At 69.9% G+C, this 55,875-nt stretch carries 51 protein-coding genes and 1 tRNA gene (1 of these 52 running past the window's edge); 16 read left to right on the top strand and 36 right to left on the bottom strand.

Features of this window, described 5'->3' with window-relative positions:
- From AC1RTC_RS02100 to AC1RTC_RS02065, 8 genes are all read right to left on the bottom strand, one after another.
- Positions 1-717 carry the 5' portion of a glycoside hydrolase family 3 N-terminal domain-containing protein gene (locus AC1RTC_RS02100; RefSeq protein WP_493153799.1) on the bottom strand. It extends 459 nt beyond the left edge of the window, so only the first 717 of its 1,176 coding nucleotides appear in the window; the start codon lies at positions 715-717; its stop codon lies beyond the left edge, outside the window.
- Positions 718-727: 10 nt separating this feature from the next.
- Entirely contained in the window at positions 728-2,389 is a 1,662-nt protein-coding gene (locus AC1RTC_RS02095) for a LuxR C-terminal-related transcriptional regulator (RefSeq protein ID WP_493153798.1), read from the bottom strand.
- A gap of 9 nt (positions 2,390-2,398) precedes the next feature.
- Positions 2,399-2,884, bottom strand: a complete 486-nt coding sequence (locus tag AC1RTC_RS02090; RefSeq protein ID WP_493153797.1) for a hypothetical protein — start codon at positions 2,882-2,884, stop codon at positions 2,399-2,401.
- A gap of 18 nt (positions 2,885-2,902) precedes the next feature.
- Positions 2,903-3,805, bottom strand: coding sequence for a carbohydrate ABC transporter permease (locus AC1RTC_RS02085; RefSeq protein WP_493153796.1), 903 nt, complete (start codon positions 3,803-3,805; stop codon positions 2,903-2,905).
- On the bottom strand, positions 3,802-4,722 hold the full coding sequence (locus AC1RTC_RS02080; RefSeq protein ID WP_493153795.1) for a carbohydrate ABC transporter permease: 921 nt from the start codon (positions 4,720-4,722) through the stop codon (positions 3,802-3,804). The genes AC1RTC_RS02085 and AC1RTC_RS02080 overlap by 4 nt, the downstream gene beginning before the upstream one ends.
- A gap of 78 nt (positions 4,723-4,800) precedes the next feature.
- The gene (locus AC1RTC_RS02075) at positions 4,801-6,165 is read right to left on the bottom strand and encodes an ABC transporter substrate-binding protein (RefSeq protein ID WP_493153794.1); all 1,365 of its coding nucleotides are present in this window, start codon (positions 6,163-6,165) and stop codon (positions 4,801-4,803) included.
- 34 nt (positions 6,166-6,199) lie between these two features.
- Positions 6,200-7,807 (bottom strand): glycoside hydrolase family 13 protein, encoded by a 1,608-nt coding sequence (locus AC1RTC_RS02070; protein WP_493154270.1) that lies wholly within the window; start codon positions 7,805-7,807, stop codon positions 6,200-6,202.
- A 207-nt stretch (positions 7,808-8,014) separates the two neighbouring features.
- Positions 8,015-9,010 carry a LacI family DNA-binding transcriptional regulator gene (locus AC1RTC_RS02065; protein ID WP_493153793.1) on the bottom strand — a complete coding sequence of 332 codons (996 nt, stop codon included), beginning with the start codon at positions 9,008-9,010 and terminating at the stop codon, positions 8,015-8,017.
- A gap of 81 nt (positions 9,011-9,091) precedes the next feature.
- On the opposite strand from AC1RTC_RS02065, the gene AC1RTC_RS02060 reads away from it, so the two are divergent.
- On the top strand, positions 9,092-9,922 hold the full coding sequence (locus tag AC1RTC_RS02060; protein WP_493153792.1) for a UbiA family prenyltransferase: 831 nt from the start codon (positions 9,092-9,094) through the stop codon (positions 9,920-9,922).
- Between the two features lie 135 nt (positions 9,923-10,057).
- Here AC1RTC_RS02060 and AC1RTC_RS02055 read toward each other — a convergent pair whose 3' ends face one another.
- From AC1RTC_RS02055 to AC1RTC_RS02045, 3 genes are read right to left on the bottom strand one after another with little or no spacing between them, the layout of a single operon-like run.
- Positions 10,058-11,446: a DHA2 family efflux MFS transporter permease subunit gene (locus tag AC1RTC_RS02055; protein WP_493153791.1), complete on the bottom strand. Its 1,389-nt coding sequence runs from the start codon at positions 11,444-11,446 to the stop codon at positions 10,058-10,060.
- A 4-nt stretch (positions 11,447-11,450) separates the two neighbouring features.
- The gene (locus AC1RTC_RS02050; RefSeq protein ID WP_493153790.1) at positions 11,451-12,122 is read right to left on the bottom strand and encodes an esterase/lipase family protein; all 672 of its coding nucleotides are present in this window, start codon (positions 12,120-12,122) and stop codon (positions 11,451-11,453) included.
- Positions 12,119-12,937, bottom strand: a complete 819-nt coding sequence (locus tag AC1RTC_RS02045; RefSeq protein WP_493153789.1) for an alpha/beta fold hydrolase — start codon at positions 12,935-12,937, stop codon at positions 12,119-12,121. The genes AC1RTC_RS02050 and AC1RTC_RS02045 overlap by 4 nt, the downstream gene beginning before the upstream one ends.
- 39 nt (positions 12,938-12,976) lie before the next feature.
- Here AC1RTC_RS02045 and AC1RTC_RS02040 point away from each other — a divergent pair, with 39 nt between their 5' ends.
- Positions 12,977-14,212, top strand: a complete 1,236-nt coding sequence (locus tag AC1RTC_RS02040) for an FAD-binding protein (RefSeq protein ID WP_493153788.1) — start codon at positions 12,977-12,979, stop codon at positions 14,210-14,212.
- A 96-nt stretch (positions 14,213-14,308) separates the two neighbouring features.
- Here the strand turns inward: AC1RTC_RS02040 and AC1RTC_RS02035 are convergent, their stop codons facing one another.
- The 3 genes from AC1RTC_RS02035 to AC1RTC_RS02025 form a co-directional block, all read right to left on the bottom strand.
- Positions 14,309-16,852 (bottom strand): DEAD/DEAH box helicase, encoded by a 2,544-nt coding sequence (locus tag AC1RTC_RS02035; protein WP_493153787.1) that lies wholly within the window; start codon positions 16,850-16,852, stop codon positions 14,309-14,311.
- A gap of 124 nt (positions 16,853-16,976) precedes the next feature.
- Positions 16,977-17,912 (bottom strand): nucleoside hydrolase, encoded by a 936-nt coding sequence (locus AC1RTC_RS02030; protein ID WP_493153786.1) that lies wholly within the window; start codon positions 17,910-17,912, stop codon positions 16,977-16,979.
- A gap of 16 nt (positions 17,913-17,928) precedes the next feature.
- Positions 17,929-18,822 carry an EamA family transporter gene (locus AC1RTC_RS02025; protein WP_493153785.1) on the bottom strand — a complete coding sequence of 298 codons (894 nt, stop codon included), beginning with the start codon at positions 18,820-18,822 and terminating at the stop codon, positions 17,929-17,931.
- A 43-nt stretch (positions 18,823-18,865) separates the two neighbouring features.
- Between AC1RTC_RS02025 and AC1RTC_RS02020 the strand changes: the two genes are divergently transcribed.
- From AC1RTC_RS02020 to AC1RTC_RS02010, 3 genes are read left to right on the top strand one after another with little or no spacing between them, the layout of a single operon-like run.
- On the top strand, positions 18,866-20,320 hold the full coding sequence (locus AC1RTC_RS02020) for an SDR family NAD(P)-dependent oxidoreductase (protein ID WP_493153784.1): 1,455 nt from the start codon (positions 18,866-18,868) through the stop codon (positions 20,318-20,320).
- Positions 20,317-20,535 carry a putative acetyltransferase gene (locus AC1RTC_RS02015; RefSeq protein WP_493153783.1) on the top strand — a complete coding sequence of 73 codons (219 nt, stop codon included), beginning with the start codon at positions 20,317-20,319 and terminating at the stop codon, positions 20,533-20,535. The genes AC1RTC_RS02020 and AC1RTC_RS02015 overlap by 4 nt, the downstream gene beginning before the upstream one ends.
- A gap of 9 nt (positions 20,536-20,544) precedes the next feature.
- On the top strand, positions 20,545-22,434 hold the full coding sequence (locus AC1RTC_RS02010; protein WP_493153782.1) for a hypothetical protein: 1,890 nt from the start codon (positions 20,545-20,547) through the stop codon (positions 22,432-22,434).
- Here AC1RTC_RS02010 and AC1RTC_RS02005 read toward each other — a convergent pair.
- Positions 22,431-23,486 (bottom strand): ice-binding family protein, encoded by a 1,056-nt coding sequence (locus tag AC1RTC_RS02005; protein ID WP_493153781.1) that lies wholly within the window; start codon positions 23,484-23,486, stop codon positions 22,431-22,433. The genes AC1RTC_RS02010 and AC1RTC_RS02005 overlap by 4 nt on opposite strands.
- A gap of 228 nt (positions 23,487-23,714) precedes the next feature.
- Here AC1RTC_RS02005 and AC1RTC_RS02000 point away from each other — a divergent pair, with 228 nt between their 5' ends.
- A complete protein-coding gene (locus tag AC1RTC_RS02000) occupies positions 23,715-24,284 on the top strand; it encodes a TetR/AcrR family transcriptional regulator (protein WP_493153780.1) in 570 nt (189 codons plus the stop codon).
- Between the two features lie 293 nt (positions 24,285-24,577).
- Here AC1RTC_RS02000 and AC1RTC_RS01995 read toward each other — a convergent pair whose 3' ends face one another.
- The 3 genes from AC1RTC_RS01995 to AC1RTC_RS01985 are packed head-to-tail and all read right to left on the bottom strand — an operon-like array spanning position 24,578 to position 27,928.
- A complete protein-coding gene (locus tag AC1RTC_RS01995; RefSeq protein WP_493153779.1) occupies positions 24,578-26,434 on the bottom strand; it encodes an FAD-binding oxidoreductase in 1,857 nt (618 codons plus the stop codon).
- Positions 26,427-27,116 carry a lysophospholipid acyltransferase family protein gene (locus AC1RTC_RS01990; RefSeq protein ID WP_493153778.1) on the bottom strand — a complete coding sequence of 230 codons (690 nt, stop codon included), beginning with the start codon at positions 27,114-27,116 and terminating at the stop codon, positions 26,427-26,429. The genes AC1RTC_RS01995 and AC1RTC_RS01990 overlap by 8 nt, the downstream gene beginning before the upstream one ends.
- Positions 27,116-27,928 carry an SDR family NAD(P)-dependent oxidoreductase gene (locus AC1RTC_RS01985; RefSeq protein WP_493153777.1) on the bottom strand — a complete coding sequence of 271 codons (813 nt, stop codon included), beginning with the start codon at positions 27,926-27,928 and terminating at the stop codon, positions 27,116-27,118. The genes AC1RTC_RS01990 and AC1RTC_RS01985 overlap by 1 nt, the downstream gene beginning before the upstream one ends.
- Before the next feature lie 116 nt (positions 27,929-28,044).
- On the opposite strand from AC1RTC_RS01985, the gene AC1RTC_RS01980 reads away from it, so the two are divergent.
- Genes AC1RTC_RS01980 through AC1RTC_RS01960 form a run of 5 tightly spaced genes read left to right on the top strand, consistent with a single transcriptional unit; the run spans position 28,045 to position 33,651 of the window.
- Positions 28,045-28,818 (top strand): hypothetical protein, encoded by a 774-nt coding sequence (locus tag AC1RTC_RS01980; RefSeq protein ID WP_493154269.1) that lies wholly within the window; start codon positions 28,045-28,047, stop codon positions 28,816-28,818.
- The gene (locus AC1RTC_RS01975; RefSeq protein WP_493153776.1) at positions 28,815-31,157 is read left to right on the top strand and encodes an SDR family oxidoreductase; all 2,343 of its coding nucleotides are present in this window, start codon (positions 28,815-28,817) and stop codon (positions 31,155-31,157) included. The genes AC1RTC_RS01980 and AC1RTC_RS01975 overlap by 4 nt, the downstream gene beginning before the upstream one ends.
- On the top strand, positions 31,147-31,950 hold the full coding sequence (locus tag AC1RTC_RS01970; RefSeq protein WP_493153775.1) for a ferritin-like domain-containing protein: 804 nt from the start codon (positions 31,147-31,149) through the stop codon (positions 31,948-31,950). Before AC1RTC_RS01975 ends, AC1RTC_RS01970 begins: the two co-directional genes overlap by 11 nt.
- Positions 31,947-32,441 (top strand): cation:proton antiporter regulatory subunit, encoded by a 495-nt coding sequence (locus AC1RTC_RS01965; protein ID WP_493153774.1) that lies wholly within the window; start codon positions 31,947-31,949, stop codon positions 32,439-32,441. The genes AC1RTC_RS01970 and AC1RTC_RS01965 overlap by 4 nt, the downstream gene beginning before the upstream one ends.
- Before the next feature lie 7 nt (positions 32,442-32,448).
- Positions 32,449-33,651: a cation:proton antiporter gene (locus AC1RTC_RS01960; RefSeq protein ID WP_493153773.1), complete on the top strand. Its 1,203-nt coding sequence runs from the start codon at positions 32,449-32,451 to the stop codon at positions 33,649-33,651.
- Between the two features lie 11 nt (positions 33,652-33,662).
- Here AC1RTC_RS01960 and AC1RTC_RS01955 read toward each other — a convergent pair whose 3' ends face one another.
- Together AC1RTC_RS01955 and AC1RTC_RS01950 are read right to left on the bottom strand one after the other, a co-directional pair.
- Positions 33,663-34,817: an acyl-CoA dehydrogenase family protein gene (locus tag AC1RTC_RS01955; RefSeq protein ID WP_493153772.1), complete on the bottom strand. Its 1,155-nt coding sequence runs from the start codon at positions 34,815-34,817 to the stop codon at positions 33,663-33,665.
- 2 nt (positions 34,818-34,819) lie between these two features.
- A complete protein-coding gene (locus AC1RTC_RS01950; RefSeq protein ID WP_493153771.1) occupies positions 34,820-35,356 on the bottom strand; it encodes a YbhB/YbcL family Raf kinase inhibitor-like protein in 537 nt (178 codons plus the stop codon).
- A 125-nt stretch (positions 35,357-35,481) separates the two neighbouring features.
- Here AC1RTC_RS01950 and AC1RTC_RS01945 point away from each other — a divergent pair, with 125 nt between their 5' ends.
- Complete coding sequence (locus tag AC1RTC_RS01945) at positions 35,482-35,640, top strand: hypothetical protein (RefSeq protein WP_493153770.1); 159 nt, start codon at positions 35,482-35,484, stop codon at positions 35,638-35,640.
- Between the two features lie 55 nt (positions 35,641-35,695).
- On the opposite strand, the gene AC1RTC_RS01940 is transcribed toward AC1RTC_RS01945, so the two are convergent.
- The 5 genes from AC1RTC_RS01940 to AC1RTC_RS01920 form a co-directional block, all read right to left on the bottom strand.
- Complete coding sequence (locus AC1RTC_RS01940; RefSeq protein ID WP_493153769.1) at positions 35,696-38,083, bottom strand: 3-keto-alpha-glucoside-1,2-lyase-like domain-containing protein; 2,388 nt, start codon at positions 38,081-38,083, stop codon at positions 35,696-35,698.
- A 26-nt stretch (positions 38,084-38,109) separates the two neighbouring features.
- On the bottom strand, positions 38,110-40,101 hold the full coding sequence (locus AC1RTC_RS01935; RefSeq protein WP_493153768.1) for a glycoside hydrolase family 43 protein: 1,992 nt from the start codon (positions 40,099-40,101) through the stop codon (positions 38,110-38,112).
- Positions 40,098-40,943 (bottom strand): carbohydrate ABC transporter permease, encoded by an 846-nt coding sequence (locus AC1RTC_RS01930; RefSeq protein WP_493153767.1) that lies wholly within the window; start codon positions 40,941-40,943, stop codon positions 40,098-40,100. The genes AC1RTC_RS01935 and AC1RTC_RS01930 overlap by 4 nt, the downstream gene beginning before the upstream one ends.
- A 2-nt stretch (positions 40,944-40,945) precedes the next feature.
- The gene (locus AC1RTC_RS01925; RefSeq protein WP_493153766.1) at positions 40,946-41,854 is read right to left on the bottom strand and encodes a carbohydrate ABC transporter permease; all 909 of its coding nucleotides are present in this window, start codon (positions 41,852-41,854) and stop codon (positions 40,946-40,948) included.
- A gap of 71 nt (positions 41,855-41,925) precedes the next feature.
- Positions 41,926-43,236: an ABC transporter substrate-binding protein gene (locus AC1RTC_RS01920; protein ID WP_493153765.1), complete on the bottom strand. Its 1,311-nt coding sequence runs from the start codon at positions 43,234-43,236 to the stop codon at positions 41,926-41,928.
- Positions 43,237-43,405: 169 nt separating this feature from the next.
- On the opposite strand from AC1RTC_RS01920, the gene AC1RTC_RS01915 reads away from it, so the two are divergent.
- Both AC1RTC_RS01915 and AC1RTC_RS01910 read left to right on the top strand, forming a co-directional pair.
- Positions 43,406-44,425 carry a LacI family DNA-binding transcriptional regulator gene (locus AC1RTC_RS01915; protein WP_493153764.1) on the top strand — a complete coding sequence of 340 codons (1,020 nt, stop codon included), beginning with the start codon at positions 43,406-43,408 and terminating at the stop codon, positions 44,423-44,425.
- 38 nt (positions 44,426-44,463) lie between these two features.
- Positions 44,464-46,317 carry a glycoside hydrolase family 2 TIM barrel-domain containing protein gene (locus tag AC1RTC_RS01910; protein ID WP_493153763.1) on the top strand — a complete coding sequence of 618 codons (1,854 nt, stop codon included), beginning with the start codon at positions 44,464-44,466 and terminating at the stop codon, positions 46,315-46,317.
- Positions 46,318-46,372: 55 nt separating this feature from the next.
- On the opposite strand, the gene AC1RTC_RS01905 is transcribed toward AC1RTC_RS01910, so the two are convergent.
- Positions 46,373-46,446: transfer RNA gene (locus AC1RTC_RS01905), tRNA-Ala, on the bottom strand.
- 78 nt (positions 46,447-46,524) lie between these two features.
- Between AC1RTC_RS01905 and AC1RTC_RS01900 the strand changes: the two genes are divergently transcribed.
- A complete protein-coding gene (locus tag AC1RTC_RS01900) occupies positions 46,525-47,082 on the top strand; it encodes an antibiotic biosynthesis monooxygenase (protein ID WP_493153762.1) in 558 nt (185 codons plus the stop codon).
- Between the two features lie 93 nt (positions 47,083-47,175).
- Here AC1RTC_RS01900 and rsfS read toward each other — a convergent pair whose 3' ends face one another.
- From rsfS to AC1RTC_RS01850, 10 genes are all read right to left on the bottom strand, one after another.
- Entirely contained in the window at positions 47,176-47,553 is a 378-nt protein-coding gene (gene rsfS, locus AC1RTC_RS01895) for a ribosome silencing factor (protein ID WP_493153761.1), read from the bottom strand.
- Between the two features lie 37 nt (positions 47,554-47,590).
- On the bottom strand, positions 47,591-49,018 hold the full coding sequence (locus tag AC1RTC_RS01890) for a hypothetical protein (protein ID WP_493153760.1): 1,428 nt from the start codon (positions 49,016-49,018) through the stop codon (positions 47,591-47,593).
- A gap of 161 nt (positions 49,019-49,179) precedes the next feature.
- Positions 49,180-49,782, bottom strand: coding sequence for a nicotinate-nucleotide adenylyltransferase (gene nadD, locus AC1RTC_RS01885; RefSeq protein ID WP_493153759.1), 603 nt, complete (start codon positions 49,780-49,782; stop codon positions 49,180-49,182).
- 15 nt (positions 49,783-49,797) lie between these two features.
- Positions 49,798-49,995 (bottom strand): hypothetical protein, encoded by a 198-nt coding sequence (locus AC1RTC_RS01880; RefSeq protein WP_493153758.1) that lies wholly within the window; start codon positions 49,993-49,995, stop codon positions 49,798-49,800.
- A gap of 29 nt (positions 49,996-50,024) precedes the next feature.
- Positions 50,025-51,293, bottom strand: a complete 1,269-nt coding sequence (locus AC1RTC_RS01875) for a glutamate-5-semialdehyde dehydrogenase (RefSeq protein ID WP_493153757.1) — start codon at positions 51,291-51,293, stop codon at positions 50,025-50,027.
- 16 nt (positions 51,294-51,309) lie between these two features.
- Complete coding sequence (gene proB, locus AC1RTC_RS01870) at positions 51,310-52,635, bottom strand: glutamate 5-kinase (protein ID WP_493153756.1); 1,326 nt, start codon at positions 52,633-52,635, stop codon at positions 51,310-51,312.
- Positions 52,636-52,664: 29 nt separating this feature from the next.
- The gene (gene obgE / locus AC1RTC_RS01865; RefSeq protein WP_493153755.1) at positions 52,665-54,200 is read right to left on the bottom strand and encodes a GTPase ObgE; all 1,536 of its coding nucleotides are present in this window, start codon (positions 54,198-54,200) and stop codon (positions 52,665-52,667) included.
- 84 nt (positions 54,201-54,284) lie between these two features.
- Positions 54,285-54,539: a 50S ribosomal protein L27 gene (rpmA, locus tag AC1RTC_RS01860; protein ID WP_493153754.1), complete on the bottom strand. Its 255-nt coding sequence runs from the start codon at positions 54,537-54,539 to the stop codon at positions 54,285-54,287.
- A gap of 12 nt (positions 54,540-54,551) precedes the next feature.
- Positions 54,552-54,860, bottom strand: a complete 309-nt coding sequence (gene rplU / locus AC1RTC_RS01855; RefSeq protein WP_493153753.1) for a 50S ribosomal protein L21 — start codon at positions 54,858-54,860, stop codon at positions 54,552-54,554.
- Between the two features lie 95 nt (positions 54,861-54,955).
- Positions 54,956-55,501 carry a hypothetical protein gene (locus AC1RTC_RS01850; RefSeq protein WP_493153752.1) on the bottom strand — a complete coding sequence of 182 codons (546 nt, stop codon included), beginning with the start codon at positions 55,499-55,501 and terminating at the stop codon, positions 54,956-54,958.
- Positions 55,502-55,523: 22 nt separating this feature from the next.
- Between AC1RTC_RS01850 and AC1RTC_RS01845 the strand changes: the two genes are divergently transcribed.
- The gene (locus AC1RTC_RS01845) at positions 55,524-55,796 is read left to right on the top strand and encodes a DUF4031 domain-containing protein (RefSeq protein ID WP_493153751.1); all 273 of its coding nucleotides are present in this window, start codon (positions 55,524-55,526) and stop codon (positions 55,794-55,796) included.
- Positions 55,797-55,875: the final 79 nt, after the last annotated feature.

Genomic DNA, 55,875 nt, shown 5'->3' with positions numbered 1-55,875 from the left:
GTCGAGGCTCATGCCGGTGGCCGGGATGCTCGAGTGCGAGTCCCCCGGAGCGACGCCGTGCCCCGGGAAGTGCTTGAGAGTGGAGTAGACGGTGCCCAGCTCCCCCGACACGGCCTCGGAGACCCGCGCCGCCGCGTCGCCCGGAGTGGCGCCCATGGAGCGGTCGTAGATGAACGAGTCCGGATCGCCCGTGACATCGGCCACGATGCCGAAGTTCACCGAGATGCCGTGGGCCTTGAGCATCGCACCGCGGTCCGCGAAGGCAGCGCGGGCGGCCGAAGGATCGAGGCCGCGCAGCTCGGCGGCCGACGGCCCGTCGTCCGGGTAGATGCGGCGCACCACGCCACCCTCCTGGTCGATCGCGATGAGGACCGGCAGGCCGCGCTCCCCGGCGATCACGGGAGACCAGTCGGCGAGTGCGCTCGCGGGGTCGGGGACGTTGTCGCCCATGAGGATCACGCCGCCGAGGCCGTTGGCGCTCGCGACGCTCGCGATCTCGTGCGGGTCGAGCCCGGGCACGTGCACCATGAGCATGCTCTCGATCTTCTCGTCGAGGGTCATGGTGCTCAGACGGTCGTCGGCGTACAGCTGCACGGGGTCCGGGGGCGGCGGCGCGACATAATCCGGGAACGTCGGCACCGGCACGGGCCGGGGAACTGCGGCGCACCCCGAAAGCAGCGCCGCGGCGAGCGCCGTCACGGCAACGGCGCGCCTCATGCCGGGCGCCTCATGCCGGGCGGCTCTCGGCCAGCGGGGCGAGCACCCGGTTGGCGATGCCGGTACGGGAGGAGACCCGCCACCGCGCGAAGATGGCCTGGATGTGCTTCTCCACAGTCTTGTCACTGATGCCCAGGCGGGCGGCGATCGTCCGGTTGGGGCAGCCCTCCGCGACGAGCAGGGCGACCTGCTGCTGCCGCTCGGTCAGCCCGTCGAGGTCGTTCGACTCCCGCCCGCGGCCGAGGCTCGCGGGGATCGCCGACCGGGAGGTCGCACCGAGCGCGGCGAGGGCGCGGGAGAGGTGGCTCTGCACCGTGCGCTCCGAGAGGAACAGCGCCTGCCCGATCATCCGGTTGGAATACCCCTCGGCTGCGAGGAGCGCGATCTGCTGCTCCCGCTCCGACAGCGCCTGCCAGCCCGCGCCGGCGGCGGGGCGCAGCCGGCGGCCCAGGCGGCGCAGCTCGCGCGCCGACCAGTTGCGCACCGCGACGGCGCCCAGCAGGTCGGCCTCCCCCGCCGCGTCCCGGAGGCCCGCCACGGCGGCGCCGCGCTCCCCGGTCGACGCGCGGGCCGTCGCCTCGAGCACGTGGGCGCGCGCCGCATCCAGCCGCCCTCCCGCGATCAGCGCCCGCGCGGCCGAGACCGCGGCGTGCTCGGCCCCGCTCTCGCCGTTGCCCGACGCCACGTCGATCCGGCTCAGGGTGCGCTCGACGGCGGCGGCCGCCATGTCGTGGATGCTCAGCGGCGCCGCTCGGCGGCCCCACGCGCGCGCCGCCCGCAGGTCGCCCCGCTCGATGGCGCTCGTCGCGAGCAGCTCGTACGCGTAGGCGCGGTCGACCGTCTGCAGCCGAGGGAGCCCCGGCCCGCCCGCGGCGTGCAGAACCAGCTCGGCGGCGCGCGCCGTGCTGCCGACGGCCCCGAGGCCGTACGCGCACAGGATGTGGGAGCCGACCGTGATGTACGACCGCGGCTGGGGGTCGAGGGCGATCACGATCGAGGTGAGCCTGTCGACCTCCGCCGCGCTGCCGAGCTGCGCCTGGATGTACGCGCTGGTCGAGGCTGCGAGCATCTGGGCCGGCGCGCCGCCGACGGCACCCGACTCGGAGGTGGCCAGCGCGGCGCTGGCCGCGGCATCCGCCACCCTGCCCTGGAAGACGAGTGCCCGGGCCAGCGCGATCCTCGCCATGACCGGCGCCTGCACGGAGGACTGCCACTCGTGCGCGAGATACTCCAGGGCGAAGAGCTCGGCATCCACGAGCCGGCCGGACGACATGGAGGCCTCGATGGCGAAGTACCCGCCGACGACGGCATCCTCGTCCCGCCACGCGGCGTCGAAACTCAGCCCGGTGAGCGGCGTCGCGCCCTCGCCGGGCGGCGCGAGGCACGCCGATACGCTTTCGGCGGCAGTGGCGATGGCGCGGGACGGGACGTCGTCGGCCTCCGCACGGGCCAGCTCCGCCCAGCGCCGGGCCGCGGGATGCCGCGCCGCGAGCGCCGCTGCGAAGGCCGCGACAGAGGCGATGCGCGACCGGCGCCCCGGAACAGACTCCAGGCTGTGCTCCCGCGCCAGCCGTGAAGCCGCCTCCTCGAGCCGCCCCCCGAGCACAAGGTCGAGGCACTCACCCAGCCCGGACCGCACGGACACCGCAGGGGTGTGCAGCGGTGAGGCCATGCGGTGATGCTAGCCGCTGGTGGGCGCGGCGGCGAGCCAGGTGAGGGAGCCGAACTCCTCGGGGCTGAGGCCGAACTCCTCGGTCGCGTGCGCGATGGTCGCTCGCAGCTCGGGGTGCCGCGTGCCCTCTCGCACGATCACGTCGACTCCCGACGGCGTCGCGAGCGACTTGGAGAATCGGACGACGGCGATCGTGCCGTCCTCGCTGATGCCGGCGACCGACCAGTGGCTCGCGAACAGCCGCAGCAGCTTGCGGCCCCGCCAGACGAACTCCTCGCCGTTCCAGGTGTCCTGCCCGAGGATGTGCTTCTCCTCGTCAGCCTCCCGGTACGAGACGTCGTCGGAGAGCACGAGCGGCTGCTCGGAGACGAGCCCGTAGGTGAACCGCGGCTCGAGCCTCTCGCCCGTGAGCCACATCGGGAAGTTCGTCGCCTCGATCGTCCACGTGCCCGGCAGCAGATCGGCGAGCGTGCGGTGATCCAGTGTTGCCCCCATGTGTTCGAGGGTAGTCGATCAGCCCTTCACCGCTCCGCCCAGCCCGGCGCTGCGCAGGAACACGCGCTGGAAGGCGAGGAAGAGCACGATGGGGATGATCGTCGAGATCGCGAGCGCCGCGAGGAACACGTCCAGCTCGACCTGGGACTGGATGGCGGGCAGCCGAACCCCCAGCGGCTGCACCGAGGGATCGGGCAGCACGAGCATCGGCCAGAGGTAGTCCTTGAGCGAGGCGATGATCGCGAACACCGACACGACGCCGAGGATCGGTCGCGACATGGGCAGCACGATCGACCAGAAGAGCCGGAAGGGCCCGGCGCCGTCCGTGCGCGCCGCCTCGAAGACCTCGCGCGGCAGATTGTCGAAGAAGCGCTTCACGAGCAGGATGTTGAACGCGTTCGTCGCAGCCGGCAGCCACACCGCGAGGTAGTTGTTGAGAAGCGAGTTGCCGACGGGCGGATGCACGATGGTCAGGTACAGCGGAACGAGCAGCACCACCGACGGCACGAACAGCGTGCCGAGCACGGCCGCGTTGAGGATTCCGGCGTACCGCGGTCGGAGCACCGACAGCCCGTACCCGGCCGTCGTCGCGATGAAGAGGCTGAACAGCCAGGCGCCGAAGGCGATGATGAGCGTGTTGAAGAAGTACTGGTCGATGTGCACCTCGAACCAGGCCTGCGCGAGGTTCGCCCAGTCGAGCCCGTTCGGCCACAGCTCGATCGGATGGGTGATCGTGTCCTGTGTGGACGTGACCGCGGCCTTCGCGAGCCAGAGGATCGGGGCGAGGCCCGCGATGACGAGGCCGCCGAAGAGCAGCACGTGAACGCCGCCCATCGTCGCGCGCACGCTGCGCTTGCGCCGGTCGAATCCGGAGAGGATGCCGCGGTCGACGTCGGGCTCGACATCCCTGGTCTTGCTCAATTGCTGCTCCAGCGCTCGGTGACCTTGAAGTACAGGAAGGAGAGGACGGCGAGCACGATCGCGAGCATCACGCTCAGCGCCGTGGCCTCGCCGTAGTTGCCGCCGAGGCTGTTCTGGAACGCGTAGCGGTAGATGAGCATGAGGACCGTGACCGTCGCGTTGTTGGGCCCGCCCCCGGTGAAGAGGAACGGCTCGAGGAAGACCTGCGCCGTCGCGATCACCTGCAGGATCAGCATGATGAACAGCACCCCGCGCAGCTGCGGCAGGGTGACGTGCCACACCTTGCGCCACACCGAGGCACCGTCGACCTCCGCAGCGTCGTACAGCTCCGGCGGCACGCTCAGGAGCGCGGCCAGGTAGATGATGATGCTCCCGCCCGCGGCCGCCCACGTCGCCTCGATCACGAGGGAGGGCATGGCGGAGGCCGCCGACTGCAGCCACGGCTGCGGCGGGATGCCCGCCCAGCCGAGAATCGTGTTGAAGACGCCGGTCGGGCTCGCGTCGTAGAAGAACTTCCACAGCAGCACCGCGACCACCGGCGGGATGACGACGGGCAGGTACGCGAGCGCGCTGTAGAGGCCCTTGGCGCGCTTCACCTCGCTCATGAGCACGGCGAGCAGCAGCGGCACCGGGAACCCGAAGACCAGCGCGAGCACCGCGAAATAGAGGGTGTTCACGATAGCGGTGCCGAGGAGCGGGTCGCTCAGCACGTTCTCGAAGTTGTCGAGGCCGACCCAGGACGTGGTGATGAGGTTGGTCTTCTGGAAGCTCATGATGAACGACCGGACGATCGGCGACCAGCTGAACACCGCGAACACGATGATCATCGGCGCCAGGAAGAGCAGGTTGGAGAGGCCTCCGCCTCTGAGCCAGGTGAACGGGGTGTGCTTGCGCTTTCGCGGTGCGAGGGTGGTCATTGACGCTGCTCTCTTGTAGGGAAAGGCTGGTCGAGTAGCGCGCCCGCAGGCGGCGCTACTCGACCAGCTTTTTACTGCTTAGTTGCCGTCGAGCAGAGCCTGGGCATCCTTGTCCGCCTGGGTGAGGAGGGCGTCGATGTCGGCGTTCTGGTCGGTCAGCACGGCCTGCACCACGGAGTCGAGCAGGGCGTAGATCTCCTGCGTCTTCCCCTTCGGCTCGCCGACCGGGGTCTGGTCGAAGATGCCGTCGAAGAAGCCCTGCATCTGGTCGAGCGGCACGTTGATGTAGTCCGCGATCCACTTGCGGCTCTCCTCGTACGTGGCCTGGTCGAGCACCGGGAGCACGGGGGTGCCGACGGCCTGGTCGCTTGCGACGAGCGCCTTGGCGTCGGTGACAGCCGCGTCCTGGTTGAGGAGCTTCTGCATGTAGTACCAGTCGATCCACTTCACCGAGGCTGCCTTCGTGGCGGCGTCGACGGTCGGGCTCACGACGGCGATGTCGCCACCGCCGAGGGTGCCCGGGTCGTCACCGTCGGTCGGGACGACCGTGAGGCCGTACACGTCGGGGTCGAGCGAGAAGTCCCGAACGAGTGCGGTGTAGAGGTCGGATCCGCTGGTGTACATGCCGATATTGCCGGCCGCGAACTCCTGGTTGATAGTTCCCCAGTCGAGCAGGAAGTTGCTGCCCATGGAGTTGTCCTCCCAGCGCAGGTCGTGCAGGAACTGCAGGTCTGCGACCGTGCCCGGGTTGTTGATGGTGGACGTGTACGTACCATCGCCGTTGTCGACCTGCGTGCGGCCGCCGTGCGCGACGGTGCCGGCGGTCAGCTGCCATCCGCCGGTGTTGTTCATCGTCATCTGGGCGTAGCCGGCCTTGCCGGTCTTCTCCGAGATGATCTTGGCGTCCTCGCGGACCTCGTCCCACGTGGTGGGCGGGCTGTTCGGGTCGAGGCCGGCCTGCTCGAACAGCTGGCGGTTGTACTGCAGGCCCATCGCGTACGCCTGGCGCGGGAATCCGAAGATGTTCCCGTCCGAGTCCTTGACCGCGTCGAGGATGATCGGGTTGAACTTGTCCGCGTAGCCGAGGTCGGTGACCTCCTTGGTGACGTCCATCAGCTGGCCGTTCTCCAGGAGGGTCTTCGCGTCGGTGAACGGCACCGTGAACACATCGGGAAGGCTGCCGCCGGCGAGCTGCACCGCGAACGTCGGGCCGGTCCACTCGTACTCGACGCCGATCACATCGATGTCGGGGTTGAGCTTCTCGAACTGAGCCTCCTGCGTGGCGAACGCCTCATAGGCTGCGGCGTCCGCGCCGGGCGGGAAGGTTGCCACACGGATCTCGGTCTTGCCGCTCGCGCTGCCGCCCGTGCTGCAGGCGGCAAGGGAGGCGATGACCCCGACCGCGGCCATACCCGCGACGAGGGCCCTGCTTCGTGACTTCATTGTCTTGCCTTTCGTTGTGTGATTGTTGGTGGTGCTACGCCCTCAGCCACGCCGTGGAGTCGGGTGCGAGTCGGCCGTCGACCAACTCAGCGCTGCCGAGCAGGAATTCCCTGTGCTCGGGCAGGTCTATGGGGCGGTCGGAGAGGTTCGTGACGCTCACGAACCCCCCGCCGCGGGAGAAGCAGAGGACGTCGGGCTCGGAGCCCAGCCACCGGAAGCTCTCGTCGCCCTCGAGCGTGCGGCGGATCGCGAGCGCCGAGCGGTAGAGCGAGAGCATCGAGCCGGGGTCGGCCGCCTCGGCCTCGACCGAGTAGCGGCCCCAGTCCTCGGGCTGCGGCAGCCAGGGCTGCCGGTCTCCCGTTGAGAAGCCGAACGGCGGGCGGTCTCCGCCCCAGGGCAGCGGAACGCGGCATCCGTCACGCCCGGGGTCCACGCCGTGGGAGCGGAAGTGCATCGGGTCCTGTCGGGCGCCCTCGGGGAGGTCCTCGACCTCGGGCAGCCCGAGCTCGTCGCCCTGGTAGACGTAGAGCGAGCCCGGCAGGGCGGCGCTCAGGAGAGCGGCGGCGCGGGCTCGCCGGGTGCCGAGCGCGAGGTCGCTCGGTGTGCCGAATCGTTTCGTCGCGAAGGCGAACGAGCTGTCCTCGCGGCCGTAGCGGGTGACCGTGCGGGTGACGTCGTGGTTGGAGAGCACCCACGTGCTCGGCGCGCCGACCGGGGCGTGCGCGGCGAGCATGGAGTCGATCGACTCCCGCAGCTCCGAGCCCTTCCAGGGGCGGGCCATGAAGTCGAAGTTGAACGCCGTGTGCATCTCGTCGGCACGCAGGTAGTTCGTGAAGCGCACCGGGTCGGGCATCCAGACCTCGCCCACGAGCACGCGCGTGCCGGGGTAGCTGTCGGCGACCGCGCGCCACGAGCGGTAGATGTCGTGCACCTCGTCGCGGTCGGTGTTCGGGTGCTCCCCGGGGCCCTCGTCGCCCGAGACCTCGGGAAGCGACGGGTCCTTGACGAGGAGCGCCGCCGAGTCGATCCGCACGCCGGCGACGCCACGGTCGAACCAGAAGCGAAGCACGTCCTCGTGCTCCTTGCGCACGTCCGGGTGGTTCCAGTTGAGGTCCGGCTGCTCGGGGGTGAACAGGTGCAGGTACCACTCTCCCGGGGTGCCGTCGGGGTTGGTCGTGCGGGTCCACGTGTCACCCTGGAAGTTCGAGACCCAGTGCGTGGGCATCCCGTCGCCATTCGGGCCGACACCGGGGTGGAACCAGAAGCGCTCGCGCTCCGGGCTGCCGGGGCCCGCGGCGAGGGCGGCAGTGAACCACTCGTGCTCGTGCGAGACGTGGTTGGGGACGACGTCGATGATGGTCCGGATGCCCACTTCCAGCGCCTCGCGGATGAGCGCCTCGGCCTCGTCGATGTCGCCGAACGCCGGGTGGATCTGGCGGTAGTCGGACACGTCGTACCCGCCGTCGGCGAGCGGGCTCGCGTACCACGGGGTGAACCAGAGCGCGTCGACCCCGAGCTCTTTGAGGTAGTCGAGGTGTGCCCGCACGCCGGCGAGGTCGCCCGTGCCGTCGCCGTTGCCGTCAGCGAAGCTGCGGATGTACAGCTGGTAGATGACGGCGCTGCGCCACCACAGCGGGTCCATCGTGCTCGGCACGGGGGCGCCGGTCACGGTCGTCGCGCCGGCCTCGGACTCGAGGACGAAGGCGGGTACGTCCACTACGGCTCATCTCATTCAACGCGGCGTTGTCCAACTGCTGTGTTGGGCCGCGGGGGTTGAGATGAAAAGTAGCGTTCTCGACAGAATGATGCAAGAACTAAACAAACAGCAAGAAACTTGCGTGATCTTGCATCAGCCGACGGGAGCGGTCGACCCTCTCACGACGAGCTCGGGCTCGAACAGGTACTCGTCCGTGGCGACGCCCGCACCCTTGATCTGGCTCACCAAGAGCTCGATGATCATCCGGCCCATCGGCTCGATCGGCTGCCGGACGGTGGTCAGGGGCGGGTCGGTCGCGTTCATCAGGGCCGAGTCGTCGAAGCCCACGATCGAGACATCACCCGGCACCGTGAGCCCCGCCCGGCGCACAGCGCGGATCGCTCCGAGCGCGATCGGGTCGGACATGCAGATGATCGCGGTCACCCCCTTGGCGAGCAGCCGCGCGGTCGCCGCCTGGCCGGCCTCGAGCGAGTAGTGCGAGTGGGCGACCTCGAGGGGCAGCCCGGCAGCCTCCGCCGCTCGCCGCGCCGCCGCGAGCTTGCGCTGGGACGGCACGTGGTCCTCCGGGCCGAGCACGAGCCCGATGCGCTCGTGGCCCAGCTGGCGCAGGTGATTCCAGGCCTGTTCGGTGGCAACGGCATCATCGGTCGAGACCGTGGGGAAGCTGAGCTCGGCGATCGGCGCGTTCACGAAGACGGTCGGCAGCTTGAGCTCCGCGAGGCGCTGGTAGTGCTCGTGCGGCGCGTTCTGCTGTGTGTACTGCCCGCCGACGAAGACGACGCCGGAGACCTGCTGCTGCAGGAGGAGCTCGACGTAGTCGGCCTCGGAGATGCCGCCCGCAGTCTGCGTGCACAGCACCGGCGTGTATCCGTTCTGGGCGAGCGCGGCCGCGACGACCTCGCCGAACGCGGGGAAGATCGGGTTCTGCAGCTCCGGCAGGAAGAGCCCCACGAGCCGCGCGCGCTCCCCCCTGAGCTTGGTCGGGCGCTCGTACCCGAGCACGTCGAGGGCGGTGAGCACGGCCTGGCGCGTCACGTCGGAGACGCCCGGCTTCTCGTTGAGAACCCGGCTGACGGTGGCTTCGCTCACACCAACCTTGCGGGCAACTTCGGCGAGTCGTTGTGACATGCCGCAATTCTACGCAAGTGAACGCAAGTTCTTGCAACAGTTCCCGAGAACGCGAGTTCCTGGGTGGCCTACGATCAGAGAATGCTGCGGAAACTGGGTGCTCTCGCCCTCTCCACCCACCCCGGCCCGGGCGTGGCGGTGTCCGCGATCGCGGTGATTCTCGGCATCGGCGTCGGACTGGACTGGTGGCGCGTCGTGCTCCTCGGCCTCGCCTTCCTCGCGAACCAGGCGTCCGTCGGCCTCTCCAACGACTGGATCGACGCCGACCGCGACCGCGCGGTGGGCCGCAGGGACAAGCCCGTGGCGGCAGGCCGGATCCGCGCGACGACGGTGCGCAACGCCGCCTTCGTCACGGCTGCGCTCGCCATCGCCCTCACGATCCCGCTCGGCTGGGGCGCCACCGTCGTGCACGCGGCGTTCATCGTGTCCGCCTGGAGCTACAACGCAGGCCTCAAGGGCACCGTGCTCTCGGTCGCCCCCTACGTCGTGAGCTTCGGGATGCTACCGCTGGTGGTCACGCTGTCCCTCCCCTCTCCGTCGCTCGCGTCGCCGTGGGCACTGCTCGCGGGGGCGCTGCTGGGCGTCTCCGCGCACTTCGCGAACGTGCTCCCGGACCTCGAGGACGACGCAGCCACCGGCGTGCGCGGCCTCGCACACCGTGCTGGCCCGCGCACCGCGGGTCTGGTCATCGCCGCGGCCCTGGCGGGGGCATCCGCCAGCATCGTCCTCGGCCTCGGCGACCCGCAGCTGTACGGCTGGATCGGTCTCGCCCTGAGCCTCGCCCTCGCGGGCGCGTGCGCCGCTCTCGTCATCGCCCGACGCCCGACCCGGCTGATCTTCCGCCTGATCATCGCGGGCGCACTGATCGACGTGGTGCTGCTCGCCCTCTCGGGCGCGCGCCTCCTCGCCTAGCGGCAACGGCCCCTTCCGCTGAGAGTGCAGTTTGACGGGGTGCCCTCGCGCGCGAACCCCGTCAAACTGCACTCTCGATGAGCGGGGGGAGCGGCCGCGGGCGGGCGCGGCCGCGGGCGCGCGGCGCGCGGCGCGCTACGCGGCCGGCGGCACGTGCTCGGGCTGCTTCGCGAGGTTGCGGATTCCGACGAACGACACGACGCCGCCCAGGATCAGCAGCCCGGCGGTCACGAGGATCACGCGGTGGAATCCGTCGACATCGAGGGTGCCGGCGATGATCACACCGATCATGGCCGTGGCGATGAGCCCGGCGACGCGGGACACCGCGTTGTTCACCGCGGAGCCGATGCCCGCCTGGGCCGCGGGGATCGAGCCGAGGATGGCGGCCGTCAGGGGCGCCACCGTCATCGAGAGTCCCACCGAGAACACGATCACGCCGGGCAGCACCTGGGTCCAGTAGTTCACGTCCTCCCCCATCGTCAGGAAGAGCAGGTAGCCGATGCCGCCGATGATCGGCCCGACGGTCATGAACAGGCGCGGGCCGTACTTGCCGCTGAGGGTGCCGAACACCCCGGAGAGGAAGACGTTGCCCAGGGAGACCGGGAGGAAGGCGAGCGCGGCCAGGGTCGCGGGGAATCCGGCGACCTGCTGCAGGAACACGACCACGATGAAGCCGCCGAGCGACAGCGCCGCGTAGACGAACACCGTCGAGACGTTGCCCCACGCGAAATTGCGGGTCGAGAAGATCCCGAGCGGCAGCATGGGCATCGTCGCCCTGCGCTCCCAGAGGATGAAGGCGACGAGCGAGAGGATGCCGATGCCGAAGGGCAGGAAGATCGCCGGGCTGCCCCAGCCGTAGTTGCCCTGCTCGATGAGTGCGAAGACCGGGCCGCCGAGCCCGACCACGCCGAGGACTGCTCCCAGGTAGTCGATCTTCACGCCCTCCTCGCGCACGTCCTTCTGCTTGAGCACGAAGAGCATCCACAGCGCGATCGCGATCGGGATGACGTTGATCACGAACACCCAGCGCCAGCTGAGGTAGTCCACGAAGAGGCCGCCGAGGATCGGGCCCGCGAGGAACGAGGCGCTCGTCCACGCCGTCCAGAGGCCGATGGCCTTCGACTGGGCGGCATCGCGGAACGTGGAGATGATGAGCGCGAGCGAGCTCGGCACGAGAAGCGCGCCGGCGATGCCCTGGACGCCGCGCAGGATGATGAGGAACTCGGCGCTCGGGGAGATCGCGATGAGCAGCGACGAGATGCCGAACGCGATGAGCCCGACGCGCAGGATGACGATGCGCCCGAACACGTCGGAGAACGAGCCGGCGAGCAGGATGAGCGAGCTCAGCGTGATCAGGTAGGCGTCGACCACCCACTGCTGCGTGCTCAGGCCCCCGCCCAGCTCCTTGCTGATGGCGGGCAGAGCCACGTTGATCACGGAGCTGTCGAGGAAGGCGACGAACGAGGCGAGGATCGCGATCACGAGGACCAGTCGCTGCTGGCGGGTCATGCTGTTGGTGGACACAGTCTCAGTCAACACCCACGGCCCGCTGAATGATGTCGAGAACGCGTGGATCCGACAGCAGCCGGAAGTGCCCCACCAGCGGGATCACGATGTTCGTGGCCCCTTCCAGCTCGCTCCCGTTCGGGATCACGTGGTCAGCCTCCGTGTACACCGACGTGATCCGCGAGTTGATCTCGAGGTTCGCCGCCAGGCTGCTGAGCAGCGAGTCGCCGGGGAGGAACGGCCGGATGGTCCGCACCGGCACGTACTTGGCGCGGGCCGAGCCGGAGAACGGGCTCGCGAGCGCCACCATCCGGTCGATCCGGTGATCGAGGTCGTCGAACGCCATCATGTGCTTGCCGACGATGCCGCCCTTGCTGTGGCCGACGATGGCGACGTTCCACAGATCGTGGTCCACGAGGTACTGCTGCGCGACAGCCGCCGTCTCGGGGATCGGCGCGACGTTGTACCCGAGCTCCGGCAGGACGTGCACCGGATGCCCCGCCGCATGCAGCCGCAGGCCGACGGTCAGCAGGTAGCGCCAGGGCTCGTAGACGCCCGGGATGAGCAGCACCGGCCGGCCGTCGCCGTCGGAGAGCGAGGCGGGCGGGCGGCGGTGGCGCAGGTAGCCCGCGCGAGTGGAGAACGCCCACGCGTAGTCCAGGCCGATGCCCCAGGCGAAGTCGCTGAGCTTCATCGTGCCGCGTGCTCCGCGACGTATCCCGCCACGCGCACGGGGTCGCTGTACATGATGACGTGGGGGCCGGCGACAGTCTCGTACCGGGCGCCCGGCACCGACTCGGCCACGAACCTCGCCCACGCCTGCGGCACGACGAGGTCCTTGTCCCCGGTGAGAACGAGAGTCTTCGCCCGGATGCCCGAGAGCCTGTCCTCGATGCGGTCGCCGAACAGGTGCCGCAGCTGGCGGAAGAAGTAGGGCATCCCGCAGCGCACGAAGTAGTCCCAGCCGATGATGAGGTTGGCGCGCAAGGGATTGCGCGCGCCGTCGACCAGCAGCCGGCCCGCGGCGGGCCAGAACGATCGCTCGTCCGTGGGCATGGTCGGGGCGAGCAGCACGATCCGGTCGGTCACGTGCGGCGAGTCGACGGCGAGGCGGGAGACGACCTGCGAGCCCATCGAGTGTCCGACCAGCACGGGGTTCACGAGCCCGGAGTCCTCGAGCACGCGGGCCAGTACGCCCGCGTGGTCGGCGATCGTGACATCCCGGCGCGGATCGGGCGCAGCCCCATAGCCCGGCAGGTCGACCAGGTAGACGGCCCCGACCTTGGCGAGCTCGGCCGCGGCCGGGTGGAAGTAGCGCGAGGAGACCCCGATTCCGTGCACGAGCACGAACGCGGGGCCGTCGCCGTCGGCGATGCGCGGGAAGCGCTTGACGACGACGGTGAGGTCGTCGAAGGCGCGTCGGCTCGTGAAGAACGCCGCCGGCCCGACGTGATGACGGCGGTAGGCCTGCTCGCCGCGGGGACTCATCGCCCTCCGCAGCCGTGCCATGGCGCAAGTCTAGGTCGGCGCACGGTGGACAATGGGCCTGTGAGCATTGGATCGAACTGGGCCGGGTACCACGAGTACGCCGCGGCCGCACTGCACCGCCCGACGTCGATCGACGAGCTGCGGGAGATCGTGGCCGCAGCGCCCCGCATCCGCGCACTAGGGAGCAGGCACTCGTTCAACGACCTCGCCGACTCCGCGGAGCTCGTCTCGCTCGACGGGCTCGAGCCGAGCATCCTGGTCGACGACGACAGCGAGACTGTCTCGTTCTCGGCGGGCGTTCGGTACGGCGAGCTGGCCGCACAACTGCAGGCCCAGGGCTGGGCACTGCGGAACATGGCGTCGCTCCCCCACATCTCGGTGGCGGGGGCGGTCGCGACGAGCACGCACGGCTCCGGCGACCGCAACGGGACGCTCGCCCGCGCCGTCTCCGGGCTCGAGCTGGTCACCGCCGACGGCGGCCTGCGCACGATCTCCCCCGCCGACGACGAGTTCGACGGCGCGGTCGTCGCCCTCGGCGCGCTCGGCATCGTCACGCGGATCACGCTCGACATCGAGCCCTCCTACCAGGTGCGGCAGGACGTGTTCACGGGGCTGCCCTGGGACCGCCTGCTCGAGAACTACGACGCCATCACCGCGCGCGCCTACAGCGTCAGCGTCTTCACGGACTGGGTGGATGACGGGCGCACCTCGGTCTGGCTCAAGAGCCGCCTCGACGAGCGCACCCCGCCGAAGGAGCTGTACGGCGCGAAGCCGCTCCCCGACAGCGTCGGACTCGCCGAGGGGCCGAGCTCCAACGCGACCCAGCAGGGCGGCGTCCCGGGGCCGTGGAACGAGCGGCTGCCCCACTTCAAGATGGGCTTCACGCCGAGCAACGGCGACGAGCTGCAGACCGAGTACCTCGTGCCGCGCCGGTACGCGCTCGACGCACTGCGGGCAGTCCGGGCGCTCGGCCCGCGAATCGCGCCGCACCTGCACATCACGGAGCTGCGCACGATGGCCGCCGACTCACTGTGGCTGAGCGGCGCCTACGACACGGATGCCACGGCGATCCACTTCACGTGGAAGAAGGAGCCCGACGCGGTACTCCCCCTGCTGCCGGTCATCGAGGCCGCCCTGGAGCCGTTCGACGCCCGCCCGCACTGGGGCAAGCTGTTCCGCGCCGTGCGCCGCGAGCTGTACCCGAAGCTCCCCGATTTCGTCGCGCTCGCCCACGACCTCGACCCCGAGGGGAAGTTCCGCAACGCGTTCCTCGATCGGAACGTCTTCGCGGGTTGAGTTGCGCCCTCTGGGGCGGGTTGAGTAGCGCCCTCTGGGGCGCGTATCGAAACCGGTTCGCCGTCCGGCCTCGATACGAGCGCTAGAGCGCCCTACTCAACCCACCATCCCGATAGACGTCACGCGCACCACGGCGAGCCCCTGCTCCGCGGACTCCGCAAGGTCGACCGTGGCGCTGATGCCCCAGTCGTGGTCGCCGGCGGGATCGTCGAAGATCTGGCGCACCGTCCACTGCTGCGGGCCCTCGGTGATCATGATCATCGCCGGGCCTCGGGCGTCTCCGCCGGTGCCGAGCGAGCCGTGCTCGTCGAAGTACGCGTCCATGGCGTCGGCCCAGGCATCCGCGTCGAATCCGGCGGCGGCGTCGAGCTCGCCCAGCGCCTCCCAGTCCTCGAGCGCGGCAAGCTGAACCCGGCGGAACAGCTCGTTGCGCACCAGCACGCGGAACGCCCGCGGGTTCGCGAGCACTGACGGCGGCGCGGGCGGCACGACGGGCGCGCCGGGGTCCGCGGACGGATTGATCATCGCCTCCCACTCGTCCAGCAGGCTCGAGTCGACCTGGCGCACGAGCTCGCCGAGCCACTCGATCACGTCGAGGAGCCCCTCGGTCTTCGCGTCATCCGGAATCGTCTGCCGCGCCGCCCGGTACGCGTCCGAGAGGTAGCGCAGCACGAGCCCCTCGCGCGGGGCGAGCTGGTAGAAGCCGGTGAAGTCGGCGAAGGTCATCGCGCGCTCGTACATGTCGCGCACCACCGACTTGGGGCTGAGCTCGAAGTCGCCGATCCACGGCTGCGTCGCGGAGTACTTCTCGAACGCCGCGTTCAGCAGCTCCTCGAGCGGCTTGGGCCAGGTGATCTGCTCGAGCAGCTCCATGCGCTGGTCGTACTCGATGCCCTCCGCCTTCATCGCCGCGACCGCCTCGCCGCGCGCCATGAACTGCTGCTGCTGCAGCACGGGCCGCGGGTCGTCGAGGGTCGACTCCAGGATCGAGACCATGTCGAGCGGGTAGGTCGGCGACTCCGGGTCGAGCAGCTCGAACACGGCGAGCGCGAACGGCGAGAGCGGCTGGTTGAGTGCGAAGTTGGGCTGCAGGTCGACAGTGAGCCGGATGCTCGTGCGCTCCTCAAGCGTCTCGACGAGCTCCCCGTCGTACATCGCCATGACCGGCTCGGTCACCTGCTCCACGACGTCCGCCGCGCGGAGGGTGCGGTAGATCGCGAGCGCCTGCCGCGCGAGGGCGAGCTTGCCGTGCCAGGACTCGTGCGAGTCGAAGATGAGGTCGCGCATGTTCTGGAAGGCATCACCCCCGCGCGCGATCACGTTGAGGATCATCGAGTGGCTCACCTGCATGTGACTGGTGAGCAGCTCCGGCTCGGCGTTGATGAGGCGCTCGAAGCTCGGCTGGCCCCACGAGACGAAGCCCTCCGGAGCCTTCTTGCGCACGATCTTGCGGATCTTCTTGATGTCGTCGCCGGCCTTGGCCACGAGTCGGGCGTTCTCGGCCTCGTGCTCGGGGGCCTGGGCGACCACGGTCCCGGCGGTGTCATAGCCCGCGCGCCCCGCCCGGCCCGCGATCTGGTGGAATTCGCGGGCGCTGAGCTGGCGCATCCGGGTGCCGTCGTACTTCGTGAGGGCGGTGAGCAGCACGGTGCGGATCGGCACGTTGATGCCCACGCCGAGCGTGTCGGTGCCGCAGATGACGCGCAGCAGGCCGCGCTGGGCCAATTGCTCGACGAGCCGGCGGTACTTGGGCAGCATGCCCGCGTGGTGCACGCCGATGCCGGCGCGGATGAGGCGCGACAGCGTCTGCCCGAACCGCGTCGTGAAGCGGAACCCGCCGATCGCCTCCGCGATCTCGTCCCGCTGCTCGCGGCTGATGACCTTGATGCTGGTCATCGCCTGCGCGCGCTCCAGGGCGGCGGCCTGCGAGAAGTGGACGATGTAGATCGGCGACTGGCCGGTGCCGAGGAGGTCCTCGACGGTCTCGTGCACGGACGTCGTCACGTACGAGTAGTGCAGCGGCACCGGGCGGTCGACCCCGGTGATGAGCGCGGTCTCGCGGCCGGTGCGCCGGGAGAGGTCGTCGGCGATCGGCTTCATGTCGCCGAGCGTCGCGGACATGAGGATGAACTGCACCTTGGGGAGGGTGAGGAGGGGGACCTGCCACGCCCAGCCCCGGTCCGGGTCGCCGTAGAAGTGGAACTCGTCCATCACGACCTGGCTGACGTCGGCGTCCGGGCCCTGGCGCAGCGCGAGGTTCGCGAGGATCTCGGCCGTGCAGCAGATGATCGGCGCGTCGGCGTTGACGCTCGAATCGCCCGTGACCATGCCGACGTTCTCAGCGCCGAAGATGTCGACGAGCGCGAAGAACTTCTCGCTCACGAGCGCCTTGATCGGCGCGGTGTAGTACGTGCGGTGGCCCTGCGCGAGGGCCGTGAAGTGCGCGGCGATCGCGACCAGCGACTTTCCCGTGCCCGTGGGCGTGGAGAGGATCACGTTCGCGCCCGAGACGATCTCGATGAGCGCCTCGTCCTGCGCCGGGTAGAGCGGCAAGCCGCGGCCCTCCGCCCAGCCGGCGAACGCGGTGTACGCGGCATCAGCCTCGAACGGCCGGGGCGCGAGGTCGAGGAGGGCGGGCATCCCTCAACCGTACCGGCGGCTCGCGCGGCGCAGATGCGGAGGATGCCGCGCCGCGCCGCGCACGCGAAACCCGGACGGCGCGGCGCGGCGTCCTCCGGTCCGGCGCGGCGCGAGGAGCGGCGCGCTAGGCGGAGTGCTCGGCCGCGACGCGCGCGTACACGCTCTCCACGTAGGCCCAGAAGCCGTCGACGTCGAGCTTGGTCGCCACGAGCGCGTTCGGAGCCGGGGCGTCGAAGTCGACCACGGTCATCCCCTCCGTGAACTCGCCGCGGGTCTCGATGTCGACGCGGGCGGGCTGGGCGAGGAACAGGTCGGGCCGGGTCACGTAGGCGACCGCGCACACGTCGTGCACGGCCTGGCCGTCCCAGTCGGGCATGTTCGGGTTGAAGTAGAAGGTGGCGAGCGGCACGATCAGCTCGTCGGCGAGCTTCCCCAGCTGCCGCAGCCGGTCCACCACGGCGCCGTTGGCCTGCGCCTGCAGCGTGAGGTCGAGCCCGATCATCGTCGGGCGCCAGTCCGCGTCGAAGACGATCTTGGCGGCCTCCGGGTCCGCCCAGATGTTGAACTCGGCCGCGACCGTCGCGTTGCCGCGCGTGTACGAGCCGCCCATGATCGTGAACGATGCGGCCCAGCGCGCGATCGCCGGCTCCCGCTCGAGCGCGATCGCGATGTTCGTGAGCGGCCCCGTCGCGACGAGGTGGATCGTGCCCGGGGTCTTGCGCAGGGTCTCGATGATGAAGTCGGCGGCGTGGATGCCCGTGACATCCAGTGTCGCCGCGGGCAGTACGACGCTGCCCAGGCCTCCGGAGCCGTGCACGTGCGCTGCGTCGCGCGGCTCCTTCACGAGCGCTTGGGCGGCACCGGCGGACACGGGCACGTCCGGGAACCTGAGGTACTCGCGCAGCTGCAGCGCGTTGCGCGTGGTGTTCTCGAGCTTGACGTTGCCGCCGACTGTCGTGACGCCCACGAGGTCGATGTTCGGGTCGCCGTGCGCGAGCAGCAGGGCGAGCGCGTCGTCGAGCCCGGGGTCGCAGTCGAGGAGGATCTGGTAGCCGCTCATAGGTCGAGCGTACGGCTCAACTCAGCGCCAGCAGCACCGACGCTGCAATCGCGAGCACCACGCCGCCCAGCTGCACGAGGGTGAGCTTCTCCCGGTACACGATCCGCGCGAGGACGATCGTGCCGACCGGGTAGAGCCCGACGATCACCGAGACGACCGCGAGGCTCCCGGACTGCAGGGCGATCAGCAGCACTCCGTTGGAGACGCCCAGCAGCACTCCGCCGACGGCGCTGGCCGCCCAGGCCCGGGCCCGCGACGGGACGAGCTCGGCCGCCTGCTCCTCGTCGAGCATCGCCAGGGCGCTCCTCGACCGCGAGCTCACCCGCACCGCGAGCAGCAGCACCGCGAGCAGAACGACGCCGACCGTGATCTCCACGACCGCGGCGGTGACTCCGGAGTCCTGCGGCGCGCGGTCCAGCGCGGCGATCGAGCCGCCGAGCCCCACGCCGGCGAGCACCGAGAGCACGACGGTCTTGCGCGGGATGCCCGTCCTCGAGCCCCCGCGGGTGACCGAGATCAGCGCGCCGCCGAGAAGGGCGAGCACTATCGCGGCCCACGCGAGCGGCGGCAGCTGCTCGCCGAGCAGCAGCGCGATGACGACCGGCACGAGCGAGCCGATGACGGCGATGAGCGGCGAGGCGAGGCTCATCGGCCCCGCCGCGAGCGCCGCGTAGAACGCGAGGAAGCCGATGATCGCGCTCACCCCGGCTACCGCGCCCCACAGGACAGTCTCCGCCGACCACGCGCCGCCGATGAGCGGCAGCATGACGAGAAGGGTCAGCAGCGCGAATCCGTAGGTCACCGCGGTACCGGGCAGGACCTTCAACCGGCGCGCCCCCACGGCGCCCAGGAAGTCGGAGACGCCGTACGAGAGCGCCGTCACGAGCGAGAGCGCGACGGTCACCAGCATCCCCATAGCGTGGCACGGGTGCGGGCCCGGCGTAGAATCTCGTGTGCCCTCCGAGACTCCCCCCAGCGCCAGCGGCATCGACCCCGCCGACCTCGAGGTCGCGCTGCGGGTTCTCGCACAGATGGCCGAGGTCGACCAGGAGCACCCCGACTTCATCACCGTGCGCCAGGCGACGGCCAAGATGTTCAAGGCCGTCAAGAAGGAGCGCCGGCTCGAGAAGCGCGCCGTCATCGCGGAGGCCGACCGCAGCGTCATCGCCGCCACGGCCACCGGGGCGCCCGACCGCATCGACGACGAGACGCGCGGCATCCCGATCGCGACCCGGCTCGAGACGCCCACCGCGGGCGAGCTCATCAAGGCGCGCGCCTGCTACATCTGCAAGAAGCCGTACACGCTGGTCGACGCGTTCTACCACCAGCTCTGCCCCGACTGCGCCGCGCTGAGCCACGCGAAACGGGATGCCCGCACCGATCTCACGGGCAAGCGCGCCCTGCTCACGGGCGGCCGCGCGAAGATCGGCATGTACATCGCCCTCCGCCTGCTGCGGGACGGCGCGCACACCACGATCACGACGCGGTTCCCCCGCGACGCTGTCCGCCGCTTCAGCAGCCTGCCGGACTCCCCCGAATGGATCGACCGTCTCAAGATCGTCGGCATCGACCTCCGCGACCCCGCGCAGGTGATCGGGCTGGCCGAGGATGTCGCCGCCGCCGGCCCCCTCGACATCCTGATCAACAACGCGACGCAGACCGTCCGCCGCTCCCCCGGCGCCTACCAGCCCCTCGTCGACGCCGAGCTCGCGCCGCTCCCCGACGGACCCCTGCCGGAGCTGGTCACCTTCGGCCACACCAACGACCCGCATCCCAAGGCGTTGGAGAACTCGGTCTCCGCTCACCCGATTCTCGGTTCCGTCGACCTCGTGCAGGAGGCGATGACCGCGGGGAGCTCCTCGCTCGAGCGCCTGGCCGCCGGCACCGCGATCGACGCGGGCGGGCTGCTGCCCGACCTCGACCACGTCAACTCCTGGACGCAGCACGTACAGGAGGTCGACCCGCTCGAGATGCTTGAGGTGCAGCTTGCCAACACGACGGCGCCGTTCATCCTGATCTCGAAGCTGCGGCCCGCGATGGCCGCAAGCAAGGCCCGCCGCAAGTACGTGGTCAACGTGTCGGCGATGGAGGGCGTGTTCGGCCGCGGGTACAAGGGGCCGGGGCATCCGCACACCAACATGGCCAAGGCCGCGGTCAACATGCTCACGCGCACGAGCGCGCGCGAGATGTTCGAGACCGACGGCATCCTCATGACGAGCGTCGACACCGGCTGGATCACCGACGAGCGACCGCACCCGACCAAGGTGCGCCTCGCGGAGGAGGGCTTCCACGCCCCGCTCGACCTCGTCGACGGCGCCGCGCGCGTCTACGACCCGATCGTGCGCGGCGAGGCCGGCGACGACGTGTTCGGCGTCTTCCTCAAGGACTACGCGCCGGGCTCCTGGTGACCACTCCCTCCTTTCGGGCGGGCGACCGCGTGGTCGTGCGGTACCGCCTCCCCGACGGCCGGGCCACCGATGCCCTGGGCACGCTCCTGAGTGCGACCGAGACGCACCTGGTGGTCGACGGCAAGCGCGGCGTGGAGACGATCGCGGTCGCCGAGGTGATCGCCGCGAAGCGGGTTCCGCCGCCGCCCGTGCGCAAGGAGCATCCGCTGGAGTAGGAATGGAGCATGACGTCGACTCGCGTGGTGCCCACCCAGCTCGCCGATTCCGAGGCGTGGCTCCGCAAGCCGCGCGCGAAGTGCGATGTCGTGATGAAGGGCGGCATCACCTCCGGGGTGATCTACCCGCGGGCGCTCGTCGAGCTCGCGCGCACGCACGAGTTCCGGGGCATCGGCGGCTCCTCGGCCGGGGCGATCGGGGCGGCGTTCGGCGCTGCCGCCGAGTTCGGGCGCGCGAAGAACGGCTTCGCCGAGCTCTACACCCTCCCCAAGCAGCTCAATCTGCGCGAGCTGTTCCGGCCTGAGCCCTCCACCCGCGTGCTGCTGCCGGTGCTCCTCGCGTTCGCCGGCTTCTCCAACAGGGGCGTCAAGCGCCGCGGCCCCGCGCAGCTCGTCGCGATCATCTGGACCCTCGCGACCCGCCTCTGGTTCGCGGGCGCGCTGGGCCTGCTGGCGGGCGGCTCCCTGCTCATCGCAGCCTTCATCGCGGGCGGGATGCCCGACCCCCTGTTCATCGTCACCGGAGCGCTCCTCGCCCTCCTCGGCTGGGTGATCGCGGTGCTCGTGCGCCTGTCCTGGGGCCTCACCAGGTCGGTACCGCAGAACCTCTTCGGCATCTGCCGCGGGCTCGACCCGTCCGGCGGCGAGAAGGGGCTCACGAACTGGATGTCGGTGCGGCTCGACCGCATCGCGGGGCTCGGCGCCGACGAGGGGCCGCTGCGCTTCGGGCACCTGTGGACGGGGCATCCCGCGCCCAAAGAGGACCGGCTGGAGCACGTCGAGGTCGCCGAGCGCAAGGTGGACCTGCGGATGATCAGCACCTGCCTGAGCTGGGCGCGGCCGTTCGAGATGCCGCTGAAGGCGCGCACGTTCCTGTACGACCCGGTGGAGTGGGCGAAGCTGTTCCCCGCGGACGTCATGGAGTCCCTCGCGCGGTTCAGCCCCGAGGATCCGATCGCCGGGGCGCACGTGCCATCCCTGCGCCGACTGCCGGAGCCCGCCGACCTGCCGGTCATCGTCGCCACCCGCATGTCGCTGAGCTTCCCGCTGCTCATCTCCGCGGTGCCGCTCTGGGCGATGGTGTACGGCGACCACGGCGACGAGGCCGACACGGTCACCGAGGGCGGCTCCGTCGTGCGGTACGTGAAGCTGTGGTTCACCGACGGCGGCATCGCGAGCAACTTCCCGGTGCACCTGTTCGACTCGCCGCTGCCCACCCGGCCGACCTTCGCGATCAACCTGGGGTCGTTCCCCGCGACGCAGGCAGCGCCCTTCCCCGAGCAGGCGGACAACATCTCCTACGCGAAGGACAACGCCGCGATCCCCAACACCTACCGCGGGATCCCGGAGCAGGGGTTCGGCGCCGTGACCGGTTTCGTCACGGCGCTCTTCGCCACCGCGCGGGACTGGCACGACAACTCCCACCTCGAGACCCCGGGCTACCGCGACCGCATCGTGCTCGTGCGGCAGACGAAGTCGGAGGGCGGCCTCAACCTCAACATGCGGCAGGAGACCATCGACGAGCTGTCCGACCGCGGCGAGGTGGGCGCCCGGCTGATCGCCGAGCAGTTCGCGCAGAAGCGGTACCCGCGCGCCGGCCGTGGCGCGCTCACCCGCACCGGGTGGGACAACCACCGCTGGGTGCGGTACCGCGCCCTCATGGCGGGCATGCCCGCGTTCCTCGGGGCGTTCCAGCGCGGTGAGGATGCCCTGAAGATGGGCTCGGGCAGGCTGCCGAGCTACCCGTTCGAGGGCGACTCCGAGCAGGTCGCCGACCTGATCACGGAGAACCTGCGGAATGCGGCATCCGGCGTCGAGGGGTTTGACGAGAAGACGCTCGACAACCTGACGAAGACGCCGGGGCCGCCGACCGTGATCAGGCGCGTGCCGACGCTCTAGGGGCGCTCCTTCTGGCGACGCGCCAGCGAGGACGCGGCGAGAAGCACAACGCCCACGAGGAGGACGAGGCTGCCGACCGCCGCCGGTCGGCGCACGTCGATCGCGGTCGCCGCCAGCTGGGCGCCAGCCGGAGACGCGCCACCGCCGCCACCGGACTGCGGTGCGTTCTGGGGCGGTGCGTTCGCCGCGCGGATCGCGTCAGCAGCCGCGAACGATACTGCGGCACTCGCCGTGACCGTGGCCAGGGTGCCCGAGGGGATCGGGATGCCCGGGGCGCCCGCTGTGAGGCCGCCGGTCGCCGTGGCGCAGGTGGAGGGCGATCCGATGACGTTGCTGTCGAGGGTGACCGAGCCGTCGAGGGCGAGCAGGCGCGCGCCCTCGTTCGAGCCGGAGCCCACAGTGGCGTTCGTGGTCGCCGTCACCGAGGTGCGGGCGATCAGGGTGCCCGCGAACAGCGAGCTCGTGCCGAGCGTGGCCGAGCTGCCCACCTGCCAGAAGACGTTGCAGGCCTGCGCGCCGCCCACGAGGGCAACCACGCTCGCCGAGCCGGTGATGAGGGTCGAGCTCGACTGGAACACGAAGATGTCGGTCGCGGTTCCGTTGAGCACGACGGTGCCGTTGAGCTGGAGGGTGTTCGACGCGGGAGCACCGTGGTAGACGCCGGGGCCGTACTCCAGCCCGCCGAGCTCGGTGGGCACCGCGGTTCCGCCGAGTGCCTCGAGCGCGTCGTACGCGTGGCTGGCGTCGATCTGGCCGGTCGTGGCCTGAGCGGCGGGCGGGGTGTAGATCGTGCCGTTCACGAGTCCCGGCGGGAAGCCGGTCACGGCGGCGGCGAGACCGGGCGAGAGTCCCACATCCCCGGTGATCACCGAGGGGCCCGTGTTCGACACGGCCTGGCCGCCCAGAACGGCGAGGCTCTGGGCCGACCCGAGGAAGTCGGCATCCCCGGGCACGCCCGCGGTGGCGCTCGCGCTGCTGGCGGCAGCCGCCACGGAGGCGGCGAGCCCCAGGGCGATCGCGAGGGTGATGGAGGTACGGCGGAATAGAGGCATGAGGTTGTCCTGTCGATTCATGAGGTGATACGCACCGTTCATGATCAGCAGGGACGTGCATCCCCCGGGCTATTTCAGCTGGTCCTACGCTCAGACTGAGCGTTCTACCCCTCGCCGTCAAGGGGTTGGCCGTTCGGGGGGTGCCGCGGGTTTTTGCGCGAACGAGCCACGTATCATTGCACAACCAGGTGCAATCGCGGTCATCGCCGCGCGTCGGACGGAGACTCGGTGACCCAGGCGACTGCCGCTCGGACCCCGCGGCACCCCGAAGTCGATGCGCGCATCTTCGATGCCGCGCTCACCATCCTCCGCAGCCGCGGGCCGCTTGCGGTCAGCATCGAGTCGGTCGCCGCGGCCTCCGGCGTCGCCAAGACGACGATCTACCGGCGCTACGAGAACCGGGAGTCCCTCCTCACAGCGGCGATCACCTCGGCGGCCACGACCGTCGAGTTCCCGGTCGGCCTGGCCGCGCAGGAGTCACTCCGCTGGGTGCTGAGGCACGCGCGCGACACGATCGAGACGGTCGTCGGCCGGGGCACCGTCGCCGCCGTGATCATGAACGAGGATCCTCAGTTCACCGAGCTCCTGCTCGGCATGATCCGCAACTCGACCCGCCCGCTGCGCGCCGACCTGCGCGAGCGCGCCCTCGCCGGTGAGATCAAGGCAGACCTCGACGTCGAGCTCGCGATGAGCATCCTGCTCGGGGTGGTGGTCGCCGAGCTGATCCGCGGCCGGCCGACCGGCGAGGAGTGGGTCGACTCCGTCCTCGCCCTCCTCTGGCCCGCCTTCGCCGCGTAGCCGCCCGCCCGCCCGTCGCCGCACCCCGCCGCACGCCCGCCGCTGCCCGCCGCCGCCTTGCCTGCCGCACACCCGCCCGACGATCCTCGTGTCGGAAATGCAGGAGATCCCGATCCGTCAAGCGCTGAACGATGACATAACGGCGCGAACGGGGCAGTTTCTCCTGCATTTATCACGCGGTCGGGATGCCCGGGGCACCACCCTCGACGGGCAACGCTCGGCGCGCAGGCGCGACGAGGGGCCACTTGTTACGACGCACCGGTGGCGGCACGTAACAAGTGGCCCCTCGTCGCCTACTTGGTCGTGGCGGGCTTGCGCGCGGCGGGAGCCTTCGCGGCAGGAGCCTTGGCAGCAGCCTTCGGAGCGGCCTTGGCGGCAGGGGCAGCCTTCGGAGCGGCCTTGGCGGCCGGTGCAGCCTTGGCGGTCGCAGCCTTCGCGGGCGCAGCCTTCGCCGCCGGGGCCTTCGCCGCCGCGCGCGGCAGGATCTTGCCGGGGTTGAAGTTGCTGCCGGCGTCCGCGGAGCTGAAGAGGCCGCTCATGATCTTCACGCCCTCCGGGGAGATGTCCTCGGTGAGCCACGGCGAGTGCTCGAGGCCGACGCCGTGGTGGTGCGAGATCGTCGCCTCGTTGTCGACGAAGGACTGCTGGATGGCGTTCTTGACCACGTTGTACTCCGCGATCGGGTCCTTGTCGAAGACGAAGGCGAACGTGAAGTAGAGGCAGGCGCCCGAGTGGTACGAGTGCGACATGTGCGACATGATCCAGCCCTTGATGCCGATCTGGTCGTACGCGCCCTGTGCTGCCGCGTAGGCCGCGTCGTGCACGCGGTTCAGCTGAGACCACGGCGCGGCGGTCTCCGACACGTCACCGGCGGCGCCCATGTCGAGCAGGAAGTCGCGGAGGTACGGGGTGTCGAACTTCTTCTGGTCGTAGAGGATGCCGGGGCCCGTGCCGATGATCGTGAGACCGCCGTTGGCGCGGATCATCTTCTCGACGAGCTTGCGCTGCCGCTTCGCGTGCTCGGGGCTGCCCTCGTACGCGATGAAGGAGATGCAGATCTGGTCGAGGTTCTCCTTGCCCCACTTGCGGCCCATGATCCAGGGCAGCACCTTCCCTGCCATGAACTTGTCGAGGCCCTTGCGGTCCTTCGAGGTGGCCAGGGTGAAGGCCGTTTCGCGGGCGTCGCTGATGCGGGTGATCGACGGTGCAGCATCCGACTCGGAGATCTGCTGCATGGTCTTGATGCCGGCCTCCCAGTTCGGGAAGAAGTAGGCGTAGACGTCGCGCTTGGCGGGGACGCGGTGGACCTGGGCCGTCACCTCGGTGATGACGCCGAGGCGCCCCTCCGAGCCGAGGATCATCTCGCGCACCGACGGTCCGCTCGAGGTCGATGGAAGCGGCCGGAGCACGAGCGTGCCGCCGGGGCGCACCACGCGCAGGCCGCGCGCGATGTCCGCGATGTCGCCGTACTTGTCCGACTGCATGCCGGAGGAGCGCGTCGCCACCCAGCCGCCGATGGTCGAGTGGGTGAAGCTGTCCGGGAAGTGGCCGATGGTCCAGCCCTGCTGATTGAGCTGCTCCTCGAGGTCGGGGCCCTGCGCGCCGGCCTGGATGCGGGCGAGGCCGGACTCGGCGTCGATCGAGATCACCTTGCGGAGGCGGCCGAGGTCGAGCGACACGATGGTGCGCTTCTCCTCGGGCAGGGGCTCGAGGCTGCCCCCGATGTTGCTGCCGCCGCCGAACGGGATGATGACGGCGTTGGCTGCCACCGCGGCATCCACCACCGCCTGCACCTCGGCCTCGTCGGCCGGGTAGATGACGACGTCGGGGCTGCGGAGGATCATGTTGCCGCGAACGCGCATGAGGTCGCGGATGCTCTTGCCGTAGGTGTGCACGACGCGGGCCATGTCGTCGGTCGTGACGTTCTCAGCGCCGACGATGCCGGCGAGGGCCTTGACGAAGGCGGCGCTGGCCACGGACTTGCCGACCTTGAGCTCGTCGAAGGACGGCTCCCCCGCGCGCTTGGCGGTGAGGAGGTCGAGGCCGACCGCGTACTGCACGAACGGAGCGAACTGGGGCTTGTCCTCGAAGTGGAATCCCACACCGTCGACGCCCCAGCCCCACCATTTCATGTGCTTGACGTCAGTCATGTGCAGTTCCCTTCTGAGGGTGCGCCGGCATTGGCGACACGGTTTCGTGCAGTCTGCGGACTTCCGCCGCAAGTCGGGTCGAGAAATTCTCTGCCGTTTCGCCGGCTTCCGCCAGCATCGGCGCGCCAAACACTACCGTCACGGGGTAGCGCCCGGGCTTGGGCCAGCTCACCCCGCGGGGCATCGCCGCGCTCGCGCCCACGAGCGCGATCGGCAGGCAGGGCACCTTGGTGGCCATCGAGAGGGCGGCGGCGCCGGGCTTGAACTTGCCCATGACGCCGGCCTTCGAGCGGCCGCCCTCGGGGAAGATGAGGAGGGGCACCTTGCGCTCGAGAAGCGCCTTCGACGAGCCGCCCCGCTTGCCCTCCGAGTTGCGCTCGATCGCGAACGCGTTGAAGAAGAGGGTGGTGAGCCACTTGCGCCACTGCACGTCGAAGAAGTAGTCGGCGGCGGCCCCGGCCGCGAGGTAGCGGGCGAGCCGGTAGGGCAGGGCGCCGATCACGAGCGGGGCGTCGAGGTGGCTGGAGTGGTTCGCGACGACGATGAACGGCGCCTCGAGGTCTTTGATGTCCTCCTCGCCCTTCGTCGTGACGCGGACGAGCCGCCAGACCAGGGGCTTGAGCATCCCGCGCTGCGCGACCTTGCGCACGCGCGCGACACCCGGGGAGGTGAAGCGGTCCATCAGCTCTTCTTCTCCGTAGTCACAGTGGATGATTCGGAGGCCTCGTCAGTTCGGCTTGACGAGATGCCCGCCGAGATCGAGCGGATCGCGGCCAGCGGCAGGTGACGGGCAAACCACCCGAGCACGCGGTAGCGAACAGTGGGTATGGACACGACCTTGCCGCGCCGGGCATCCCGCAGCGCGATGCGCGCGACGGTCTCGGGCTCGCTCCACAGGAAGCCGGGGAGCGAGCTGCGCCGCACGCCAGCGCGCTCGTGCCACTCGGTGCGCACCCAGCCCGGGAGCACCGCCGTGGCCGTGACGCCCGTGCCCCGCAGCTGGACGGAGAGGCTCTGGCTGTACGCCGTGACCCACGCCTTGATCGCCGCGTACGAGCCGGTGGCGAGGTACGTCTGCAGGCTGGAGATGTTGATGATCGAGCCGCTGCCCCGCGCCTTCATGGACCGGCCGGCGGCCCCGCCCAGGACGAGCACCGCGCGGCACATGACGTCGAAGGCATGTTCGTGGTGCGACGTGTCCGCCGCGAGCAGCGAGGTGTGGACTCCGAAGCCGGCGTTGTTGATGAGCAGGTCGATCGGGCGCGAGGCGTCTTCGATGCGGGCCACGACGCGTGCGACATCCGCCCGGTCTGCCAGGTCTGCGCTGAGGATCTCGACATTGATGCCCGAAGCGGCATGCAACTCGGCGGCGGCGGCCTCGAGTCGGCCGGCGTCGCGGGCGACGAGCACGAGGTCGGTTCCGCAGGCAGCCAGCTGCCGGGCGAATGCGGCGCCGATGCCGGATGTGCCGCCCGTGATGAGAGCCGTAGCCATGACGCATACATTACGCTACGGGTCCCGTAGCGACGATTGGGTACACTTGACCCGACTCTCACCAGCCCTTGGAGGTAATACGGATGCCGGAACATAAAGAGGCGTCCGTGGACATCATGAGATTCCCGGCTCCCGACTTCGATGTTCGTGAGTACGCGCGCGAGGCAGCAGGGTCCCACCGTGACGAGCTGGGCCTCGAGGAGTACCGCACGAACCCGCTCAGCCCCGAGGGCCTGCGCCTCATCCGCTACCTCCAGATCATCGAGCGCGCGACGATGACGCACCTGCGCAGCGTGCTCGTCACCGCGACCCACAAGGACGCCCGGATCACGGCCTTCCTCACGACCTGGGCGTTCGAGAAGTACTGGATCGCCGACGCCTTCGAGCAGATCGGCCTCGCGCACCAGCCCGAGGGCACCGACGTCGACCGCGCCCCCTTCATCACGCCGTCCGAGCGCACGATCCGCGAGTCGATCGTCGCGAACATCATCGGCATCCCGATGATCGCCGTGCACATGACCCTCGGCACCATCGACACCTGGCTCAGCCAGGTCGCCTACGCCCGACTCGCCGCCCTCGAGAACCACCCCCAGCTCGCGAAGACGATGGAGAAGTTCACCGAGCTCAAGCAGCGCCAGCTCGCCTTCTTCGAGGCACAGTCCCGCTACCGCCTCACCGAGTCGAAGCAGGCGCGCAAGCTCACCCGCCGCCGGCTCGCCAAGACCCCGTGGCCGATCGGCGCGAAGGCAGAGCCGCGAGAGGAGACGGCCTTCTTCTTCGACCGGATCTTCGGCTCCGCCCGCGAGCTCGTCGCCGAACTCGACGCCCGCATCGACACCCTCCCCGGCCAGTCCGGCCTGTCGCTCATCCGAAAGGCCGCCCAGCTGTGACGACCTCCCCTCCCGCCAAGCCCGCCGTGCGCAAGGCCGCTCCGAAGAAGGCCGCGCCCGCCGGTGGCGTCCTCACCAACGAGCACATCTTCCTCACCGGCGGCACCGGATTCGTCGGCCAGGCGATCCTCGAGCGGCTGCTCTTCTCCCACCCCGGCACGCGCATGACGCTGCTGGTGCGCGGCAAGGGCAGCCAGACGGGCGAGGCCCGCCTTGCCGGGCTGCTGCGCAAGCCGGTGTTCAAGAACTGGATCGAGTCCGTCGGCGGCGAGGAGAAGGCGCGCAAGGAGTTCGCCCGGCGCGTCACCGCGCACGAGGGCTCCCTCGGCAACGTCGGCGTGCTCCCCGACGACATCGACGTCGTGCTGCACTCCGCATCGACTGTCTCTTTCGACCCGCCCATCGACGAGGCGTTCGACACCAACGTGGGCGGCGCCTACGGGGTGTACGGCGCACTCCTGGCCTCGAAGAGCGACCCGCACGTCGTCCACATCTCCACGGCCTACGTGGGCGGGATCCGCAAGGGCATCGCGCCCGAGGCATCCCTCACCCACAACGTCGACTGGCGCGCCGAGTACGAGGCCGCGAAGTCGGCCCGTGCGCGCGTCGAGCTGGAGTCGCGCGAGCCGCAGGCGCTGCGCGAGCAGCTGAACAAGGCGAAGGCCCGCCACGGCAAGACGGGCCCGCAGGCTGTCGCCGGGTTCGCCGAGGCGGCCCGCACCGAGTGGGTGCGCGAGCGCCTCGTCGACTATGGCCGCACGCGCGCCGAGTCGCTCGGCTGGACGGACGTCTACACCCTCACGAAGGCCTTCGCCGAGCGCGCGGCCGAGGAGCTGTGGTCGCAGGCCGGCCACCGACTGTCGATCGTGCGCCCGAGCATCATCGAGAGCTCGCTCAAGCACCCGTTCCCCGGCTGGATCGACGGCTTCAAGGTCGCCGACCCGCTCATCATCGCCTACGGCCGCGGCCAGCTGCCCGACTTCCCGGGCCTGCCCGACTCGATCCTCGATGTCATCCCGGTCGACTTCGTCGTCAACGCGGCCCTCGCCGCCGCGGCCCGCCCGGCCAAGCCGAACGAGGCGCAGTACTTCCAGGTCGTCTCGGGCAAGACCAACCCGCTGCCGTTCCACCGCATGTACGAGAACGTCAACCGCTACTTCGTCGAGAACCCCCTTCCCGACGAGAAGGGCGACATCGTCGTGCCCAAGTGGCGCTTCCCCGGCGGGCAGAAGGTCGAGCGCGCCCTGGAGAAGCGCGAGAACCAGGTGACCCGCGCCGAGAGGCTCATCGAGCGGATGCCGACGACCAAGCGCACCCGGGAATGGCTCGACACCGTCCGCAAGGGCAAGCACGGCCTGCAGCAGCTGCGGGCGTTCACCGAGCTCTACCGCGCGTACGTGCAGACCGAGATCATCTTCGACGACACGAACACCCGCGCGCTGCTGGCCTCCCTGCCGAAAGAGGTGCAGGAGAACGAGGGCTTCGACGTCAAGGACATCGAGTGGGAGAAGTACTGGCAGGAAGTCCACTTCCCCGCCGTCACGACCCTGACCCGCGCGTTCGGCAAGCGCCCGTCGGCAAAGGCCAAGGCGCAGAAGGTGCTCCCTGAGCGCACCGACGTCGTCGCCGTCTTCGACCTCGAGGGCACCGTGCTCGAGTCGAACCTCGTGAAGCAGTACCTCACGCTGTGGGCCGGAACCGTGCCGCGATCCCGCGTCGCCCACGACCTCGCGAACTTCACGTTCTCGCTGCGCAAGTACTGGCGCGCGGAGCGGCGCGACCGCGGAGAGTTCATCCGCACGTTCATGCGCAGGTACCAGGGCTTCAAGGTGAGCGAGATCGAGCGCCAGGTGCGGGGCCCCTTCGGCCGCGCCATGCTGCGCCGCGCGCTGCCCGACGCGCTCAAGCGCGTGCAGGAGCACCGGGATGCCGGGCACCGCACGATCCTCGTGACCGGGTCCATCGACCTGACGGTGACGCCGTTCCTGCCCTACTTCGACGAGGTCGTGGCCGGTCGGATGCACGAGCGCGACGGAGTCCTCACCGGATTCCTCGCCGACCCGCCGCTCGTCGACGAGGCGCGAGCCGCCTGGCTCCGCCACTACGCCGCCCAGAACGGCTTCGACCTCGACGGCTCGTACGGGTACGGTGACAACCATGCAGACCTCGTCTGGCTGCAGCTCGTCGGAAACCCCAACGCCGTGAATCCCGACATCAATCTGTACCGTCACGCCAAGGAGAAGCACTGGAATGTGCTGGACTGGAAGCGCAAAGCGGCAGGCGTTCAGAGCAGTGACTCCGAATCATCCGCAGTAGAAGGGGCATCCCATGGCGTTTGACATCGACAAGTACACGAGCACCTCCAAGAAGGTGGTCTGGGGCGACCTCGACTTCGAGCAGTTCAAGACCAACCCACTGCCGGAGTCGACCCTCCGCAGCATCCGGTACATGGCCGACATCGAGTACCACACGGTCTGCTACCTGCGCGACCTGCTCGTCACCCCCTCGCACAAGGAGGCCGACGTCTCGGCCTTCATGACGATGTGGAACCGCGAGGAGTTCTGGCACGGCGAGGCTCTCTCCGCGGTGCTCGGCGCCCACGGCATCACGCTCGACTTCGACCAGCTGAAGGCCACGCGCCTCAAGCTCGGCTGGAAGGACCGCCTCGACCCGATCAAGCAGTCACTGCTCGGCAACATCGTCGGCAAGGACTTCATCGCCGTCCACATGATCTGGGGCGCCGCCAACGAGTGGTCGGCAGTCGCCGCCTACAACCGCATGGCCGACCTCGAGCAGCACCCCGTGCTCGCCGAGCTGCTGCGCCGCATCGCCAAGCAGGAGGCCCGCCACGTCGCGTTCTACGCCACGCAGGCGCGCGACCGCCTCGCCAAGAGCAAGAAGGCGCAGGTGCTCGCCCGTTTCGCCCTCAAGAACGCCTGGGGCCCGGTCGGCTCGAGCGTGATGGAGCCCGCAGAGGTCACCCACGTCATGAGCCACATCTTCGCCGGCGAGGAGGGCCTGCGCGAGGTGCGCAAGCTCGACGAGCACATCTCGAGGATGCCCGGCCTCGAGGGCCTCACCATCGTCGAGAACTCCCTGCGCAACAAGTACGGCTACGTCGACGCCGCATGACAGTCCGCATCGAGCGCGTCGACCTCCCCGGTATCGGGGTGCGCAACGACGTCATCACGGCCGGCGGGCGGCGCGTGAGCGTGGTCTCGCAGCGCTCCGGCGAGCGTGACATCGCGCTGTTCGACATCGACGACCCGGATGCCTCGACCGACACGATCGCGCTCACCGACGATGAGGCTGCGGCACTGGCCGAGCTCCTGGGAGCCTCCATCGCGCTGAGCCGCCTCTCCGGCCTGAGCGAGAAGGTGCCGGGGCTCTTCACCGAGGAGATCTCGCTCCCCTCCGACTCGAAGTTCATCGGCCGTCCGATGGGGCACACCCAAGCGCGCACGCTCACGAGCTCGTCCATCGTGGCGATCGCCCGAGGCACCGAGATCATCGCCTCCCCGACGCCCGACGTCGTGCTCGAGCGCGGGGACGTCATCGTCGCCGTGGGCACCCGCAAGGGCCTCGACAAGCTCAGCAAGCTCATCGACCGCGGGCCGAGCTAAGCCGCCCATGCACGAAACGACCCTGCTGCTCATCGAAGTCGGAGCCCTCCTTCTCGTCCTGAGCCTGCTCGGTCGCCTGGCGATCCGGTTCGGCGTCTCGCCGATCCCGCTGTACCTGCTCGCCGGCCTCGCGGTCGGCCACGGCGGGTTCATCCCCCTCGACGCCAGCCAGGACTTCTTCGAGGTCGGCTCCGAGATCGGGGTGATCCTCCTGCTGGCCATGCTCGGGCTGGAGTACTCCCCCACCGAGCTCGTGAAGAGCCTCCGCTCGGCGCGCGTCGCCGGCCTCCTCGACGGACTGCTGAACGCCGTGCCCGGCGCAGCGTTCGCCCTCGCCCTGGGCTGGGGGCCTGTGGCCGCCGTCGCCCTCGCGGGAGTCACCTGGGTGTCGTCATCCGGTGTGATCGCCAAGGTGCTGCGCGACCTGCGGCGGCTCGGAAACCGCGAGACCCCGGTGATCCTCTCGGTGCTCGTCATCGAGGACCTCGCTATGGCGTTCTACCTTCCGGTGCTCTCGGCGCTGGTCATCGGCGCCGGCCTGCTGCAGGGCGCCACGACGGTGGTCATCGCCGTGAGCGTGGTCGTCGTCATCCTGTTCGCCGCCCTGCGCTTCGGCAAGGTGCTGTCGCGGCTCTTCTCGGCGCACAACCCGGAGCCGCTTCTGCTCGGCGTGCTCGGCCTCACGATGCTCGTCGCGGGCCTCGCGGAGGAGGTGAGCGTCTCCGCCGCCGTCGGCGCGTTCCTCGTCGGCATCGCGATCTCCGGCCAGGTCGCCCACAACGCGACAATCGTGCTCGCCCCGCTGCGCGACCTGTTCGCCACCGTGTTCTTCGTCTTCTTCGGCATCGCCACCGACCCCGCGGACCTCGTGCCGGCCCTCCTGCCCGCACTGTTCCTCGCGGTGCTCACCATGGGCACCAAGACCCTCACCGGCTACCTCGCCGCCCGACGTGCCGGCATCGGCATCCCGGGGCGCTGGCGGACCGGCCTGACACTCACCCCGCGCGGAGAGTTCTCGATAGTCATCGCCGGCCTCGCGGTCGGGGCCGGCGTCGAGCCGATGCTCGCGCCACTGGCCACGGCGTACGTGCTCATCACGGTGGTCGCGGGGCCGCTGGTGGCCAGGATCCCGGATTCCGCGTGGTTCAAGACCATCGTGCGCAACCGCCGGCTCGCCGCCGAGTCGCGGGCCGAGGCCCCCGCCGCCTAGCGGAACGCCGCCTAGCGGAACGCCGCGAGGCCCGTGATGTGCTGCCCGAGCACCAGCGTGTGCACCTCGTCGGTGCCCTCGTACGTCCGCACACTCTCGAGGTTGTTCGCGTGCCGCAGCGGCGAGTAGTCAAGCGTGATGCCGTTGCCGCCGAGGATGGCCCTGGCCTCCCGGCAGACGGCGAGGGCCTCGCGCACGTTGTTCAGCTTGCCGACCGAGATCTGGTGGGGCTGCAGCTGCCCCGCATCCTTGAGCCGGCCGAGGTGCAGCGCCAGCAGCATGCCCTTGTCGATCTCGAGCGCCATGTCGACGAGCTTCTGCTGGGTGAGCTGGAACCCCGCGACCGGCCTGCCGAACGGCGCGCGCCCGAGCGAGTACTCGAGGGCGGCGAGGTAGCTGTCCCGCGCGGCGCCCATCACTCCCCACGCAATGCCGTAGCGGGCCTCATTGAGGCACTCGAAGGGGCTGCGGAGGCCCTTCGACAGCGGGAGCACGGCGTCCTCGGGCAGGCGCACCCCGTCGAGCAGAACGTCGCACTGGATGGAGGCGCGCATCGAGAGCTTGCCGCCGATGGGCGTGGCGGTGAAGCCGGCCGTGTCCGTCGGGACGAGGAACCCCCGTACGCCGTCCTCGGTCTTGGCCCAGATCACGGCGATGTGGGCTACGGACGCCAGGCCGATCCAGCGCTTGGCGCCGTCGAGCACCCACTCCTCGCCCACGAGGCGGGCGGTCGTCGTCATGGCGGCCGGGTCCGAGCCCGCGTCCGGCTCGGTGAGGCCGAAGCATCCAATCGCCTCGCCCGTCGCCATACGCGGCAGCCACGCGGCCTTCTGCTCCTCGGAGCCGAACTTGTGGATCGCGGTCATCGCGAGCGAGCCCTGCACGCTCACGAAGGTGCGCAGCCCCGAGTCGCCGGCCTCGAGCTCGAGCGCCGCGAGGCCGTACTCCACCGCCGAACGGCCCGCGCAGCCGTAGCCCTGCAGGTGCATGCCGAGCAGCCCCAGCTCGCCGAGCTCCGGCACGAGCTCGAGCGGGAACACCGCGTCCTCGAACCAGCGGGCGATGTTCGGCCGGATGCGCCGGTCGACGAACTCCCGGACGCGCTCCCGAGTCGCCAGCTCCTCGTCCGAGAGCAGGGAGTCGAGCGCGATGAGGTCCCAGGCCACGGCTACCTCTCGTACGTTCCGACGAGCCTGCCGCGCGCGACGACGTGGCCGACCATGGAGTCGATCGCCGTCCGCTGGGAGGTGACGTCGATGTCCCCCTCCACGGCGAAGAGCATGAAGCGATAGCGGTGGATGCCGTGCCCGACGATCGGGCGCGGCCCCTGGTAGCCCGTGCCGAGCGCACCTCTGAGGTGCTCGATGCCGGGAGCCCCGGAGGCAAGGGCTCCCTCGGGGACCCCGGTGGCGTGCGGCTCGAGGATCGACAGGGTGTGCACGAGCGGCCGCTGCAGCGGGGCGTCCACGTCCTCGAGCACGAAGACCAGGTGGTCGGCCTCGACCGGGACACCGCTCCACCGGAGGGCGGGCGAGACGTTGTCGCCGACGCCCCGCCCGGCGAAGCGCCTCGGCAACGGCTCGCCGTCCTCGAAGTCGGGGCTGGTGAGGATGAGGTCGTGGTCGGAGTCGAGCAGGTTCCAGGCGCTGAGCGAGGCGTCAGCGCGGCGGCTCTTCAGCAGGTGGCCGAGCCAGCGGGGTGACATGCGCCCAGTCTAGGGACGCCGGTCGGACACGCCGAGCGGGCGTCACGCGAACGGGGGGCACAATGCGAGTAGAGTTCCCGTCATAACCGGCGCAGTTGCCGGTCTCTCAGGGTGAGGAGGCAGTCATGGACACCAACCGCTGGACGAGCAGGCTGCACACGCCCGACCGCAGCGCACAGCAGGCTGCCGACCGCACCACCGAGGCGATGAGCCGCATGCTCGAGGAGTCGCTGCGACTCGATGCCGAGCAGTGGCCGGCCCTCCGCGCGGTCTCCGCGGGCTGATCCGCTCGCACGGTGGATGCCCCCGCCGTCGACCGGCGAGGGCACCCGAGCCGCGCTATCCCTTCGTGACGGCGAACTCCTTGTAGTCAGTCGCGGCGACCATGCCGCGGATTCCCGCGAGGCCCGTGGTCGGGCATCCCGAGTCGCTCACGCCGACCACGGCCTGGTCCCAGGACGCGGTCGACTGCGCCGTGGCCGTGATCGAGCACCCTGTCGACCGCAGCGTCAGGTGGTACCACGCGCCCACTGCGACGCCGCCCGGGACCGTCGTGTTGGCCAGCGGCGTCCACGTGCCCGAGTTGGCCCGGCCCAGCGAGAGCTGGGCGGTGCTGCCGTCGACGCCGGCGAAGTAGCCCAGGTACGCGTCCGGGCCGGTGCCCGCGGCGCTCACTCTCGACATGATCCCGCCGTTGCCGCTCGGCGCGCTCAGGCTCGTGATCTTCACGTCGGAGGACACCGTGTAGGCGTCGCCCGAGCTCGGCGAGGTCTGCTTCGGGCCGTTGGTTCCCGTGCTCGTCTGCCGCTGCGTCCCGCTGGCGGCAACCGTCGACCACGTGCCGCCGTACGTGCTCCAGCCAGTCGACGCACCGGACGCCCAGCTGTCGCTGTACGTCGCCGCGGTCGAGGCCGCAGCCGCGGTCACCTGGAAGTTGCGGAACGACCCGGACGTCAGGTGCGTGCGCACGCCCGCCTGGCCCGCCGCGAGGCAGCCGGCGTCCGTGGCGGTGGCCGTGGTGGTCGCCGTCGCGTTGTCGCGCTTCAGCACCGCCGTGATCGTGCAGCCGACGACCGTCGCCTGCAGGTTGTACCAGACGCCGGTCGTCACCCCGCCGGAGACCGCCTGCGCGGTGAGGCCGGTCCAGCCGTAGGCCTGCTTGCCGATGAACAGGTTGCCCGTCGTCTCGATGCCGACGTAGTAGCCGTTGTGGTTGTCGGCGCCGACGGCGGGGGCCGTCGTGCGCAGCAGCACGCCGGCCTGCCCCGTGGTGTCGAGCCGCAGGTCGGTCGTGACCGTCACGTCCGTCCACCCGGTCGACCCGACGAGCGCCTTCGGGCCCGAGGATGCCCCGGCCTGCGAGTACACGCCGCCGCTGACCGTCCACGTGCCGCCGTAGGTCGACCAGCCCATGTCGTTGCCCGAGTCGAACGGGGCGTAGAGCGGCAGGGTGCCGATCGGGCCGACGCCGAACCGGACGTCGCAGCGGGTGCTGGAGCCCGACAGGAAGCGCGGGGTGACCATCATCACCGCAGTGCCCGACGCGGTCGGGACCATGCTCGGGCTGTAGTTGGCGCAGTGCTTGCCCGCCCCGGTGTTGTAGTTGCCGGTCGGGTCGATGGTCACGGGCGAGGAGACCGCCTGCCACGGGCCCGCGCCGAGCGCGGTGTTGGTGAACACCACCCGCCCCGACTCGGGCACGACGACCGTGGTCGGCCCGTCCGCACCGGTCACGACCCGCTGCCCCGACATGATCAGGGTGCCGTTGGCGCCGCCCGCCGGGCTCCACGCCAGGGACGGGGTGTGCAGGAGCTGCCGGCCGTCCGCGGTCTGCACGAGGGTGCCGAGGCTCGTCGCCGAGCCCCAGGCCGCGCCGTCCGCCGAGGTCTTCAGATAGACGCGGCAGGTCTGGTCGGCGTTGCCCACCGAGTCGCGGCAGAGCTCGTAGGCGAGGGCGTAGCTGCCGTTGCCGAGTTTGCGCACCACGGGCATCCCGGGCCTCGAACTGCTGTCGCCGATCGCGACGACGTCCACCGCGCTCCCCCACGTCGCGCCGCCGTCGGACGAGGTGACCATGACGAGCTTCTGGCTGAACCCCGAGGAGCGCAGTCGCTCGTCGGAGAAGTGGCAGGCGAGCTTGCCGTCGGCGTTGAGGATGATCTCCGGCTCCCACAGGCCGGTCGACACCGTGCTCGGAGTGCCGGACTTCGTGACGCAGTTGCCCCGCGGGGTCCACGTGACGCCGTAGTCGGTGCTGATGAACGTCTGCACCTCCTGGTAGCCCCAGTTCACGTTGTCCCACGCGTTGCCCGCGGCGATGATCGTCCCGGCCGCGAGCCCTCCGCTCGCCACCGGCAGCTCGTACATCGAGCCGAAGTAGATCCCCCAGCCGGAGGTGGGCGAGTAGAGGGTGCTGATCGCGGTCCAGGTCAGGCCGTTGTCGGTGCTCCGCTTGATCACCGAGTGCGTTCGAACCCCCGTGTCGTTGACGCTGTACATCACGAGCAGGTTGCCCCGCTTGGACGTGTCCGCGCTGGCCGCTAAGCGGATGATGCGCGGGTAGTCGTTGTTCTCCACGCCCGTGCCGGAGGAGGGCGCGGCGACGACGGAGCCGGGTGACGCGAAGGCCGGGCCGGGGGTGAGTACCCCCTGCACCACGAGCAGCAGAGCCGCGAGCACGGCTGCCCACGCGAGCAACCGGCGGCGCGAATCGATGGAACCGATCATGTACCTACTCCTTTGTATGGTTGGGCTTACAGCGGTTCGACCTGCAGCCTCTCGACTCGCAGGACGGCGTTGTCGGTGCGAAGGCCGACGCTGCCGATCGGGTGCGGCAGGTCGTCGTCGACCTGGATCACCGCGGCGCCGTCGAGCTCGACGCCGATGGTGCTGCCGACCGCGCGCACCACGAGCAGGTGCGGGCGAGAGGCCTCGACGGGCATCCGGTGCTCGGCGAGCACGCGCTCGTCGTAGTCGTGCCGGGCGAGCACCACACGGTCGTGGTGCAGCTGCACCGAGTACCCGAGCAGGAAGTTCCTGCCGAGAACCGTGTCGTCGCCCTCCCCGCCCTCGGAGAGCTGGCTCGCCCGCAGGATCAGGTCGGCGTGCCCCAGCGGCGCCGGGAACTCGACGGACAGCGACGCCGTGATCTCGGCGTCGTCGTAGGGCCCGGCGACGAGCCTCTTGCCCGTGCCCGAGGCGGTTTCGTCAGCGGCGGCCGACCGACCTGGCTCCGGCCGGGGCGCGATCGTCACGAGGCGCACGAGCGGGGCGCCCGCGACTCCCCTGAGCGTGAGTCGGCGCACATCGGCGTCCAGCTGCACGGGAACGGACATCCGGTCGGCGCGGAGCTCGTACTGCGACCCGTCCAGGTCGACGGCGATCGCGTCGTCCGCCCCGAACTCGCCCGCGAGGTAGAGGCCGGAAGGGCCGGCCTGCTGCACGTGGAGGTCATAGGAGACCGTCGTTCCGGCGCGCAGGCGCACACCCTCGGCCTCGGGCTGGGCGTCGCCCGTCCCGAGCCCCGCCCAGAAGCGGCCGGGCACCGGCTTGGCGGCCTCGCGGTCGGCGCGCTCCGCCGTGGTGAGGGTGAGAGCGGCGTGCCCGGCGGCCACAGCGCCGAACAGCGCGATCCGGGATGCCCCGGCCGGGGCATCCCGAACCGTCAACTGAGCCCGGCCGTCGACGAACACCCGCAGCTCCTCGCCGTCCCGGACCAGGCGCCAGCAGTGCAGCGCTCCGTGGACGTAGTCCCGCGGCAGCGCGCTCGAGCCGCGCGCACCCGCGCTGACGGTGCCGGCGGCGGGGTCCACGCGCAGCTCAAGCGAGTCCCCGATCGAGATGCCGTAGGCGCCGTCGCCCGCCGTGAGGTTGAGCTCGGCGGTGAAGTGCGCAGGCAGCTCGGTCTGCCAGACCGCCGCGCCCGTGGCATCCGGAGCGCTAGGCACGGGCGCCGACGTCGTCGGGCCGAGCACCTGGAGCCTGCCCCCGCTCCAGACCTGACGGTCGAGGTCGAGGTCGCGGGTCTCGTCGGGATTGAGGTTGTGGTAGACGAGGTAGGTCGAGACGAGGTCCGGGCCCGTCACGCTGCTGCTGTGGCCGAGCCCGACTGCCGGCCCGTCGGCGCCGACCAGGATCGGGTTGAGCGGGTCCGGCCGGTAGCCGCTCAGCGGACTCGCGCTGTAGGCCGCGTCGATGCGGTAACCGGCGCTGAGGTAGTGGTTGCCGGTCAGCGTCATCCAGTAGGCGCCGTCGCGCTTGCCGACGAACGGGCCCTCGGTCCAGCCGTTCATGTGGATGCCCGTGAGCACGGGCTCGCCGAACTCCGTCGGCGACGGCATCTCACAGCCCCAGATGCCCTCATCGCCCGCCCAGTAGAAGTACCACCGGCCGTCGTCGTCGATGAGCACGTTGCCGTCGATGGCGTGCCCGACGTTCTCCGAGACCACTCGGAACGGGCCGGTGGGCGAGTCCGACCTGAGCACGAAGTGCCCGTGCCCCGAGGGCGAGGTGTACATGTAGAACGACCCGTTGGAGTAGACCACCTCCGGCGCGAACGGAACGAGCCCGGGGAACGCGCCCTCCTCGATCGACGGCCCCTCGAGCTGCCACTCCACCAGATCGCGCGAGCTCCAGCACCTGACGTCGGGATTGGTGCAGTACAGATAGTAGACGCCGTCGTAGCGGAGGACGAAGGGGTCGGCGAAGTCGCCTGCCCGCTGGATGGGGTTGCGGTAGTCGGTCATCCCTTGATCCCGGTGAACGCGAAGGACTCCACGAAGTACTTCTGGGCGATGGTGAACAGCACGACGACCGGCAGGACGGCGACGATCGACGCGGCCATGATGAGCGGGAAGTCGGTCTGCTCGGCGTAGTAGGAGTTGAGCGAGGCGATCACGAGCTGGACCGTCGAGTTCTCGGGCGAACTCGTGAAGATGAGCGGGCCGAGGTAGTCGTTCCAGGTGGCCATGAACACGATGATCACGTTCGCGGCGATCGCCGGCTTGCACAGCGGCAGGAAGATGCTCCAGTAGATGCGGAAGAACCCGGCGCCGTCGATCTTGGCCGCCTCCATGAGCTCGGTGGCGATGCCGAGCATGTACTGCCGCAGGAAGAAGATCATCGTCACGTTGCCCAGCAGGCCGGGCACGATCAGCGGGAGCAGGGTGTCGAGCCAGCCGATCTGGGCGTAGACAAGGAACTGGGGAAGGATCAGCACGACCAGCGGGATCATGATCGTCGCCAGCAGCGCGACGAAGAGCGCGCGCTTGTGGGGGAAGTCGAGCTTGGCGAAGGCGAACGCGGCCATCGTCGACGAGAAGGTGCCGACCACCACCACGAGCACTGTGACGATGGCGCTGTTGAGCAGTCCGGTGGCGAGCGGCGCGGCATCCCAGATCTCGGCGTAGTTCGCCCAGTCGACCGGGTCGGGGATCCACTGCGGCGGCCCGAACACGAGGTTCGACTGCTTGAGCGAGGTGGAGAGCATCCAGAGGAACGGCAGGACCATGCTGACGCCGCCGGCCAGCATCAGGAGGAAGGAGACGGCGGTGCCCGTGCGACGGGCGGCGGTGTTCGTGCGCGCCACGGTCACTCCCCCTCGTAGACCCAGCGCCGCGAGAGGCGGAACTGGATCAGGGTCAGCCCGAGGATCGCGAGGGCGAAGAAGAACGCGGTGGCGAAGGCGAGGCCCAGCTCGTTGGAGACGAACGCCTTCTGCCAGATGTAGTACGTGATCGTCGCCGCGCTGTAGTTGCGCCCGCCGTCGGAGGTGAAGAGCTGCACCTCGACGAACGTCTGCAGCGAGCCGATGATCCCGACGATCGTGAGGAAGAAGATCGCCGGGGACAGCATGGGCAGGGTGATCTGGAAGAACATCCGGAACGGCGACGCGCCGTCGAGCCGCGCCGCCTCGTAGTAGACCTCGGGGATGTTCTTGAGCGCCGCGAGCACGTAGATCGACGTGATCCCGATCATCTTCCAGACGATCATGATCACGATGGTGGTCTTGATCCAGGCCGGATCCCCGAGCCAGTCGGGGCCCTGGATCCCGACGCCCGCCAGCAGCTGGTTGACGAGGCCGTACTGGTAGTTGAACAGCCACTTCCACATCACCACGAGGGCGACGATCGAGGAGATGTACGGCAGGAAGAAGAGGATGCGGAACACCGTGCTGCCCGGAGTGCCGCGGTGGCTGCCGAGCGCGAACAGGATGCCGAAGAACAGGTAGAACGGGATGGGTATCAGCATGAACACCGTGTTGCCCGCGGAGATCCAGAAGTACTTGTCCGTCAGGAACTCGAAGAAGTTGTCCAGGCCGATGAAGTCGTAGGTGCCCTTGATGACGTTCCAGTTGGTGAAGCCGGCGACGATCGCGATGCCGATGGGCACTATGCAGAACAGGAGCACCTGAAGCCCGATCGGCGTGACGAACAGCACGCCCCAGATGCGCTCGCGCCGGCGCAGGTTCTGCGTCCGCCTGGTTGTCATCGTCGTCATTGGCGAGTTCCTCCTGAAAGAACGGGGCGCGTGGCTGATGCGGCCACGCGCCCCGAGTTGTCGATCTCGGACTACTTTGTCTGCTCGGCGATGCCCTCGTCGAGCATCTGCTGCATCTCGTCCTGCACCGAGGCCGCGTACTCCTCGGCGGTCTGCTCACCGGTCCACACGCTCGCGAGGTTGGAGTTGAAGAGCCCGAACCACTCGCTGTTGTAGGTGTAGGTCTGGGTCGCGCGGCGGCCGTAGTCCTCGATGATGCGGATGAACTCCTCCTTGTTCGCCGGGGCCTTGTCCGACGTCAGGTACTCGTTCTTCGCCATGTCGATGAGGTTCGGCACCGCCTGGCCCTGCTCCATGTTGGTGCGCTGCGCGTCCTCGTTGAAGGCGAGGAAGGCGGCGAGGTTCGACGCGTCCTCCTTGTCCTTGCTGGAGTTCGCAACACCGAAGCCGATGCCGCCGTACCAGACGGCGCGCTCGCCCGTGGCGGGGCTGACCGGCCAGGGCATGAGGTCCCAGTTGAACTTGGCGTCGGCCCAGAAGCCGCCCTGATTCCACGGGCCCACGCCCATCATGGCGACCTTGCCGTCCATGAAGCGCTGGAAGCTCGGCAGCGAGCTCTCCTCCTCGCTCGTCGGCACCACGCCCTCCTTGAGGCTCAGGTCGGCAACCCACTGGAGCGCCTCGGTGAACTTCGGGTCGGTGACCGTCACCTTGGTGTGGTCTGCGTTGAGCCAGTCGGCGCCGTTGGACCAGACCGCCGACTCAAGGGAGTACGGGGCGGAGCCGTACACCTTGTCGTCGCCGGTGCCGGAGGTGAGCTTCTTGGCTGCGGCAACGAACTCGTCCCAGGTCCACGGGCTCTCGGGGTCGGGGGCGGTCACGCCGGCCGCGTCGAAGAGGTCCTTGTTGTAGGCGAGCGCGAACGGGCCGATGTCCTTGGGCAGGCCGTAGACCGCGCCCTTGCCCGGCGTCGTGCCGTCGTAGCGGTACATGTCGATGGCCTTCTGCCACACGTTCGCCGGATCGAAGAGGTCGTTGTTGTCGACGTAGTCGGTCAGGTCGGCGATGATGCCGCTGCTCGCGAAGGGCATGACATTCTCGGGCGCGAGGTAGAACACGTCCGGGGTCTTGTTGCTCGCGATCATGGTCTGCAACTTCGTCTGGAAGTCGGCAGCCGGGACCGTGATGTAGTCGACCTTCACGTTCGGGTACTTGTCCTCGTACTGCGCGATCATGTCGTTGAAGACGGCGATCTCGGTGTCGGACCCCCAGCCCATGAACGTGATCGTGTGCTCACCGGACTCCGTCTGGGCGGCGCTGCATCCGCTCAGCACGAGTGCGGCAGCCGCGAAGACGGCTACCGCGGCGCTGCGTTTCTTCATGTCTCTCTCCTGGTGCCAGGAGCATCCCCGGTCCCGGCGGCATCATCGCGCGGGGGTGCGGTCGTCGTCGACCGTCGGGGGTAGCTCAGTTGAGTGGGACGCTAATCTATAGCGCTGTAAATGTCAACGAATACCGAGTTGCGCGTGGCGGGCACCTTAGGATGTGGCCATGACAACGGATAGGTCCGCCGGACGCGTTCGCCTTCAGGACGTGGCGGACCTGGCCGGCGTGTCGATGAAGACGGTCTCGAACGTCGTCCACGACTACGAGCACGTGTCGCCCGCGATGCGCAGCAAGGTGCAGTCGGCGATCGACGAGCTCGGCTACCGCCCCAACCTGACGGCCCGGAGGCTTGCGACCGGCAAGACGGGCATGATCGCGCTCGCGATCCCCGAGATCGACCAGTTCTACTTCGCCGAGATGGCGCGCTACATCGGCGAGGAGGCGGGACGCCACGGCTACCGCATCCTCGTCGAGCAGACGCTCAACGACGTCGAGGCCGAGCGCGCGGTGATCCGCGACCGCGAGGAGGGACTGGTCGACGGCGTGATCTTCCACCCCGCCCGCATCGACACTCTCGAGATCGCGCGGCTGCGCCCCGGAACCCCGCTGGTGCTGCTCGGCGAGGCCGCACGACCGGTGAATACCGACCATGTCATGATCGACAACACCCGCGCGGCCCGCGACGGGGTGGAGATGCTGCTCCGCGGCGGGCGCTCCAGGATCGCCTTCCTCGCGACGGTCCGCGGTGATATCACCGAGTCCACGCACCTGCGCCTCCTCGGCTACCAGGAGGCCCTTCTCGCGGCCGGCGTCGAGCTCGACCCCCGGCTCGTGCTGCAGAGCGAGGGCTTCTCGATCGAGGACGGCGTGCGGGCTCTCACCGCCGCCGTGGAATCCGGAGTCGCCTTCGACGCCGTGCTCTGCCGCGACGACCTGTTCGCCATGGCCGCCCTGAGGGCGCTCGGCCGGGCCGGGGTGCGCGTTCCCGAGGACGTGTCGGTACTGGGCTGGGATGACACGGCGGTCGCCCGCTACAGCACCCCCGCGCTCTCCTCCGTCTCGCCGGACAAGCGCGCCCTCGCCGCCCGCGCCTTCGCGCTCCTCGAGGACCGCATGCAGGGCTACGACGGCGTCGGCCGCCACGAGATCGTGCCGCACTCCATCGAGGCGCGCGCCACGACCTAGAGCTTTACAGCGCTGGATGCTTCCCATATGGTTCTCCCATGCGTGAAACACCTGGCACACCGTCGACCGATCCGGACGGGTCGTACCCTCGCCCGCAACTGGTGCGGCCCGGGTGGACGGGCCTCGACGGCGCCTGGCAGTTCGAGTTCGACGACGCGGACGAGGGGCTCGCCCTCGGCTGGGCGACCACGGCGGAGCCCTTCGGGCGCACCATCACCGTGCCGTTCCCGCCCGAGTCCCCCGCCTCCGGCATCGGCGACACCGGGTTCCACCGCGTGCTCTGGTACCGCCGCACGGTGACCGCGGCCGAGATCGCGGCCGCCGGCTACGCCCCCGGGCGGCGCCTTCTCCTGCACTTCGGCGCGGTCGACTACCGCGCGGACGTCTGGGCCGGCGGGCGGCTGGTCGCCCACCACGAGGGCGGTCACACGCCGTTCTCGGCAGAGGTCCCCGCGGCCGACGGCGGCTTCGACATCGTGGTCCGCGTCGAGGACGACCCGCATGACCTCGCGCAGCCCCGCGGCAAGCAGGACTGGGCGGAAGATCGGCACGTCGTCTGGTACGACAGGACGAGCGGCATCTGGCAGCCGGTCTGGCTCGAGTCGGTGCCGCAGCAGCACGTGCGGCGGCTCGCCTGGGCGACCAGCATCGCGGATGCGACGGCGACCCTCTCCGTAGAGCTGGCCGGACCTCCCCGCCCCGGGACCCGGCTGCGCGTCATCCTGCGCGCCGGCTCTGACGTCCTGGCGGACCAGACGACGGCCCTGACGACCACGGACTCCACCACCGTCTTGACGCTCCCCGCCCTGCGCAACGGCCAGGCCATCGGCGACTACCTGTGGTCGCCGGAGAGCCCCACCCTCGTCGACGCCCAGCTCGACCTCGAGGCACCGGGCCTCGAGCCGGACGTGGTGCGCTCCTACCTCGGGTTCCGTGAGGTTGGCGAGGGCGGCGGCCGGTTCCTGCTCAACGAGCGCCCCTACGAGGTGCGCGGCGTGCTCTCGCAGGGCTACTGGGCGCAATCGCATCTCGCCGCACCCGGCGCCGATGCGCTGCGCGCCGAGGTCGAGCTCATCAAGAGCCTCGGGTTCACCACCGTGCGGGTGCACCAGAAGATCGAGGACCCGCGGTTCCTCTACTGGGCCGACCGCCTCGGCCTGCTGGTCTGGGTGGAGATGCCGAGCGCCTACGAGTTCTCGAGCACGGCATCCGGGCGCATCGTCGCCGAGTGGACCGAGGTCGTGCGCCGTGACAGCTCGCACCCCAGCATCGTCGCGTGGGTGCCCTTCAACGAGAGCTGGGGCGTGCAGAATCTTGCGACGGATGCCCGGCAGCGCGACCTCGTTCGCGCCCTCTACCACCTCACCAAGAGCCTCGACGACACCCGTCTCGTCATCTCCAACGACGGCTGGGAGCACACCCGCTCCGACCTCCTGACTGTCCACGACTACGAGAACGACTCCGCGCGGCTGCTCGCCTCCTACGGCACCCCCGAGGCGCTCCGGCGCAGCATCGAGCTCATCGCGCCGAGCGGCCGCCGGATGCTCGTCGGCTCGCCGGAGGAGAGCGCGCACACCGCGGCCAAGCCCGTGATACTGAGCGAGTTCGGCGGCGTCAGCATCGAGCCGCCGGGAAGCGAGGCGTGGGGCTACCGGCTCGTCGAGTCGCACGACCACTTCGAGGAGCACCTGACCGGCCTCTTCGCCGCCGTGCGCGAGTGCGAGGGCCTCGCGGGCTGGTGCTACACGCAGCTCACCGACACCGCTCAGGAGACCAACGGCCTCACCGACGAGAACCGCGTGCCGAAGTTCCCCGTGGAGCGCATCCGGGCGATCGTCGAGGGCGGCCGCTACGTGCCCGCGCCGGCAGAGCCGGTGTTCGGACGGCCCTAGGCGCCACAACGTTGAAAGAGCGCCACCCTGTGGGGTGGCGCTCTTTCGTTTTTTGTGGATCCAAGGGGATTCGAACCCCTGACCCCCTGCATGCCATGCAGGTGCGCTACCGGGCTGCGCCATGGACCCATCACTTCCCTTGCGGAAAGCAACTCCACAAGATTACTACAGATCGCGCCAGCACCTAACCGGTCGAGAATGTATCCCATGGCCGAACAACCCATCACCGTCTCGATCACCCGCATCGTCGATCCGGAGCGTGCCAAAGAGGTTGCCGCGTGGGCCCGCGCCGGCCAGGACCTGCTGAGCGCCTCGCCCGGCTACCTCGGCTCCGGGTGGGTCCGCCCGGACCCAGAGAGCCCCGAATGGCACATGCTCTTCAGGTTCGCGGATGCCGCGTCGCTCGAGCTCTGGCAGAACTCCCCCGAGCGCGCCTGGTGGGTGGCCTCCGCCCTCGGCATGGTCGAGCACTCCCCCGAGGAGCGCCGCACCGGCATCGAGGGCTGGTTCGATGCGCCCGCCGCTGTCGAGGTCATCACGCCCGCGACATCCGGACCGCCTCGCTGGAAGCAGATGATCGCGATCTTCCTGGTGTTCTACCCGCTCAGTCTCGCGACCAACTGGGCGATCGCGCCATTCACCCACGACTGGCTGCTGCCGCTGCGCGTGCTGCTGCTCGTCACGATCGTGTCGCCGATCATGACGTACCTGGCGCTGCCGTTCATCACCCGGGCGCTGAGGCCCTGGTTGATGCGGGGGCGCTAGGAGCTCCGGCATCAGGCTCCAGCCTCAACGGCCCCGCGCAACGGGCGGGCACGGCAGGGCGCGCCCGCGGACGGGCGGTGGTGGACCGAGCCGCTACTCGGCGGCCTTGGCGACCGGGAGCTCGAGCGGGATCGCCGGGCAGTCTTTCCAGAGGCGCTCGAGCGAGTAGTACATGCGGTCCTCCTCGTGGAAGACGTGCGCGACGATGTCACCGAAGTCGAGCAGGATCCACCGGCCCTCGGCACGGCCCTCGCGGCGCAGCGCCTTGGCACCGGCCTCGAGCATCTTGTCCTCGATCTCGCCCGCGATCGCCTGCACGTTGCGCTCGTTGCGCCCGGTGGCGAGGAAGAAGATGTCGGTGAGGGGCAGGGGGCCGGAGACGTCGAGCGCCACCAGATCCTCGCCCTGCTTGGAGTCGGCTGCCAGAGCGGCAACCTGAAGGAGTTCGCGCGCGCGCGAGGATGCAGTCACAGGGTCCTTAGTGGGATGTGGAGGGAGTTCAAGCGGATCAGAACACGTTGAACGCGAACGCTGCGACGAGCAGGCCTGCGACGACGACAGCCATCGAGGATGCCGCGATCAGCAGCGCCGTGAGAGCGCGCGTGCCCTTGGGCTTCTGGGTGTGGGTGACGCCGTGGCCGGAAGTGTGGGTGCTTACGGCGCGGATGGCGCGGACGGGAGACGAGTCGGTCGAGATCACTTCAGCGTCGCTGAGATCGAAGAGCTCGTCGATCGCGCCGCGGTCGAAGCGGTCGGACTGACCGGTCGCGGCGAGATTGCGCGGGAGGTCGATCGAGCCGGTGAGCATGATCTCGCCGGTGCTCGTGAGCGGGCCGCGGATGTCGGTGCCGTTCGGGATCGACGGCAGCACGAGTGCGCTCGTCGCGGTCGAGCCGCTGCCGATGCGGCGGCTGATCGTGGTCTCGACGTCGTCGTCGTCCTCGGCGGTGAGCTGGGTGGACCAGTGGCCGGTGGGCGGCGTCCACGGCGAGGGCTCGTCGACGGGTGCCGGGATGATCTCGGCAGGTACCTCCGCCACCGGCGCGGGCTGCGCGGGGGCGGCGGGCGCGGTGAAGAGCGAGTCGAAGGGCGACGCGGAGACCGGCGCAGCGGTGGGTGCCGCGGGCACGAAGGCCGGCGCGGATGCCGCGGGAGCCTGGCTCACGGGCGGGAGGGCGGGGGGTGCCGACACGGGCGCCGCTGCGGCCGGGGGCATGGCGGGCGGCGGGCCCACGCGGGGCTCGACGAGCGGGAATACCGCGGGCTGCTGGGCCTGGTAGCCCGGCTGCTGCACCGGCGCGGCCGGCTGCTGGGTCTGGAATACGGGCGACGGCGCGGGCTGCTGCGTGACGGGCGCCGGCGCGGCAGCCTGCGCTGCTGGCGCGGCGGGCTGCTGCGACTGCAGTGCGGCCGACCCCTCGGCCTGCTGCATCGCGCGCAGCTCGCGGCGGGTGAGGGTCTGCTCGATCGGGAAGTCAGAGGCACCGGATGCCGCAGGCTCGGGCTCGGGCGCCGCGGCGGGTGCGGGCGCAGCCCACATCTTGTTGATGGGTGCGACGGAGGCGGGAACCTCGGAGATCGGGGCAGAGGGTGCCGCAGCGGCTGCCGCGCGGAAGCGGGCCTCAGTGTGGTAGTCGAGGTCGCTCGCGGGCGTCACGGGCACGGTCGGTGCCGGGTTCGGCTCGCCCCACCGGGAGTCGGCCGGAGAATTGCGGGCCTCGGGGCTGAAGTCGCGCACGCGGTAGGCGGGCTGCGGCGCGGAGGTGTCGAAGGGGACGGGCTGCGGAGCCGACGTGCCGCGCGAGCGGAACGTGGGGCCGTCGTTGGCCGGGGCTGCCGACTTCGTCTGCGTCGAGTAGTGGAGGGGCTCGGGGAGGGCGCTCGGCGGGGTGGCGGAGCGACGGCCCGGGGTGGCCTCCTCGGAGAGGGAGGACACGGGCGGAAGCTGGGCCGCGCGACGGGACGTGGTATCCCACATATCGCCCGCGGGGGCCGTGAACTGGGATGCCGGGCTCTGGCCCTGTGCCTCAGAGCCGTCTTCACGCTCACTCTGACGCACCGCACGCCGCGATTGCGGCTGCGGGTCGTGGAAAGTGGTCATGACATACTCCGATACAAGTGGTGCTTGGCGATGTATTGGACTACACCATCGGGAACCAAGTACCAGACGGGGAACCCCCGACTGACCCTGCTCCTGCAATCTGTTGATGAGATCGCCAGCGCCGGCACTTCTAGCGAGCTTACGCCCTGCTCCGGTAAACCGCTAATAGTGAGCGGGTGTCCGGGACGTGACACGGCCACGAAATGCGCAAGCGACCAGACCTCCTCGACGTCCTTCCACTCGAGGATCTGGGCCACCGCGTCGGCCCCGGTGATGAAGAAGAGATCCGCGTCGGGCCGGGCCTTCCGGATGTCGCGGAGGGTGTCGATCGTGTACGTCGGGCCCGCCCGGTCGATGTCGACCCGGCTCACTGTGAAGCGCGGATTCGCCGCCGTCGCGATGACCGTCATGAGGTAGCGGTGCTCACCCTCGGTGACCGTCTTCTTCATCCACGGCTCGCCCGTGGGAGCGAAGATCACCTCGTCGAGGTCGAACTTCTGCTGGACCTCGCTCGCGGCCACGAGGTGGCCGTTGTGGATCGGGTCGAACGTGCCGCCCATGACGCCGATGCGCGCACGTCGCTGTGCATCGTCGGCCATTGTCAGCGGGAGACCCTAGTGGCCAGCACCGTGGTGGGCGTCGCCGCTCTTCGCGGTCTTGTTGCTGTGGCGGTTCGCCACGTCGCGGAAACTCCAGGTGACGAAGCCGAGGAGCAGGAAGACGGCGACCGCGATGCCCGCGAACGCGAGCGGCGGCATGATGAGCGGCGCGAGCTCTTCGGTCTCGGTGACGAGGGTGACCAGCAGCGACATCGGTTCTCCGTTCGGGGTTCTAGACGATTCTAACCGCGCGCGTGGCCGGCTCCGCGCACGACCCACTTCGTGCTCGTGAGCTCGGGCAGGCCCATCGGCCCGCGCGCGTGGAGCTTCTGGGTGGAGATGCCCACCTCGGCGCCGAAGCCGAACTCGCCGCCGTCGGTGAACCGCGTCGAGGCGTTGACCATGACGACGGCGGAGTCGACCTCCGCGAGGAACCGCTCCGCCTTCGCGAGGTCGTTCGTGAGGATCGACTCGGTGTGGTGCGTGGAGTAGGTGCGGATGTGATCGAGGGCGGCGTCGAGGTCGTCGACCACGCGCACGGCGATATCCAGCGACATGTACTCGGCGGCCCAGTCCTCCTCGGTCGCGGGCACGGCGTCGGCGAAGAGCGCGAGAGTGGCGGCATCCCCGTGCACCACCACACCCGACTCGCGCAGCCGCGCCAGCACGGGCGGGAGCAGGCGGGGGGCGGATGCCGCGTGCACGAGCAGGGTCTCAAGGGCGTTGCACACACTCGGCCGCTGGACCTTCGAGTTGTGCACGATCTCGACGGCCATCGTCTCGTCGGCGGTCTCGTCCAGGTAGACGTGGACCACACCGGCCCCGGTCTCGATCACGGGCACGGTCGACTCCGCGACCACCGAGTTGATCAGCTGGGCACTCCCGCGCGGGATCAGCACGTCGACGAAGCCGCGCGCCTGCATGAGCTGCTTCGCGCCGTCGCGGCCGAACTCGTCGATGGTCTGCACCGCTTCCGCGGGCAGCCCGGTCTCGACCAGTGCGGACTGGATGACCTCGACGAGCACGCGGTTCGTGTTCTCCGCCGCAGAGCCGCCGCGCAGCACCACCGCGTTGCCGCTCTTGAGCGCGAGGGCCGCAATGTCGATGGTGACGTTCGGGCGGGCCTCGTAGATGGCGCCGACGACGCCGAACGGCACCCGCACCTGGGTGAGCTGCAGCCCGTTCTCCAGGGTCGAGCCGCGCACGACGTCCCCGACCGGGTCGGGCAGCGCGACGATCTCGAGCACGGCCTTGGACAGGGCGACGAGGCGCTTCTCGTCGAGCCGCAGGCGGTCCTGGAGCCCCTCGGACATTCCGTTCTCGCGGCCGTTCGCGAGGTCGAGCTGGTTCGCCGGCAGGATGCGGCTCTCGTTGCGCAGCACGGAGTCGGCGATCGCCTCGAGGGCGGCGTTCTTTTGCTTGGTGGTGATCGTCGCGAGCACTCGCGAGGCCTCGCGGGAGGCGGTGAGCTTCTGCGTGAACGAGGGCGCGTCGAGGAGGGTGTCGGCCATGGGACGAGTTTACGAGCTAGCGCACCAGCTCGCCGTGCGCGGCCTCGGCCGGGAACTCGACGAGGTAGCTGTTGTGGATGACCGCGAGGCTCGCCACGAGGGTGGCGTAGTGCTCGACCAGGTGGGCGGGCTCGATGCTGCGGGTGCCGGCGAGGGCGGCGGCGGTGTCCTCGGGGAACAGTCCGGTGACCTCGATGAGCAGGCGGCGGCGGGCTTCGCGCCCGAGGGCGCCGAACTGGTCGAGCGCGGCCTTGAGCCGGGCATCCTCGTCGCCGGTCTCGTCGACCCCGGCGCCGAACCGGATGATCTGTACGAGCACCCGCGCGATGTCATCGACTTTGAGCGCCCGGATGAGGGTGAGGAGGTCGCTCGAGAGCCGGACGGTCCCCCGCCCGAGCAGCTTTCCGCGGGGGCTCACGAGCTCGACGACGTCGCCCGCGACGAAGGTGCCCTTGACCCGCTTGATGCCGGAGGCGAAGAGGCTCGAGCCCTTCGCGATGCTGGTCTCCGCCTCGACGTTGATGGAGAGCTCGCCGCGGGCGATCGCGCCGCCCGAGATCCACTTGCGGGAGCCGGTGGCCTGCGTCTCCGCCGCACGGATGAGGGTGCCGACGCTCTGCCCCGAGACGAGCCCGGCGATGGCGCGGTGGTCGCGGGCACTGCCGATGCGGGTCTCGATGCCGTTGCGCGCGGCGTTCTCGGCGGCGCGCAGCTTGGACTTGATGCCGCCCGTGCCCGAGCCGGACGCGTGCGACTTGATGGCGTGGATGCCGTCGACGTGCAGTTCCGCGAGGGGCGCGCCGTCTCCCGGGGTGCCCTCGTAGACGCCGTCCACGTCCGTGAGGAGCAGGAGGTGGGTGGCCTGCGTCATGAGCGCGATCCCCGCGGCCACGAGGTCGTTGTTCGTCTTGCCGTCGTCGGTGGGGTCGTTGCCGTTGACGATCGGGATGATGCCCGCCGCGAGCGAGTCGTGCAGTACCGCGGCGATCGCCGTCATGCGCGCGGACGAGCGGAGGTCGGACTCGCCGATGAGCACCTGGCACACCTGCGCCCCGCGGCGCGCACTCTCCGCGCGGTAGAACTCCATGAGGATCGGCTGCCCGAAGGCCGCCGCGAGCTTGGGCGAGATGGCGCGGACGCCGTCCTCGAGCACGGCGCGGCCCACCGACTGGGCGCCCGACGAGACGAGGATCACCTGCCAGCCGCTCGCCATCGCGTCGATGGCCTGGTCGAGGGCGTCAGAGAGGATGGACGTGTCGGGCCCGGAGTCCTTCGTCACAGAGCTCGACCCGAGCTTCACGACGAGAAGCGGCTTCGTGCCGGCGGGTGCGTGCGTGCTCATGGTGACACCCATTCTGCCAGCCGCGCGGGTCAGCCCTCGTCGTCCTCGTCGTCGCGCTTCTCGACAGCGAAGCCCTCGTCGTCGGTCCAGATGCCGGCGCGGCGCTCGGCCTCGAGCTCGGCGCGGGCCGCGGCCTTCGCATCCATGCGCTCGAGGTAGCTCAGGCGGCGCTTGCGGTTCGTGTCGCGCTGGTTGTCGTCGAGTCGCGCGTCCGTGCCGCGCGGGCTCGTGATGAGCTCGGCGGCGGAGGAGAGCGTCGGCTCCCAGCCGAACTCGCGGCCGTCGATGGACACGGTGGCACCCGGCACGGCGCCGGACTTGAACAGCTCATCCTCGACGCCGAGCTTCGCCAGCCGGTCGGCCAGGAAGCCGACGGCCTCGTCGTTGTTGAAGTCGGTCTGCTGCACCCAGCGCACCGGCTTGGCGCCGACCACGGTGTAGAGGTTGCCGAACGAGCCGCCGGTCACGACGATCTCGAACTCCTTCTCGTTGACAGCGCGGGGCCGGATGACGATGCGCGCCTTGGGCGCATCGATGGCCTTCTGCTCCCGATCAGCCTGCACGAGGTCGGCGAGGGCGAAGGAGAGCTCGCGCAGCCCCTTGCGCGACACCGCGGAGATCTCGAACACGCGGTAGCCGCGCGCCTCGAGCTCGGGGCGCACCAGGTCGGCGAGCTCCTGCGCCTCGGGCACGTCGATCTTGTTCAGAGCGATGAGCTGCTGGCGCTCGAGGAGCGGGAGCTGGCCCTCCGGGACAGGGTAGGCGGCGAGCTCGCCGAGGATGATGTCGAGGTCGCTGATCGGGTCGCGGCCGGGCTCGAGCGTCGCGCAGTCGAGCACGTGCAGGAGGGCCGTGCAGCGCTCCACGTGGCGGAGGAACTCCAGGCCGAGGCCCTTGCCCTCGCTCGCGCCCTCGATGAGGCCGGGGACGTCGGCGATCGTGTAGCGGGTCTCCCCCGACTCGACGACGCCGAGGTTCGGATGAAGCGTGGTGAACGGGTAGTCGGCGATCTTCGGCTTGGCGGCGCTCATCGCGGCGACGAGGCTCGACTTGCCCGCCGACGGGTAGCCCACGAGGGCGACGTCGGCGACGGTCTTGAGCTCGAGCTTGATGTCGCCCTCGAAGCCGGGAGTGCCGAGCAGCGCGAAGCCGGGGGCCTTGCGCTTGGTCGTGGCCAGCGCCGCGTTCCCCAGGCCGCCCTGGCCGCCGGGGCCGACGACGATGCGCATGCCGGGCTCGGCCATGTCGAGGAGCTCGTTGCCGTCGGCATCCTTCACGACCGTGCCCACGGGCACCGCGAGCAGCATCTCCTCGCCAGACGTACCGCTCTTGTGGTCGCCCTGGCCGGGCTGGCCGTGCTCAGACTTGCGGTGCGGCGCGCGGTGGAAGCCGAGCAGCGTGGTGACCTGCGGGTCGCTCACGAGCACGATGTCGCCGCCGTCGCCGCCGTTGCCGCCGTCGGGGCCGGCGAGCGGCTTGAACTTCTCGCGCTTCACAGACACGCAGCCGTTGCCGCCGTGCCCCGCGAGGAGGTGGAGGGTTACCCGGTCGACGAATGACGCCATGGCACTCTCCGTTCTTGTCTGCTGTGCGTGTCAGTTAAACAGCGAAGGCGAGCCGAAGCTCGCCGTCGCGGTACTGCTGGAAAACTAGTCTGCGGTAACGATGTTGACGACCTTACGGCCGCCCTTCGCACCGAACTCGACAGCGCCCGCCGCGAGGGCGAACAGCGTGTCGTCGCCACCGCGGCCGACGTTGGCGCCCGGGTGGAAGTGCGTGCCGCGCTGGCGGACGAGGATCTCGCCCGACTTGACGACCTGGCCACCGAAGCGCTTGACGCCGAGGTACTGCGCGTTGGAGTCGCGACCGTTACGGGTGGAGCTTGCGCCCTTTTTGTGTGCCATCTGTCGACTCCCTTACGCGATGCTGGTGATCTTGATACGGGTGAGCTCCTGGCGGTGGCCCTGGCGCTTCTTGTATCCGGTCTTGTTCTTGAACTTCTGGATCACGATCTTCGGGCCGCGCTCGTCGCCGAGCACCTCCGCGATGACCTTGATCTTGGCGAGGTCCTTGGCCGCGTGGGTGATCTTGTCACCATCGACGTGCAGCACGGGAGCGAGCTCCACGTTGCCCTTGGCGTCGGCCGCGATGCGGTCGAGAACGACGATCGAGCCGACCTCGACCTTCTCCTGACGCCCACCGGCGCGCACAATTGCGTAAACCATTTGGTTTCCCTCTTTTTGAAAGCTGACGGTGTTCGACATGCGGGCTTGGCCCAGCAGACACCAAGGGTCAAGCATACGGGGTCGCGAGGCCCCGGTCAAACCTCGTCGATGAGTCCGGAGAGGGGATGCCGCGGCGGGTGGTCCTTGCGCCAGATCCACAGCAGCACGCCGGCAAGTACGCCGAGCGGGAGGCTCGACACGAAGGTCGCCGCGGCCGTGACAAGCGCTCTGCCGAGGGCGTTCGGAATGCTGTCGAACCGCACCGTCGGGAACGACTGCCCGAACAGGTAGCCGTCGAAGCTCACCGCGCCGACCACGTTCACGACGGCGAACACGACGAACACGACGGTCGAGGCGACGCCGGCGGCGAGGATGGCCCGGGTGACGACGTGCGGGAGGCGCAGCTCCTCGGCAATCGGGGCGATGATCCACAAGCTCACGAAGAAGCCGACCGCGAACGGGACCGCGAGCAGCAGCACCTGGAGGATCGGGAACCCGCCAGCATTGCCGAACGTCGCGATCACCCCGATGAGGAACTGCAAGAGCTGGATCACGATCAGCGCGGCGCCCACGAGCAGCGCCGTCATCGCGGCGACGAATGCCCCGTGCCGGTTCACGAGCTGCTTCACGGTCAGTGCCATCCCGCCAGCCTACAATCGGGGCATGACGGTGTTGATCGACCAGCCCATCTGGCCTGCGCACAACACGGTCTGGGCCCACATCGTCAGCGACGAGTCGCTCGAGGAGCTGCACGCCTTCGCGGCGCGGGCGGGCATCCCCCGCCGGGGCTTCGACCTCGACCACTACGACGTTCCCGCCCACAAGTGGCAGGAGCTCGTCCAACTCGGCGCGCACCCGGTCGGCGTCCGCGAGTTCGTGCAGCGCCTCCAGGCGAGCGGCCTCCGAGTCCCCCAGCGGGACCGCGCGGGGCACTAGCGCGCCACTAGCCCCGGGCACTAGCGCCGGGCACTAGCCCTCGGCCCATGCGGAGGTTTTGGGCCCCGGGGGGCGCCGC

The organism is Rhodoglobus sp. GW821-FHT12B09 (genome assembly GCF_058809925.1).
This window is presented reverse-complemented; position numbering and strand designations above follow the sequence as displayed.

Excerpts from the sequence above, each read along its gene's own strand:
- AC1RTC_RS01995 (WP_493153779.1), bottom strand. The coding sequence starts at position 26,434 with ATGACTGACGTCAAGCACATGAAATGGTGGGGCTGGGGCGTCGACGGT.
- proB (WP_493153756.1), bottom strand. The coding sequence starts at position 52,635 with ATGAGCACGCACGCACCCGCCGGCACGAAGCCGCTTCTCGTCGTGAAG.
- rpmA (WP_493153754.1), bottom strand. The coding sequence starts at position 54,539 with ATGGCACACAAAAAGGGCGCAAGCTCCACCCGTAACGGTCGCGACTCC.
- obgE (WP_493153755.1), bottom strand. The coding sequence starts at position 54,200 with ATGGCGTCATTCGTCGACCGGGTAACCCTCCACCTCCTCGCGGGGCAC.
- rplU (WP_493153753.1), bottom strand. The coding sequence starts at position 54,860 with ATGGTTTACGCAATTGTGCGCGCCGGTGGGCGTCAGGAGAAGGTCGAG.
- AC1RTC_RS02075 (WP_493153794.1), bottom strand. The coding sequence starts at position 6,165 with ATGAAGTCACGAAGCAGGGCCCTCGTCGCGGGTATGGCCGCGGTCGGG.
- AC1RTC_RS01845 (WP_493153751.1), top strand. The coding sequence starts at position 55,524 with ATGACGGTGTTGATCGACCAGCCCATCTGGCCTGCGCACAACACGGTC.
- AC1RTC_RS01985 (WP_493153777.1), bottom strand. The coding sequence starts at position 27,928 with ATGGCTACGGCTCTCATCACGGGCGGCACATCCGGCATCGGCGCCGCA.
- AC1RTC_RS01915 (WP_493153764.1), top strand. The coding sequence starts at position 43,406 with ATGACAACGGATAGGTCCGCCGGACGCGTTCGCCTTCAGGACGTGGCG.
- AC1RTC_RS02025 (WP_493153785.1), bottom strand. The coding sequence starts at position 18,822 with ATGCTGGTGACCGTCGCGCTCTCGCTCGTGACGGCGCTCTCGTACGGC.
- AC1RTC_RS02070 (WP_493154270.1), bottom strand. The coding sequence starts at position 7,807 with ATGGACCCGCTGTGGTGGCGCAGCGCCGTCATCTACCAGCTGTACATC.
- AC1RTC_RS01990 (WP_493153778.1), bottom strand. The coding sequence starts at position 27,116 with ATGGACCGCTTCACCTCCCCGGGTGTCGCGCGCGTGCGCAAGGTCGCG.
- AC1RTC_RS02060 (WP_493153792.1), top strand. The coding sequence starts at position 9,092 with ATGCTGCGGAAACTGGGTGCTCTCGCCCTCTCCACCCACCCCGGCCCG.
- AC1RTC_RS01875 (WP_493153757.1), bottom strand. The coding sequence starts at position 51,293 with ATGGCCGACACCCTCCTCGACGCGCCCTCGTTCACGCAGAAGCTCACC.
- AC1RTC_RS01945 (WP_493153770.1), top strand. The coding sequence starts at position 35,482 with ATGGACACCAACCGCTGGACGAGCAGGCTGCACACGCCCGACCGCAGC.
- AC1RTC_RS01940 (WP_493153769.1), bottom strand. The coding sequence starts at position 38,083 with ATGATCGGTTCCATCGATTCGCGCCGCCGGTTGCTCGCGTGGGCAGCC.
- AC1RTC_RS02080 (WP_493153795.1), bottom strand. The coding sequence starts at position 4,722 with ATGACCACCCTCGCACCGCGAAAGCGCAAGCACACCCCGTTCACCTGG.
- AC1RTC_RS02050 (WP_493153790.1), bottom strand. The coding sequence starts at position 12,122 with ATGAAGCTCAGCGACTTCGCCTGGGGCATCGGCCTGGACTACGCGTGG.
- AC1RTC_RS01950 (WP_493153771.1), bottom strand. The coding sequence starts at position 35,356 with ATGTCACCCCGCTGGCTCGGCCACCTGCTGAAGAGCCGCCGCGCTGAC.
- AC1RTC_RS01935 (WP_493153768.1), bottom strand. The coding sequence starts at position 40,101 with ATGACCGACTACCGCAACCCCATCCAGCGGGCAGGCGACTTCGCCGAC.
- AC1RTC_RS01980 (WP_493154269.1), top strand. The coding sequence starts at position 28,045 with ATGAGATTCCCGGCTCCCGACTTCGATGTTCGTGAGTACGCGCGCGAG.
- AC1RTC_RS01910 (WP_493153763.1), top strand. The coding sequence starts at position 44,464 with ATGCGTGAAACACCTGGCACACCGTCGACCGATCCGGACGGGTCGTAC.
- AC1RTC_RS02095 (WP_493153798.1), bottom strand. The coding sequence starts at position 2,389 with ATGGCCTCACCGCTGCACACCCCTGCGGTGTCCGTGCGGTCCGGGCTG.
- AC1RTC_RS01970 (WP_493153775.1), top strand. The coding sequence starts at position 31,147 with ATGGCGTTTGACATCGACAAGTACACGAGCACCTCCAAGAAGGTGGTC.
- AC1RTC_RS02005 (WP_493153781.1), bottom strand. The coding sequence starts at position 23,486 with ATGCCTCTATTCCGCCGTACCTCCATCACCCTCGCGATCGCCCTGGGG.
- AC1RTC_RS02010 (WP_493153782.1), top strand. The coding sequence starts at position 20,545 with ATGACGTCGACTCGCGTGGTGCCCACCCAGCTCGCCGATTCCGAGGCG.
- AC1RTC_RS01900 (WP_493153762.1), top strand. The coding sequence starts at position 46,525 with ATGGCCGAACAACCCATCACCGTCTCGATCACCCGCATCGTCGATCCG.
- AC1RTC_RS02090 (WP_493153797.1), bottom strand. The coding sequence starts at position 2,884 with ATGGGGGCAACACTGGATCACCGCACGCTCGCCGATCTGCTGCCGGGC.
- AC1RTC_RS01920 (WP_493153765.1), bottom strand. The coding sequence starts at position 43,236 with ATGAAGAAACGCAGCGCCGCGGTAGCCGTCTTCGCGGCTGCCGCACTC.
- AC1RTC_RS02065 (WP_493153793.1), bottom strand. The coding sequence starts at position 9,010 with ATGTCACAACGACTCGCCGAAGTTGCCCGCAAGGTTGGTGTGAGCGAA.
- AC1RTC_RS02035 (WP_493153787.1), bottom strand. The coding sequence starts at position 16,852 with ATGCCCGCCCTCCTCGACCTCGCGCCCCGGCCGTTCGAGGCTGATGCC.
- AC1RTC_RS01925 (WP_493153766.1), bottom strand. The coding sequence starts at position 41,854 with ATGACGACGATGACAACCAGGCGGACGCAGAACCTGCGCCGGCGCGAG.
- AC1RTC_RS01965 (WP_493153774.1), top strand. The coding sequence starts at position 31,947 with ATGACAGTCCGCATCGAGCGCGTCGACCTCCCCGGTATCGGGGTGCGC.
- AC1RTC_RS01880 (WP_493153758.1), bottom strand. The coding sequence starts at position 49,995 with ATGTCGCTGCTGGTCACCCTCGTCACCGAGACCGAAGAGCTCGCGCCG.
- AC1RTC_RS01960 (WP_493153773.1), top strand. The coding sequence starts at position 32,449 with ATGCACGAAACGACCCTGCTGCTCATCGAAGTCGGAGCCCTCCTTCTC.
- AC1RTC_RS02030 (WP_493153786.1), bottom strand. The coding sequence starts at position 17,912 with ATGAGCGGCTACCAGATCCTCCTCGACTGCGACCCCGGGCTCGACGAC.
- AC1RTC_RS01850 (WP_493153752.1), bottom strand. The coding sequence starts at position 55,501 with ATGGCACTGACCGTGAAGCAGCTCGTGAACCGGCACGGGGCATTCGTC.
- nadD (WP_493153759.1), bottom strand. The coding sequence starts at position 49,782 with ATGGCCGACGATGCACAGCGACGTGCGCGCATCGGCGTCATGGGCGGC.
- AC1RTC_RS02045 (WP_493153789.1), bottom strand. The coding sequence starts at position 12,937 with ATGGCACGGCTGCGGAGGGCGATGAGTCCCCGCGGCGAGCAGGCCTAC.